Raw genomic sequence first — 56,498 nt, 5'->3', positions numbered from 1 at the left:
CGGCAGGCGTTCGACGCTGCTCGGCACGAACCCGCGTTCGCGGAACCAGTGAGCGGTCCGGGTCGTCAGCACGAACAGGGTTTTCAAGCCCTGGGCCCGGGCGCGGGTCTCGATGCGCTCCAACAGCTCATCACCGCGACCGCCGTGGCGGTATTCCGGGTTGACCGCCAGACACGCCAACTCGCCAGCGTCCGAATCGGCAATCTGATACAACGCCGCACAAGCGATGATCATGCCTTCGCGCTCAACCACGCTGAACTGCTCAATCTCGCGCTCCAGCACCTCGCGGGAACGACGCACCAGAATCCCTTGCTCTTCCAGCGGGCTGATCAGGTCCAGCAAACCACCGACATCTTCGATGGCCGCTTCGCGCACGATCTCGAATTGCTCCTGGGCTACCAGCGTGCCGCCACCGTCGCGGGTGAACAGCTCGGTCAGCAGCGCACCGTCTTCGGCATAGCTGACGATATGGCTGCGGGCAACGCCGCCCCGGCACGCTTCAGCCGCGGCATCCAGCAGTTCCGCCTGATAGTTGCTGCCCAGACGCTGCAAATGCGCCGGGACTTGTTGCGGACGCAGCTCACGCACCAGCCGACCGTTTTCATCGATCAAGCCAAGGTCAGCACCAAACAGCAGCAGTTTGTCTGCACCCAGGTCGATGGCCGCGCGCGTGGCAACGTCTTCGCAGGCGAGGTTGAAAATCTCCCCGGTCGGCGAGTAGCCCAATGGCGACAGCAGCACGATGGAGCGCTCGTCCAGCAGGCGATTGATGCCCTTGCGGTCAACCCGGCGCACTTCGCCGGTGTGGTGATAGTCGACGCCTTCCAGCACGCCGATCGGCCGTGCCGTCACCAGGTTGCCGCTGGCCACCCGCAGGCGCGAGCCCTGCATCGGCGACGAGGCCATGTCCATCGACAGCCGCGCTTCGATGGCGATGCGCAACTGGCCGACCGCATCGATCACACACTCCAGGGTCGCGGCATCGGTGATGCGCATCCCGTGGTGGTAATGCGGGGTCAGGCCGCGTGCGGCGAGGCGGGTTTCGATTTGCGGACGGGAACCGTGAACCAGCACCAGGCGCACGCCGAGGCTATGCAGCAGCACCAGGTCGTGGACGATGTTGCCGAAATTCGGATGCTCAACGCCGTCGCCGGGCAGCATGACGACGAAGGTGCAATCGCGGTGAGCGTTGATGTAAGGCGAAGCGTGACGAAGCCAATTAACGTATTCGGGCATGAACCTGGGCCTGTAATAAATAGCAGCCAAAAAATGGGCGAAACTGAAAACGCACAGCGGGCTGATGGTTATCGTCGGAACAGGCTTGGCGACACGCGCGCTCTCCTCATGAATACGGGTTGGGACACTGGCAATTTACACCTGTAGGAGCGGGATTGCTGGCGATGCAGGCGCCGTGGTTCATCAGGAGAACCGCGTCATCGTTCATCGCCAGCAAGCCGGCTCCTACAGGTTCAACCACCTGACATTGGCGTTTGGGCCGGTGTCAGGCAGTAATGTTCAATCAATTGACGTAATAGATGCACGGTAGGCTGCAAACGTGACATTTCGAGGTATTCACCCGGTTGGTGCGCACAGGCGATATCACCCGGGCCGAGTACCAGCGTTTCGCAGCCAAGACGCTGAAGATAAGGCGCTTCGGTGCCGAACGCCACTGCTTCGGCGCGATGGCCGGTGAGCTTTTCGGCGACCCGGACCAATTCGGCGTCCTCGGCCTGCTCGAACGGCGGCACTTCGGGGAACAGCGGCGCGTAATTGATCTTCACCTGATGGCGTTCGGCAATCGGGTTGAGCCGCTGCAGAATGGCCGCGCGCAGGGCTTTGGGGTCCATGCCCGGCAACGGCCGCAAGTCGAATTCCAGTGAACACTGGCCGCAGATGCGGTTGGGATTGTCGCCGCCATGGATACAGCCGAAGTTCATGGTCGGTGTCGGCACGCCGAATTGCGGATTGCGGAATTCACGCTGCCACAACAGGCGCAGGCCACGCAGCTCGCCGATGGCATCGTGCATGGCCTCAAGGGCGCTATGTCCCAGGCGCGGGTCCGAGGAATGGCCGCTCTGCCCGAGGATGTCGATGCGCTCCATCATGATGCCTTTGTGCATGCGGATCGGCTTCAGTCCGGTCGGCTCGCCAATCACCGCCGCACGCCCCAGCGGACGGCCGGCTTCGGCCAGGGCACGAGCGCCGGACATCGAGCTTTCTTCATCGCACGTGGCGAGAATCAGCAGCGGTTGCTTGAAAGGCTGATCGAGCAGCGGAATCACCGCCTCGATGGCCAGGGCGAAAAAGCCTTTCATGTCGCAACTGCCAAGGCCCACCCAGCGGCCATCGACTTCGGTCAGTTTCAGCGGATCGGTCTGCCACAGTGCGCCATCGAACGGCACCGTATCGCTATGCCCGGCCAGCACCAGGCCACCGGGGCCGGAGCCGAAACTGGCCAGCAAGTTGAACTTGCCGGGGCTGACCTGCTGGATGTCGCAGGCGAACCCCAGGTCACCGAGCCACGTCGCCAGCAAGTCGATGACCGGACGGTTGGATTGATCAAGGCTGGGCTGGGTACAGCTGACCGTCGGCGCAGCAATCAGCGCAGCGAACTGATCTTTCATGGACGGCAAAGGCATCGCTGACTCCAACTCGCGAATTGAAGACCATCATAGAACCATCTGGCGACAGGAATAAACCGCCGCGGCACGTAGGACTGAGGAGTCCTGTACACTGCACGGCCTTGGCAGCCACACATTTCCCCCGGCTGCGCTCCCGATCCTGGATTTTCCGGCCATGCAGAAAGAAACCGAAATCAAACTCCGCGTCAGCCGCGAAACCCTCGCAGCCCTGCGCGAGCACCCGCTCCTGAAAAAACGCAACAAAAGTGGCTGGGAACGCCGTGAGTTGATGAACCAATACTTCGACACGCCTGAGCGCGACCTGGCCCGCGCCAAGGTTGCCCTGCGCCTGCGCAAGGACGGCGAAGAAGTGATTCAAACGCTCAAGACCCGAGGCCAGAGCGTCGCCGGTCTGTCCGAGCGTAATGAATACGACTGGAACCTGCCCAAAGCCAAGCTCGACATCAAGAAACTCGACGGTGAATGCTGGCCCGAAGAACTTGCCGAACTGGACAAGAAAACCCTGAAACCGATCTTCACCACCGATTTCGTTCGCGAACGCGCTGAAATCGCCTGGGGCCGCGGCAAGACCAAAGTGGTCATCGAAGCCGCACTGGACCTGGGCCACGTGGTGGTCGGCAAGCAGAAAGAAGAAATCTGCGAGTTGGAACTGGAACTGCGCGAAGGCGAGCCGGCTGCCCTGCTGGAACTGGCCGCCGAACTGGCCGCGACCCTGGCCCTGATGCCGTGTGACATCAGCAAGGCCGAGCGCGGTTATCGCTTGTACGACGCCAACAGCTATTCGTTGAGCCTGCCGGCACCACAAATCACCGCTGAAACGCCGCTGGACGATGCATTCGCCGCGCTGAGCTGGCATTTGCTGAGCAGCAGCCAGCGTCTGGCCGAGCAGTATCGCTTCAATGGCCACTGGCGCTTGTTGCAGGAATGGGTCGAGAACCTGGCCGAATTGCGTGCCTTGCTGAGCAGCCTGGGCCAGGCCGCACCGCGTCAGTCGACTCACGATCTGCGCGTTGCTCTGGATGCCTTGCTCGAAGACTGGCGCCCGCTGGTGCAAGCCGGTATCGACGACGAAGACGTGCGCAAAGCCGCGCCGGAGCAATTCCTCGAAGAACTGGAAGACCCGCGCTGGGGCTTGTTCTCGCTGAACACGTCGCGTTGGTTGCTGGCCCGCACCTGGGCAGCTGATCGCAACGTCCGTGGCAATCGCCAGGGTGCTGCGCAATTGGGTAGCTGGTTGCCGCGTTTGCTGGGTGAAGAAGCGACCTCCCTGCAATTGCAGCGTTATCAGCAACAGCCGGAAGACCTGGCCGAGCAACTGCCGCGCATCGAGCGCATCCAGGCCTGGCTGCACCATGCCCGTGGCGTGCTGGACATCCCGGAAATGGACCGCCTGTACGGCGAGCTGAAGCAGCTTGCCCAATTGGCGAACGAGCCGATCACCGATGAATCGCTGGATGCGCGCAAGCAGCAGGCCATTGCGGTTTATCAGAATCGTGCCTGGAAAATGCTGCTGCGCATGTAACACCGCCTTCGCGGGCAAGCCTCGCTCCTACAGTATTTTCGTTGACCCCAATTCGGCGGCCGACTCAAACACTGTAGGAGCGAGGCTTGCCCGCGAAGAGGCCAGCACATTCACCGCATACCCTAGACAGGCAAACTCGTCGTCGACTTGATCTCCGACAACGCCACAATCGAGTTCACTTCCTGAATCCCCGGCACCATCGACAGCTTTTCAAAGAAAAACCGCTCATACGCCTCGATGTCCGCCGTGACGATCCGCAGCAAGAAATCCACCGATCCCATCAGCACATAACACTCCAGCACCTCGGGAAAGCCGCGAATCGCCTCGGTAAACTCAGTGAAGTTCGAACGCCCGTGCGCGTTGAGTTTGATCTCGGCAAAGATCTGCGTGTTAAGCCCGATCTTCTTGCGGTCGAGCAAGGTCACCTGCCCGCGAATGATCCCCTCCTCCTTCATCCGCTGAATCCGCCGCCAGCACGGCGACTGAGAAAGTCCCACCTGCTCGGCAATCTGCGCGCTGGAGAGTGAAGCGTCTTCTTGCAGCAACGCGAGAATCTTGCGGTCGTAGCCATCCAGCTCGCTGTGCATAAATAAACCCGTAATTGATAGCTGACCGAATCAAACAATTCGAAGAATAGCCAACAAGCCCCATCATAGATAAGAAATGCCCGGCACCGAATGTAAAAATTCCTCCATTGATTTGGAGACCGACCATGCCGCACCTGGAAGCTGTGAACACCTCGCCTATCCGCGCCGATGTCTGGCACGCCGGCAACGCGCACTGCCGCGTTCATTACCAACTGCTGGCCGAAGCCGAGCCGGACCTGCTGTGCCGGGCGCTCAACCTGTTCGCTTTGCAGTTTCTGACGCCGCAACAGGTCAGCGCGCAGCGGATGGACGATCTGATGTCGATCGACATCGTCATGGACGGGTTGAGCTGGCATCGCGCCGAAGTGATTGCGGAAAAATTACGTAACCTGATCAACGTGTGTTCGGTGGAGCTGCAAGCGGCTGATTCCCTGCGGGAAGCGCCTGTTCAGGCGGCGGGCTGACAAACCTCGACACGGCTTCGTCGGGTAGTGGCCCAACGGTCGGCGGGTCCGCGACTATCCTTTGCGAACTGTTGTTCATGAGGAGCCCGCATGTCCGTTCAACTTGCCATTCAGGACCGCTGGCTGGATCTCAATGATTTGCTGCGTGAACTGGTCGCCCAGGGCTTTATCAGCCAGGACTCGGCCGAACACGCGCTCAATGCCCGCCGCCGCCACGCCACCCATGGCCAGATGCATCCCCTGGAATTCATTGCCAGCCAGCACCTGGATGACCTTAGCCGTCCCGGTAAACACCTCGACCTGGAAAGCCTGACCCTGTGGCTGTCGCAGCAGGCGGGCCAGCCTTACTTGCGCATCGATCCGCTGAAAATCAACGTGGCGGCGATTACGCCGCTGATGTCCTATGCCTTCGCCCAGCGTCACAAGATTCTGGCGGTGTCCATCGACCGCGACGCGGTGACCGTGGCCAGCGCCCAGCCTTACGTCAACGGCTGGGAAGCTGATCTGACTCATGTGCTGAAACTGCCGATCAAACGCGTAGTGGCCAACCCGGTGGACATCCAGCGCTTCAGCGTCGAGTTTTTCCGGCTGGCCAAATCGGTCAGCGGTGCGACCAACAACGATCAGCAGGCCAGCAACCTGGGCAATTTCGAACAATTGCTCAACCTCGGCGCCAGCGACCAGGAACCGGACGCCAACGACGCGCACATCGTCAACATCGTCGACTGGCTGTTCCAGTACGCCTTCCAGCAGCGCGCCAGTGATATCCACATCGAACCTCGACGCGAGCAAGGCACGGTGCGCTTTCGCATCGACGGCGTGCTGCACAACGTCTATCAATTCCCCCCGCAAGTGACCATGGCCATCGTCAGCCGCCTGAAAAGCCTCGGGCGGATGAACGTGGCGGAAAAGCGCAAACCCCAGGACGGCCGGGTGAAGACCAAGACCCCGGACGGCGGTGAGGTCGAGCTGCGGCTGTCGACCTTGCCGACGGCATTTGGCGAAAAAATGGTCATGCGGATCTTCGACCCGGAGGTGCTGCTCAAGGACTTCGATCAGTTGGGCTTCTCCGCCGAAGACCTGCGCCGCTGGCAGGACATGACCCGCCAGCCCAACGGCATCATTCTGGTGACCGGGCCGACGGGTTCGGGCAAAACCACCACGCTTTACACCACGCTGAAGAAACTGGCGACGCCGGAGGTCAACCTCTGCACCATCGAAGACCCGATCGAAATGGTCGAGCCGGCCTTCAATCAGATGCAGGTCCAGCACAACATCGACCTGACCTTCGCCGCCGGTGTTCGCGCACTGATGCGGCAGGATCCGGACATCATCATGATCGGCGAGATTCGCGACCTCGAAACCGCAGAAATGGCGATCCAGGCTGCGCTCACGGGTCACCTGGTGCTCTCGACCTTGCATACCAATGACGCGCCCAGCGCGATCAGCCGCTTGCTGGAACTCGGCGTGCCGCATTACCTGATCAAAGCCACGGTGCTCGGCGTCATGGCCCAGCGCCTGGTGCGAACCTTGTGCTCGCACTGCAAGGCACCGCTGACGTTGGGTGAAGAAGACTGGCAAACCCTGACCAAACCCTGGCAAGCGCCACTGCCCACCAACGCCCAGCGCGCCATCGGCTGCCTGGAATGCCGCGACACCGGTTACCGTGGCCGCGCTGGGGTTTACGAAATCATGCAGCTGACGGATGGCGTTAAGGCGCTGATCAATCCCGACACCGATTTGCTGGCGGTGCGGCGCCAGGCGTTCAAGGAAGGCATGCGCAGCCTGCGGCTGTCGGGGGCGCAGAAAGTGGCGGCCGGCCTGACGACCATCGAGGAAGTCTTGCGCGTGACGCCGCAGAGTGAGCAGAAATAGCTGCGCTACCAGTCGGCCAGGCCCAATCCGGTATTGGGCTTGATCCATAGCACTGCACCGTCCGAGCTCCGCTGCAGGATCGAGTGACCCGCCTTCAGCATTTCGCCTGTGCGCAGGTTGTGTGCGGGGTTTGATTTGTTCGGGCTGAACAGCAGCGTGTGCGGCGAGTCCTCGCGTACCCTCGTCAGACGCGGGTATTGCCAATCGCCAAAGGTGATCCTGTCATTCAGTTGCCCCTCCCAACCCACGGCTTTTTGCTGTTTATCCAGTTTCAGGGTCAGGGTCGGGCCGGACAACGCAACACGTTGAAGGACAACCCGCTCGCGTTTCCCCCCCGGCGTCAGTTCATATTCCTCACCGTAACGGTGAACGTAACTGCCGGACGGCCAGGTCAACCCGCCCATCTCGGTGTTCGCCACCAGTGTGCAGGACTCGAAGCGCCAGCGATCCGGTTGCAGGCGAGTCTCTTCGTCGATCTCGAAAGTCACCCAGGTATCATTCGCACAAGGCCAGCCATCAACGGCTTGATCGCTGGCCAGCCGCAGTTTCACATACGGCGGGCCAAACATTTCCAGCGCCGTGACGTTGATACCCTTGATCCGGTGCGGTGCGACAAATTCGGCAGCAATGAGGCTGGGCAGGCCATGGACTTGTGGTTGATCGTATTGATCCAGCGGGTCGACCGTACTCAGATGCAGTCTGGTGCCGGCAGGCAGCGGCAGACCTTCGACTTGTACGTCATGCTCAAGTGTAGGCTTTCGCGCCCGATCGTTGGCAGCATCCAGCCAGTAGTTGCCTGACATGGCGCCGACCACGCTCAAACAGACCAAACCAAGCGCACCGAACCTGCGGGGTTGGCGCAACATCTGTCGGCGCCAGGCGGGAACGCACAGCGCAATCAACAGTGCGGGTAGGCCGACAAACGCCAGCAGTACCACATTCAACACAGTGACGTACAGCATTGCGCCAATAGCCAAGGGAAGCATCCATGCATCGAGAATAATCGGCCATGGTGCCAAACAACCTCTGAGCCTGCACCCCATGTGGGTCAAATGGGCAACATCTAGCGAGTCGAACCATCTGAATGAGCCGTCATGGAACTGGATTGGGGAAATGGCGATCCAACCCCGTAGTTAACCAGTGGAGTCACCCATCATGCGTCTCAAACTTGCTATCGCTACCATCGCTTTGTTGTCCCTTCCAGTCGGTTCGGCGATGGCCGATAGCTTTTGGCGTAACGTCATTTCGTCCGGTGCCACCACCGGTTCGACCTACCTGACCTTCAAGGATCACAAGCTGATCATTGCCGCGCAGGACGATGCCGGCAGCTTCGTTGCCAGCGACGGCGGCATCCGCGGTCCTTATCTGGAAGCCGCAATGCAGAAAGTCCGCGCCGACAATCCGGGCCTGCAGGCGACGGACATGGAGCTGGCGAATGCGATCCTGGCAAAGAATGCCGTGGCTTCGGAATAAGCTGTTCAGCTGAATAAAAATGCCGCTCCCATGAGCGGCATTTTTTTGCCCGACACAAAACCCTGTAGGAGCGAGCAGGCTCGCTCCTACATTGGATTTGCGTAGTCCGGGCGATCAGCGGTAATCATCGACGGGCACGCAGGCACAGAATAGATTCCTGTCGCCATAGACGTTGTCCACCCGATTCACCACCGGCCAATACTTGTGCGCCTTGGTGTGCGCATCCGGCGTCACCGCTTGCTCGATGCTGTAAGGCCGCTCCCAGACCCCGGTGATATCGGCCAGGGTGTGCGGCGCTCGCTTCAGCGGATTGTCTTCGGCGGGCCAGTTACCGTTCTGCACCTCGGTGATTTCCGCGCGAATGCTCAGCATCGCCCCGATAAACCGATCCAGTTCGGCCTTTGATTCGCTCTCGGTCGGCTCGACCATCAGTGTCCCTGGCACCGGAAACGACATGGTCGGCGCATGGAAACCGTAATCCATCAGGCGCTTGGCCACGTCCTCTTCACTGATCCCGGTCAGCGCCTTCAATGGCCGCAAATCGAGGATGCATTCGTGCGCCACCCGTTCGTTGCGCCCGGTGAAGAGCACTGGAAACGCCCCGGACAAATGTTGCGCCAGGTAATTCGCAGCGAGGATCGCCACCTCGCTGGCATCCGCCAATTGCGGGCCCATCATGGCAATGTACATCCAGCTGATCGGCAAAATGCTCGCGCTGCCCCAGGGCGCTGCGCTGACCGCACCGTTCTGCGCCAGCGGTCCCTCAATCGGCACCACCGGGTGATTGGCGACGAACGGCGCCAAATGCGCGCGCACGCCTATCGGCCCCATGCCCGGCCCGCCGCCGCCATGGGGAATGCAGAACGTCTTGTGCAAGTTCATGTGGGAGACGTCGGCGCCAATGTCCGCCGGCCGCGCCAATCCCACCTGCGCGTTGAGGTTGGCGCCGTCCATGTACACCTGGCCGCCGTGGCTGTGGATAACTTCACAGATTTCGCTGATGCCTTCCTCGTACACGCCATGGGTCGACGGATACGTCGCCATCAGGCAGGCGAGTTTGTCGCCTGCGTCCGCGGCCTTGCCTTTCAGGTCATCCAGATCGACGTTGCCGGCCTCGTCGCACTCGACGATCACCACGCGCATCCCGGCCATCTGCGCCGAGGCGGGGTTGGTGCCGTGGGCCGAGGACGGAATCAGGCAAATCTCTCGCGCCCCCTGATGACGGCTCTCGTGATATTTGCGGATCGCCAGCAGCCCGGCGTACTCGCCTTGAGCGCCGGAGTTGGGTTGCATGCAAATCGCGTCGAAACCGGTGATTGCGCAGAGCCAGCGTTCCAGTTCCTCGATCATCAGCGAATAACCCACCGCCTGCTCTTTCGGTACAAACGGATGCAGGTTGGCGAATTGCGGCCAGGTGATGGGGATCATCTCGCTGGTGGCATTGAGTTTCATGGTGCAGGAGCCCAGCGGGATCATTGATTGGTTGAGCGCCAGGTCTTTGTTTTCCAGTTGCTTGAGGTAACGCAGCATCTCGGTTTCGCTGTGATGGGCGCTGAATACCGGATGACGCAGATAAGGCGAGGTGCGCAGCAGACCTGCCGGAATACCGGAAGCAAGGGTTTGAGCGTCCAGTTCGTCGACGTTCAGCCCATGATCGGAACCGAGGAACACATCAAACAGTTTCGCTACCGTGGATTCGTCAGAGGTTTCGTCGAGGCTCAGCCCCAACTGCCCGCGCCCGAGAATGCGCAAGTTGATCTGTGCTGCCTGGGCGCTTTCGATAATTGCGGTCTGAGTACCACCAACCTCCAGCGTCAGCGTGTCGAAAAAGTGGGTGTTGAGGCGAGTGATGCCGTGACGCTCCAGGCCAGCGGCGAGGATGCAGGTCAACCGATGGACGCGCTGGGCAATGCGTTTGAGTCCTTCCGGACCATGGTAGACAGCATAGAAACTGGCGATGTTGGCCAGCAGCACCTGAGCGGTGCAGATGTTCGAGTTGGCCTTCTCCCGGCGGATATGTTGCTCACGGGTTTGCAGGGCCATGCGCAGCGCGACATTGCCGCGAGCATCTTTCGAAACGCCGATGATCCGCCCGGGAATCGCCCGTTTGTACTCATCGCGACTGGCAAAAAACGCAGCGTGCGGCCCGCCGTACCCCATCGGCACACCGAAGCGCTGGGACGAGCCGAACACCACGTCGGCGCCCAACTCCCCAGGCGGGGTCAGCAACAGCAGGCTCAGCAGATCCGTCGCGACACAGGCCAGCGCCTGCTGGGCATGCAGATGATCGATCAACGGACGCAGGTCGCGGATCTCGCCGTGGGTGTCGGGATATTGCAGCAACGCGCCAAACACCTCGTGCTGTTTCAAGTTATCCACAGCGTCGATGATCAGCTCGAAACCGAACCCTTCGGCCCGGGTCTGCACCACGGAAATGGTTTGCGGATGGCAGTTCTCATCGACGAAGAACAGATTGCTCCGGGACTTGGCGACCCGCTTGGCCAACGCCATGGCTTCCGCCGCCGCCGTGGCTTCATCGAGCAGCGAAGCGTTGGCCAGTTCGAGGCCCGTGAGGTCGATGGTCAATTGCTGGAAATTCAGCAGCGCTTCGAGCCGCCCCTGGGCAATCTCCGGCTGATAAGGGGTGTAGGCGGTGTACCAACCGGGATTTTCCAACACGTTGCGCAGAATGACGGCCGGCGTGAGGGTGCCGTGGTAACCCATACCGATCAGGCTGGTCCAGACCTGGTTTTGCTCGGCGTACCCGCGCAGCTTGGCCAGCGCAGCCTCTTCGTCGAGGGCCGGCGGCAAATCGAGCTCGCGGTTCAGGCGGATTCCCGGCGGTACCGTCTGTTCGATCAGTTCGACCCGGCTGCCGAGGCCGAGGCTGTCGAGCATCGCCTGTTGCTCGGCAGCATCGGGGCCAAGGTGGCGGCGAAGGAAGGCATTGGGATCGCGTAACTGGCTCAAGGACGGCAACTGGGACATGACGGGCTCTCTCTAGGCTGGCGCTCAACGTCGATGCAACACGGTCAAACCAGCATAGCAGCCGCTGCCAACAGCGAACCCGTGCAGGAGCGAGGCTTGCCCGCTCCCACAGGGAAATCCGTCAGGCGAAAAAAAGCCCCGACACGTCGGGGCTTTGGGATGACGCTGAAGGCTTACTCGCCGATGGCGGCCTTGTAGCCGGCTGCATCGAGCAGCTTGTCCAGCTCAGCCTTGTCGCTAGGCTTGAGTTTGAAGATCCACGCGCTGTATGGGTCAGAGTTGAGGCTTTCCGGAGAGTCACCCAGAGCGTCGTTGACAGCGGTCACTTCACCACCGATAGGAGAATAGATATCGGAAGCGGCTTTGACCGACTCGACCACACCGGCAACATCACCGGCAGCGAAAACTTTTCCAACTTCAGTCAGCTCAACGAACACCACATCGCCCAAGGCTTCCTGAGCGTGATCGCTGATGCCCACGGTAACGGTTCCATCGGCTTCCAGACGGGCCCATTCGTGACTTTCGGCAAAACGCAGGTCGGCAGGGATATCGCTCATGTTCTGTGTCCTCAAGAGAATTGTCAGCGGTCGTTGCCCGCCAAAAAGGTTAGATCAAGGTTTTGCCATGGCGGACGAAGGTCGGTTTGACCACCCGGACCGGGTACCACTTGCCACGGATTTCCACTTCTGCGCGGTCGGCAGTTGCCATCGGCACGCGCGCCAGTGCTATCGACTTGCTAAGCGTAGGAGAGAAACTACCACTGGTGATCTCTCCTTCGCCAACATTGGCGATACGGACCACTTGATGAGCGCGCAAAACCCCACGTTCCTCAAGGACCAGACCGACCAGTTTGTGCTGCACACCACCCGCCCGCTCGGCTTCCAGGGCGCTGCGACCAATGAACTGGCGAGTGGCCGGTTCCCAGGCAATGCTCCAGGCCATGTTCGAGGCCAGCGGTGAAACGTCTTGATGAATGTCCTGGCCGTACAGGTTCATGCCGGCTTCGACACGCAAGGTATCCCGGGCACCCAGGCCGATAGGAGAAATGCCCGCGCCCACCAGGTCGTTGAAAAACCCTGGCGCCTGATTGGCGGGTAGAACGATCTCCAGGCCATCTTCACCGGTATATCCGGTGCGCGCGATGAACCAGTCGCCGTCAGGCTGACCTTCAAAAGGCTTGAGCATCTGGATCAGGTTGCCGCGGGACTGGGTGACCAGTTCGGAAATCTTGTGCCGGGCATGGGGGCCTTGAATCGCCAGCATCGCCAGTTCGGAGCGCTCGTTGAGCTGCACATCGAAACCATCGAGATGGGCCTGCATCCAGGCGAGGTCCTGATTGCGGGTGGAGGCGTTGACCACCAGCCGATAACCGTCCTCGAGACGGTAGACGATCATGTCGTCGACGATGCCGCCGCGCTCGTTGAGCATGGTGCTGTACAAGGCACGGCCAGGGCTGTGCAGGCGCTCGACGTCATTGGCCAGCAAATGCTGGAGCCAGGCTTTGGCCTGGGGGCCGGTGACATCAATCACGGTCATGTGGGATACATCGAAAACCCCGCAATCGCGGCGCACCTGATGGTGTTCCTCGACCTGCGATCCGTAATGCAGAGGCATATCCCAACCGCCAAAATCGACCATCTTCGCGCCTAGGGCGAGATGAAGGTCATACAGAGGCGTGCGCTGTCCCATGGGTTTCTCCTTCCGGGCGTGGCGAAGGTGCGGGCCGGTGCTTTACGGGCGAAAGCCTTGAAATAGAAGGCTTTGAGCCGATGTCAGCTACCAGGTCCGTAGGACGGACCGCACCGAATGCCGCGCATTGTAGCCTCAAGGTGTAGGACTGACACCTAGGCGTTTCGATGCGCCGAACGTCGAATCAATCCGATGACCGGTAACAGCCCGACCAAAACCAGAGTCAAGGCCGGCAACGAAGCTCTCGCCCACTCCCCTTCGCTGGTCATTTCAAAGATCCGAACAGCCAGCGTGTCCCAGCCAAACGGGCGCATCAGCAGGGTCGCGGGCATTTCCTTGAGCACATCGACGAACACCAGCAACGCGGCACTCAACGTGCCGGGCAGCAATAACGGCAGATACACTTTGAAAAACAGTCGTGGCCCACTGACCCCAAGGCTACGTGCCGCTTCGGGCAAAGATGGCCGTATTCGCGCCAGGCTGCTTTCCAGCGGTCCGTAGGCCACGGCGATGAAACGCACCAGATAGGCCAGCAACAACGCCGACAGACTGCCCAGCAGCAATGGCTTGCCCGCGCCACCGAGCCAGCCCGACAGCGGGATGACCAGCTCGCGATCCAGATAACTGAACGCCAGCATGATCGACACCGCCAGCACCGAACCCGGCAGGGCGTAGCCGAGATTGGCCAGGCTGATACCGGAGCGGATCGCCCGGGTCGGTGCCAGACGCCGGGCAAATGCCAGCACCAAGGCAACGCTGACGGTGATCAGCGCGGCCATGCCGCCCAGGTACAAGGTGTGGACGATCAGACCGGCGTAACGCTCATCCAGGTCGAAGCGTCCACGCTGCCAGAACCACACCACCAGTTGCAGCATCGGAATGACGAAGGCACAGGCGAACACCAGGCCACACCAAGTCATGGCCGCCAACGCCTTGAAACCCCGCAGGTGGTACAGCGCCTTGATCCGGGGTCGTTCATTGCTGGTGCGGTTGGCCCCGCGAGCACGCCGTTCGCCGTACAACACGACCATCACCACCAGCAGTAACAGGCTGGCCAGTTGCGCGGCGGTGGAGAGGCTGAAAAATCCGTACCAGGTTTTGTAGATGGCGGTGGTGAACGTGTCGAAGTTGAACACCGACACCGCACCGAAGTCCGCCAGGGTTTCCATCAGTGCCAAGGCCACACCGGCACCAATCGCCGGCCGCGCCATGGGCAAGGCCACTCGCCAGAACGCCTGCCACGGCGATTGCCCCAGCACCCGCGCCGCTTCCATCAGGCCTTTGCCTTGGGCCAGGAACGCAGTGCGCGCCAGCAGGTAAACGTAAGGATAAAACACCAGCACCAGAACAAGGATGACGCCGCCGGTGGAACGCACTCTCGGCAATCGCAGCTCGGTGCCGAACCATTCGCGCAGCATGGTTTGCACGGGGCCGGCGAAATCCAGCAGGCCGACGAAGACGAAGGCCAGCACGTAAGCAGGAATGGCAAATGGCAGCATCAGCGCCCAGTCCAGCCAACGCCGGCCGGGAAATTCGCAGAGGCTGGTGAGCCAGGCGAGGCTCACACCCAGGAGCGTGACGCCGATACCGACGCCGAGCACCAGGGTCAGGGTATTGCCCAGCAGGCGCGGCATCTGGGTGTCCCAGAGGTGGGACCAGATTTGCTGATCGATGGTTTGCCAGGAGAAGAACAGGACGCTCAGGGGCAGCAGGACCAGCGCGGCGATGGCGAAGACCAGGGGATACCAGCGGCGTTGGGCGGGGTGGGCCAAGGGGATTCTCTAGAAAATATGGGCCGACTCTAACCTGAAGTCGGCTCCATTTTGTGGCGAGGGAGCTTGCTCCCGCTCGGGTGCGAAGCAGCCGCAGGAGGTTATCAGATCATCTCGATCCTGACCTGTCGACGCCAACAGGGCCGCTTCGCAGCCCAGCGGGAGCAAGCTCCCTCGCCACAGGTAGCCGCTCGCCACAATAACGGTGAAGTCAGTTCCAGCCAGCCCGATCCATCATGCGAATCGCTTCAGCCTGACGCTTGCCGGCAATTTCCACCGGTAGCGTATCCGCCACAAACTTGCCCCAGCTCGCCACTTCCGCAGACGGCTGAACCGCAGGGTTAGCCGGGAATTCCTGGTTCACGTCAGCGAAGATCTTCTGCGCTTCAGGGGTGGTCATCCATTCAACCAGGGCTTTGGCGGCTTCTGGATGCGGTGCATGCTTGGTCAGGCCGATGCCCGACAGGTTCACGTGTACGCCGCGATCGCCCTGGTTCGGCCAGAACAGCTTCACGGCCAGGTCAGGCTTCTGTTTGTGCAGGCGGCCATAGTAGTAAGTGTTGACGATGCCGACGTCGCATTGCCCAGCGTTGATCGCTTCCAGCACCGCGATGTCATCGGAGAACACATCGGTGGACAGGTTGTTGACCCAACCTTTGAGGATCTTCTCGGTTTTTTCGGCGCCGTGCACTTCGATCATGGTGGCGGTCAAGGACTGGTTGTAGACCTTCTTCGCCGTGCGCAGGCACAGGCGACCTTCCCAGTTTTTATCGGCCAGCGCTTCGTAAGTGGTCAGCTCGCCCGGTTTCACCCGCGCGGTGGAGTAGGCGATGGTCCGGGCCCGCAGGCTCAAGCCAGTCCAGGCGTGAGCCGAGGAGCGGTATTGCAGCGGGATGTTGGCGTCGATCACCTTGGAGGTGAACGGTTGCAGGATGCCCATCTGCTCAGCCTGCCAGAGGTTGCCGGCATCGACGGTCAACAGCAGGTCGGCGGTGGCGTTCTCGCCCTCGGCCTTGATCCGCTGCATCAACGGCGCTTCCTTGTCGGTGATGAACTTCACCTGCACACCGGTTTTCGCGGTGTAGGCATCGAAGACCGGCTTGATCAGCTCGTCGATACGCGAGGAGTAAACCACCACCTCGTCGGCGGCCTGGGCAGTGGTGCTACCGATCAGGGTCAGGGCGAGTGCAGTCAGTAGACGCTTCGGTGCCAACATGGGAGCGATCTCTCGATTGGAAAATGGAGGGCAAATGATAAGGACTCACATTTAGCTTCTCAATCGAACAGTTCGCGGAGGCGTTACCAAATGTTGCATGGTCGACATGGGGGGTGAATGTACCAACGCCATCGCGAGCAGGCTCGCTCCCACAGGGGAATGCATTTCAATTGTGGGAGCGAGCCTGCTCGCGATGAGGCCGTCTGCCGCAATGAAGATGTCAGGCCTTGGCCAGCGCCGGCAAATCCCCGATCAACCCCAGCGCTTCGCGCACGAACAACGCCTTGGCTTCCGGCATCTGGTCAACCATCTTCAACCCGGCATTACGCAACCAGCGAACCGGCAACGGATCCGCCTGGAACAAGCGTTCAAAGCCTTCCATCGCCGCCATCAACGCCAGGTTGTGCGGCATGCGCCGACGCTCGTAACGACTGAGCACCTTCACATCCGCCAATCGCTCGCCGCGCCCTGCCGCTTGCAGCAGCACTTCGGCCAGCACAGCGGCGTCGAGGAAACCGAGGTTGACGCCCTGCCCGGCCAGCGGGTGAATGGTATGCGCCGCATCACCGATCAACGCCAAACCTTCAGCCACATATCGCTTGGCATGCCGCTGACGCAGCGGCACGCACAAACGCGGGTCGGCGCTGAGCACCGTGCCGAGCCGGCCTTCAAAGGCGCGTTCCAATTCGAGACAGAAAGCGCCGTCGTCCAGCGCCATCAGGCGTTCGGCTTCGCTCGGCGTGGTCGACCAGACAATCGAACACCAATCCTGCTGACCGTCCCGCTCCAACGGCAGAAACGCCAATGGACCGTTGTCGGTGAAGCGCTGCCACGCGGTCATTTGATGAGGTTTGGAGCTGCGCACGCTGGTGACGATCGCATGGTGCAGATAGTCCCACTCGCGCGTGGCCACGCCGGTCAGGCGCCGCACCGCCGAATTGGCGCCATCCGCCGCTATCACCAGGGGCGCGCGCAAGGTGCGACCATCGGCCAGGGTCAGCAGCCAGTCATCGCCGGAGCGGCGCATCTGCTCCAGACGCGCATTGGCCAGCATCCCGAGGTCGCAGTCGTGCAGACGATCCAGCAAGGCATCCTGAACCACGCGGTTCTCGACGATATGGCCCAGCACGTCGGCATGCACACTGGCGGCCGAGAAACGAATCTGCCCGGTGCCGCTGCCATCCCAGACCTGCATGTCGGTGTAAGGGCTGCTGCGGCGATTGGCGATGCCGTCCCACACGCCCAGGCGCTCGAGAATACGCTGGCTGGCCGCCGACAAGGCACTCACCCTCGGTTCGAACGGCGCCTGGGCATCAAAGGGTTTGACGCTCATCGGGCTGCCGTCCAGCAACAGGACTTCCAGCCCGCTGTCCTGCAACGCCAGCGCCAGGGCGCTGCCGACCATTCCGGCCCCGACAATCAGCAGATCTGCGCGCATTTCCATGCTTTAAGCCTGTCTCGCTTGCGGTTTGAGCCGCACGTAAAGGGTTTTCTGCACCCGCGCCACCAGGGCGCCGGCACCGTCATGAATATCGACCTGCAACTGCGGCAGGTACTTTTCGCCGTTCGCTGTCTGTCGACGGATCTCGTCGAGCAAGGTCTCGTCGATGCTGAAGCGGGCGAACACCGGGCCTTTGCCCGGCGCGATGAAATCGATGTCGGCAGCCTTGTCCCAGACAATGAACTGACGACCGAGGTTTTCCATCAGCATCAGCATGTAGAACGGGTCGACCATCGAATACAGGCTGCCGCCAAACTGGGTACCGACGTAATTGCGGTTGTACCAACTCAGTCCCATGGACACTTGAATGTCCCGGAAGTCATCGCTGATGTGCTGCACCCGCACCCCGGCACCGAGGTACGGCGGGTAGAAGGTCATGAACCACCGCATCAACCGCGCTTTACCGAACGTATCAGTCAGCCACTTAAGCATCGGGACGCGTACCCAGGCCCATGGCTTGCCGGGCGAACCAGCGCTTGGCCGGCGGCAGCAGATCGAGACCGAGCAGGCCGATGTTGCGGCCCAGCGAAACCAGTGGCTGGGTGCTGCCGAACAAACGGGTCACCTGATCGGAGAAACCCACAGTCAGGTTCTGATCCATGCGCTGACGCTCGCGATAAGCCTGCAAGGTCGCGAAGTCGCCGGGCGACGTGTCGCTCGCCAGCAGCGCATCGGCCAGGGCTTGAGCATCACGCAAGGACAGGTTGAAGCCCTGGCCGGCAATCGGGTGCAGGCTGTGGGCGGCGTTGCCGAGGATGGCCAGATGCGGACGCACTTGCTCTTCGGCTTCGATCAGCGTCAATGGGTACAGATGCCGCGCGCCCACCTGCTTCAGGGTGCCAAGGCGATAACCGAACACGCCCTGCAACTCGCTGAGGAAACTGCGCTCATCCAGCGCCGCCAGTCGTTGCGCGTCCATCCCTAAGCGGGTCCAGACCAGGGCGCAGCGGTTGTCCGGCAGCGGCAACAACGCCATCGGGCCGTCATCGGTGAAGCGCTCGAAGGCCACGCCGTTATGCGCTTCGCTCGGGGTGATGTTGGCAATCAGTGCGCTCTGGTTGTACGGACGCTTTTTGATGCCGATGCCCAATTGCTCGCGCAGGCCCGAACGGCCGCCATCAGCGAGCACCGCAAGGTCGCATTCCAGGGTGGTTTCATCGTTGAGGGTCAGGCGATAGCCATCGGTCAGCGGTTCCATGCGCGTGACTTCCGCCGGGCAACGCCAAGTGACCACATCCTTGTCCAGGCCCTGCCAGAGGCATTGGCCGAGCCAGGCGTTTTCCACCACATAACCCAGCGCCGGCACGCCCTCTTCCATCGCCGACAAACGGGCGGTGGAAAAACGTCCACGGTCGGAGACATGAATCTGCTTGATCGGCTCGGCGCGGCGGGAGATTTCCTGCCACACGCCCAACCGTTGATAAATCTGTTTGGCCCCGTAGGACAGCGCCGAAGAACGGGCGTCATAGCTCGGCTGATACGTATCGCCGGGGGCAAACGGTTCGATCAGCACGATCTTCCAGCCACGGGCCTTGGCCCCGGCCTGCAACGCCAATGCGAGGCTGGCGCCCACCAGGCCGCCACCGATAATTGCCAGATTGACTCGACTCATGCCGCTTGTGTCCGCGCAGCAGCCATCAAGGCCTCGATCTCGGCGACCGTTTTCGGCACGCCTTGGGTCAGGATTTCACAACCGTTTTTGGTGACCACCACGTCGTCCTCGATGCGCACGCCAATGCCGCGCCATTTCTTCGCTACGTTCTGGTTGTCCGGGGCAATGTAGATGCCCGGTTCCACAGTGAGCGCCATGCCGACTTCCAGCACCCGCCATTCGCCGCCGACCTTGTATTCGCCGACGTCATGCACATCCATGCCCAACCAATGGCCGGCACGATGCATGTAAAACGCTTTATAGGCTTCGCTGGCGATCAACTCGTCGACGTCGCCCTGCAACAGGCCCAACTTCACCAGACCGGAGGTAATCACCCGGACCGTGGCTTCGTGCGCCTGATTCCAGTGTTTGTTCGGGGCGATTTCGGCGAATGCGGCTTCTTGCGACGCCAGCACCAACTCGTAAATCGCTTTCTGCTCCGGTGAATACTTGCCGTTGACTGGCCAGGTGCGGGTGATGTCGCTGGCGTAGCAGTCGATCTCGCAACCGGCGTCGATCAACACCAGGTCGCCATCCTTGAGCACGGCGTCATTTTGCTGGTAATGCAGGATGCAGCTGTTACGCCCGGCGGCGACGATCGAACCGTAGGCGGGCATCTTCGCCCCGCCCTTGCGGAACTCGTAATCGAGTTCGGCTTCGAGGCTGAACTCATGCAGCCCGGCCCGGCTGGCTTGCATCGCCCGGATATGCGCCTGGGCGGAAATCCGTGCGGCTTCGCGCATCACCTTCACCTCTGCCGCCGATTTATACAGGCGCATGTCGTGCAGCAGATGATCCAGGGCAACGTATTCGTTCGGCGGCTGGGCGCCGAGGTGCGCTTTAGAGCGGATCACGTTGATCCACTCCATCAGGTGCCGGTCGAATTCCGGGTTGCTGCCCATGGCCGAATACACCCGGTCGCGCCCTTCGATCAGGCCCGGCAGGATGTCGTCGATGTCGGTGATGGGAAACGCATCGTCGGCGCCGAAGTCGCGGATTGCGCCTTCCTGGCCGGCGCGCAGGCCGTCCCACAGTTCTCGCTCGGCGTTGCGTTCACGGCAGAACAGAATGTACTCGCCATGTTCGCGACCGGGCATCAGTACGATGACGGCCTGAGGTTCGGGGAAGCCGCTGAGGTACTGGAAGTCGCTGTCCTGCCGGTAGACGTGCTCGACGTCGCGGTTGCGTATGGCTACTGCGGCGGCGGGCAGGATGGCGATGCTGTTGGGTTCCATCTGCGCCATCAGGGCCTTGCGGCGACGGCTGTATTCCGATTTCGGGATATGAATCATGGGCAGATGGCGTTCCCTGGCAACAATTAATGCAGCGACGGCTTGGCCGCAGCCGGCTCTTCCGCTTTTTTGGTTTCGGAGAACAGCAGCAGCGGCGCAACGCGCAGGTATTCCATCACTTCCATGTAGTCGCTTTCGCCGTCTTCGGACTCTTCCAGGGCGTCTTGCACCTGGGAAATGGCCGCCAGATCCTGCAACACTTCGGTGGCTTCGGTGCTCAGCATGCTGCTGTCGCGGCAGTTCAGGCCGAAACCGCTGAGAAAGCCCTGGCACCATTGGCCCAGTGCCGCGGCACGGTCAGCCAGTGGCGCGTCATCGGTCGGCAGCAGCAGAACCACGGTGACGTCGTCGCCGGTGAGCTCGCCCTTGACCATCTCCTGCAAGCCGATCAAGGCATTGCGGACATTATCCTGGGGCTCAGTTTCGAGCAGTTCGGCGGCATCGACCAGCCAGCCTTCGGCATCGAAACCTGCACCGGCGCAGCTGCGGCCGAGCAGCAGGCCGTGCAGTTCGGCAGGCGAGACGTTATGACCGCTGGAAGTCAGCAGGGTGGCGAAGGCTTGGTACGGGGAATTCTGAATGGGCATGGGCAGCTAGGCGCCAGACGGCGCTATGTCTAGAATGAAGGCCTTGTATCCTACATCGACAGACTCGCCAAGACTATTAAAGGCTGTCCGCCCGTTACCCCCATCAGACTATTCAGTGGACACAATGGAAGACACCGACCTGCAAGCGCTGATGGCCAGACTCGAACTGCTAATTAATCGGGTCGAGCAACTTAAGAGTCAAAACGGACTCCTATTAGCTCAGGAAAAAACCTGGCGCGAGGAACGCGCTCACCTCATTGAAAAGAACGAAATCGCCCGGCGTAAGGTCGAATCAATGATTTCGCGCCTCAAGGCCCTGGAGCAAGACTCATGAGTTCAAGCAATAGCGTTACCGTGCAGATCCTCGATAAAGAATATTCGATCATCTGCCCCCAGGAAGAGCGCAGCAACCTGGTGAGCGCCGCCCGTTACCTGGACGGGAAGATGCGTGAAATCCGCAGCAGCGGCAAAGTCATCGGCGCCGACCGCATTGCCGTGATGGCCGCGCTGAACATCACGCACGATCTTCTGCACAAGGAAGAACGCCCGGATGTGCAGGCCAGTGGCTCGACTCGCGAGCAGGTTCGCGACCTGCTGGATCGCGTCGATCTGGTGCTTGCCACCGATCCGGACGTCACCAAGGGCTGAAACACGAAACCGCTTGGGGTATACTCGCATCACTCCCTGGGGTGCTTGCCAGTTGACCACGTCCCTGAGCCGATTCGCACTACCCTGGAGGCTGCACGTTGGGCTGGTGTGCATGTCCGCTAGACGGAAAGCCTTAAAGCCTACTGCATCTTCCACCTTGAACTTTCGGGTTCAAGGGCTAAGTCAGCAGCGGTTCATCCGGGGAGCCTGATTCCAGTCCGATGCCGGTTTAAATACCGGCATCGGCTTTTTTACGGGTACGCTTTACGTATCCGTCCTGTCGAAGCCTGAATCCATGACCGAATCTGCGCTGCTGCCCCGCCCGCAACTTCGACGCATGCTGCGCAAGGCCCGCCGCGCACTGACCCCCAGTCAGCAACGCCAGGCTGCTCGCGGGCTTTACAAGCAACTGGCTCAGCAGCCGTTGTTTCGCCGGGCCAAACACATCTCCCTCTACCTGCCCACCGACGGTGAAATCGACCCGCGCCTGTTGCTGCGCGCGGCGCAACGTCGGGGCAAGGCGACTTATCTACCGGTACTCAGTGCCTGGCCGCGGACCAAAATGGTGTTCCAGCGGATTCGTCCCGGTGAAAAACTCAAACCCAACCGCTTTCGTATTCTCGAACCCCGGCACAACCTCGCCCGCCAGCGCAAAGTCTGGGCGCTGGACCTGGTGCTGTTGCCATTGGTGGGATTTGACGACGTCGGCGGCCGCCTGGGAATGGGCGGCGGTTTCTATGATCGAAGCCTCGCCTACCTGGCGCGGCGAAAAAAATGGCGCAAGCCGACGCTGCTGGGCCTGGCCCATGAATGTCAGAAGGTAGAACGATTGGCTCAGGCGAGCTGGGATGTGCCGTTGCAAGGAACGGTTACCGACAAGGCGTGGTATTTCGCAGGCTAGACGCCACTGGAATCAGCGGCGTCCGAAAAACAGGCTCAGCGCTTGAAGGCCGATGGCTGTTGTTGCTGTGCGATTTCGATTGGCGCGTCAGTCTTGTTGTTCCACAGGCTTTGGGCATAGCCGGTGGTCACGACGCCGAGGCCGAACAAAATAACCAAAATCCATAGTAAATCCGGTTTGCGTTTCATCGATTGCCCCCCAAAGGCACATCAACACGATGACAGCAGCGGTTTCCGTTGTAGGTGTAGGCCGTGCAGCAGCGTCAAGCTTAGAAGGCCGGCATTTTGCGGCAACGTGAACTGACACGCAAACGCTGGCGTCAACCGACTGTCGGTTTGTCATAAAATTGCCCGACAACTTGCCCAATCACCTCGCAAGGAGCAAAAACCATGGCCTATTGGCTGATGAAATCCGAGCCCGATGAACTCTCGATCAAAGACCTGGCGAAGCTTGGCAAAGCGCGCTGGGATGGGGTTCGCAACTATCAGGCGCGTAACTTTTTGCGGACGATGGCGGTGGGCGACGAGTTTTTCTTCTATCACTCCAGCTGCCCGGAGCCCGGGATTGCCGGGATCGGAAAGATTATTCAAGCGGCGTATCCGGACCCAACGGCGCTGGAGCCGGAAAGTCATTACTACGATCCAAAGGCCACGCCAGAGAAAAACGCCTGGAGCGCGATTGATGTTGCGCATGTCGAGACGTTTTCCAAGGTGTTGAAGCTGGATTACTTGAAGCAGCAGACGGCGTTGGCCGAGATGCCATTGGTGCAGAAAGGCTCAAGGTTGTCGGTGATGCCGGTTACCGCCGAGCAATGGACAGCGGTGCTCGGCCTGCGCTAAACAAGCTGAACCGCCCGACGCTCTGGCCTGGATCGGTCAGACGTGACACCCCGTTGACGGATATCAAGTCGCCCCGCCGCTTGCCTGTCAGACTACGACGCTACAGACGCAGGATGCCGACATGTCGATTCACCGCCGCTCTTCACTTTTTTTCGCCTTTTTACTGGGGGCAGTGTTACTGGCCGCTGGGGGTTTTGGTTATTGGAAGTCGACCCTTAGCCGACTGCCCGAAGGGTTGTATGTCGGTAATGGCCGACTTGAAGCCACTGAAGTACAGATCGCCAGCAAAACAGCCGGCCGGCTGGCCGAAGTCCTGGTCGATGAAGGCGATAAGGTGACCAAGGGTCAACTGCTGGCACGCATGGACACCCGGACCCTCGAAGCCCAGCGCAACCAGGCCGAAGCCGAAGTGATACGCGCCCGGGAAAACCTCAATGCCGCCCAGGCCAATGTGCAACTGCGCCAGAGCGAGCAACGGCTTGCCCACCAAGAGCTCAGCCGTTCTCAGGAATTGTTCAAGCGCGGCTTCTCCAGTGGCCAGACCATCGATCAGCAACAATCTCGCTTCGAAACGAGCAACGCGGCCGTCACCGCGGCCCGTGCGCAGGTGTCCGCCGTCGGCGCCGCCATTGGCGCGGCGCAGGCACAAGTCGCTCAGCTGACCAACGAGATTGACGACAGCAGCCTGCGGGCGCCCATTGACGGGGTGATTCAGCTGCGCATGGCCGAACCCGGTGAAGTCCTCGGCGCCGGTGGGCGGGTGTTGTTGCTGATTGATCCGAACGATCAGTACATGAACCTCTATCTCGCCACATCCGTAGTGGGACGCCTGGCGGTCGGTGATGAAGCGCGGATCCTGCTGGACGCCCTGCCCGGCCAGCCGTTGCCGGCGAAAATCAGCTTCGTGGCAGCCAAATCGCAATTCACCCCCAAAGAAGTCGAGACCCGCGACGAACGTCAGAAACTGGTGTTTCGGGTCAAGCTGCGCCTGACCCAACCCAGCAGCGTGCCCCAGGCCAAACCGGGGATGCCCGGTAACGGCTACGTGCGCACCGCGCCCATTGGCTGGCCGGCCAATCTTCAATGACCGGCCTGGCGCTGCAAGCCACCGGCCTTCAGCACCGATACGGCCAACAGCAGGTGCTGACCGACATCACGTTCAGCCTGCCCGCCGGCACCCGGTGCGGCTTGATCGGTCCGGACGGCGCCGGGAAATCCAGCCTGCTGGGATTGATTGCCGGCGTGAAGACGCTGCAAGACGGCCAACTGGACGTGCTCAGCGGCTCGATCCAGGACCGGCGCCACCGTATCAGCCTCTATTCGCGAATTGCGTTCATGCCTCAAGGCCTGGGCGGCAACCTGTATCCCGAGCTTTCGATCAGCGAAAACATTCACTTCTTCGCCACTTTGTTCGGCCTGTCCGGAGCCGAATGCGATCAGCGCATGCAAAGTCTGTTGCTGGCCACCGACCTGCAGCGGTTTGCCGAGCGCCCGGCGGGCAAGTTATCGGGCGGCATGAAACAGAAGCTGGGCCTCTGTTGTGCGCTGATTCATGAACCCGACCTGTTGATCCTCGATGAACCGACCACCGGCGTCGATCCGCTGTCCCGGCGGCGCTTCTGGGAATTGATTGATGACGTCCGGCGTCAACGTCCGCAATTGACGCTGTTGGTTGCCACCGCGTACATGGAAGAGGCCGAGCAATTCGAACACTGCCTGATGCTCGATGGCGGCAAACTGATTGCCGCCGGCTTGACCCGCGACCTCGGGGCAGCGACCCCCAGCGGCAAGCTCGATGAGGCCTTTACTCACTTTCAGGGCGACAGCGGCCGTGACAACCAGCCGCTGGTGATCCCTGCCCGAACCAACGCCACGGCCGACATCGCCATCGAAGCCCATGACCTGACCCTGCGCTTCGGCGATTTCACGGCGGTGGACAAGGTCAGCTTCGCCATCGGCCGCGGCGAGATTTTCGGGTTTCTGGGCTCCAATGGCTGCGGCAAAACCACCACCATGAAAGTCCTCACCGGGCTGATCCCGGCCAGCGAAGGCCGCGCCACGCTGCTGGGCAATCCGGTGAACGCCAAGGATCTTGCCACCCGCAAACGCGTCGGCTTCATGTCCCAGAGTTTCTCGCTCTATGGCGAGCTCAGCGTGCGGCAGAATCTGGACTTGCACGCCCGACTGTTCGATTTGCCCAAGGCCGAGAGCGCACAACGCATCGATGAGCTGATCCAGCGCTTCAACCTGGGCAGCGTCGCTCATCAGCCGTCCGGAGCACTGCCACTGGGCCTGCGCCAACGCTTATCCCTGGCGGTGGCGGTGCTACATCGCCCCGAAGTGCTGATCCTCGACGAACCGACGTCCGGCGTCGACCCGGCCGCACGGGATGATTTCTGGCGGCTGCTGATCGAACTGTCTCGCGAACAGGGCGTGACAATTTTCCTCTCCACGCATTTCATGAACGAAGCCCAGCGCTGTGACCGCATCTCGCTGATGCACGCCGGCAAGGTCCTGGCCTGCGACACCCCGGCGGCTCTGCAACTGCAGTTCAAGGGCCAGACTCTGGAGGCGGCGTTCGTCACCTGCCTGGAGCAGGCCCAGGGCCCGATCGCAACGGCGGCGCCACCAACGCCCATCGACACGACGCTCGCCCCCGTCGCCCCGATGCAAGACAGCCGCTTCAGTTTTGGACGGTTGCGGGCGCTGGCGAGTCGTGAAGGCAAGGAGTTGCTGCGCGATAAAGTGCGCATGGCCTTTGCCCTGCTCGGGGCGATGTTCATGATGGTGATTTTCGGCTACGGCATTTCCCTGGATGTGGAAAAACTCGCCTTCGCGGTTTACGACCAGGACCAGACGCCACAAAGCCGGGCGTATCTGGAGGCTTTCCGCAGCTCCCGTTACTTCGACGAACAACCGCCCATCAGCGATCCGGCGCAATTGCATCGACGATTACAGCGCTCGGAAATCAAACTGGCGCTGGAAGTCCCGCCGGGATTCGGCCGGGACTTGTTCGCCGGTCGCCAACCCGCTGTCGCGGCCTGGCTCGATGGCGGCATGCCGTTTCGCGCCGAAACCAGCCGCAATTACGTGGAAGCGGTACACCAGGGCAACCTGTTGCAATTGGCCGAGCAGTCCAGCCCCGCACTGAACCGGCAAGCGGCAGCCCAACTGGAAACCCGCTTCCGCTACAACCAGGATGTCGTCAGCGTCAACGCCATCGGTCCCGGGGTGATGGCGCTGATCCTGGCGTTCATCCCGGCCATGCTGACGGCGCTGGGCATCGTGCGGGAGAAAGAACTGGGCTCGATCACCAACTTCTACGCCACACCGCTGACGCGACTGGAGTTCCTGCTAGGTAAGCAAGCGCCATATCTGGCCATCAGCTTGATCAACCTCGCCGTCCTGACGGCTATGAATCGCTGGCTGTTCGGCGTGCCTTTCAAGGGCAGCGGCCTGACCCTGGCCTTCGGCGGGCTGCTCTACGTGCTGGCGACCACCAGCATGGGCCTGTTGATTTCGGCGTTCACCCGAACCCAGATTGCCGCCATTCTCGGCACCATGATCATTACCAGTCTGCCGACCATTCAGTTCTCCGGCTTGATCGTGCCGCGCTCGTCACTCGATGGCGCGGCCGCTGTCATGGGGATGCTGTTCCCGGCGGGTTACTTCCTCGATATTGCCGTTGGCACGTTTACCAAGGCCCTGGATATCCGGCAGTTGTGGCCGCAATGCCTGGCACTGTTCGGGTTTTTCCTGGGGTTTACCGGCCTTAGCCTGGCCATGCTGAAAAAGCAGGAGGCCTGATGCACAAGCTTGCGCACATCCTGCGACTTGGCCTCAAGGAACTCACCAGCCTGCGACACGACAGCGTGTTGCTACTGTTCCTGTTCTATGCCTTCACCGTCGCGATCTACATGCCGGCCGCGGGCTCGGTGATTGGCGTGCACAACGCCAGCGTGGCCATGGTCGATGAAGATCACAGCCACCTGTCACGACAATTGGCGCAAGCCCTGCAGCCGCCGGAATTCCAGGCGCCGGTGTCGTTGCCCTATGAACAACTGGACGATGTGCTGGACAGCGGTCGATTCACCTTCGTCATCAATATTCCGGCCAATTTCCAGGCAGATCTGTTGGCTGGCCGCCAGCCACCCGTGCAGGTCAACGTCGACGCCACAGCCATGAGCCAGGCGTTCATGGGGGCGGGCTACATCGGACGGATTTTCCAGCGCGAACTGCAGACCTACAGTGAACAAGGCGATGCAGCGAGCAAAGCCCCCGTGCTGCTGACCACCCGAGCGCTGTTCAATACCAATCTGGAGGGCGGCTGGTTCCTGGCGGTGATTCAAATCGTCAACAACATCACCATCCTCGCCATCATCCTGACCGGCACAGCGTTGTTGCGTGAACGCGAACACGGCACCCTCGACCATTTGCTGGTGCTGCCCCTCACGGCGCTTGAAATCATGCTGGCGAAAATCTGGAGCAACATGCTGGTGGTGGTGCTGTGCACCTGGATCTCGCTGGAGGTGATCGTCAAAGGTGCACTCGGCGTGCCGCTGGCCGGTTCCATGACCCTGTTCCTGATGGTGACGGCCGTTTATCTGTTCGCCAGCACAGCGCTGGGGATATTCCTTGCGACCCTCGCCCGCTCGACACCGCAATTCGGCCTGCTGGCGATTCCGGTGATCATCCCGATGTTACTGCTCTCCGGCGGCAGTACGCCGCTCGACAGCATGCCGCAATGGCTGCAATGGGTCATGCAGGGCTCGCCATCGACCCACTTCGTCAGCCTCAGCGCCGCGATACTGTTTCGCGACGCGGGGATCAATGTGGTGTGGCCGGACTTGCTGGCATTGAGCGCCATTGGCCTGCTGTTTTTTAGCGTGGCGCTGATGCGGTTTCGCAAGAGCCTGGCGTCCTGAATCGCGGGCAAGCCGGCGCCCACAGGGTTCTGCTCAGTTCCTGTGGGAGCGGGATTGCTCGTGAAGAGGCCGGCCCGGGCAGCGAGAGACTTACTGAATGATGAGGTTGTTGAACAACAAATCCTCAACCATCGGCTTGCCGGTCTCATCGTTCATCACTTGCTGAGTCTGCTTCAGGGCTTCCTGACGCAGCTTCTCCTTGGCTTCAACGTTGCTCATCGCTTCGGTCGTCTGCTGGGCAAACAACGCCACCAGCTGATTACGGATCAACGGCTCGTTGGCCTTCACTGCCTTGGTCGCCTCCTCACCGGTCACGCGCAATGCCACATCGGCCTTGTAGACCTTGAGCTTCGGCGTACCGTCCAGCCCATAGTTGCCCACGAACGGCGGGCTCAAGGTGATGTAATTGACCTTCGGAGCTTCACCTTCTTTGGCTTCTTCGGCCATCGCTGCCACAGGCAGAGACAGGGCCAGCAACAACATGATCCACGCTTTCACAATTCGCTCCTTATCCGGTTTGCGGCCTAGCATAACGACCCGCCGCTCAAGCACAAGCTTATGGCTGACTATCAGGGTCGGGCATGCTCGTTGACCCATCGACTCACACACCTACACTTATCGGCCATCACTCCCAAAGGAATAGCCCTGATGAAAGCCGTGCTGTGCAAAGCCTTCGGCCCTGCCGAATCGCTGGTGCTGGAAGACGTCGCCAGCCCTGTCGCGAAGAAGAATGAAATCCTGCTGGACGTGCATGCCGCCGGGGTGAATTTCCCGGACACGCTGATCATCGAGGGCAAATACCAATTCAAGCCGCCCTTCCCGTTTTCCCCGGGTGGCGAAGCGGCCGGTGTGGTCAGTGCAGTGGGCGAAAAAGTCAGCCACCTCAAGGTCGGTGACCGGGTCATGGCCCTGACCGGCTGGGGCAGTTTCGCCGAGCAGGTCGCCGTGCCGGGCTACAACGTGCTGCCGATTCCGCCCTCGATGGACTTCAACACCGCTGCCGCGTTCAGCATGACTTACGGCACCTCGATGCACGCACTCAAGCAACGGGCCAACCTGCAACCGGGTGAAACCCTGCTGGTGCTCGGCGCTTCCGGCGGTGTTGGCCTGGCCGCCGTGGAAATCGGCAAAGCCATGGGCGCCCGCGTGATCGCCGCCGCCAGCAGTGCCGAAAAACTTGCGGTGGCCAAGGCAGCCGGCGCCGATGAACTGATCAACTACAGCGAAACCAGCCTCAAGGACGAAATCAAACGCCTGACCGACGGCCAGGGTGCCGACGTGATTTACGACCCGGTCGGCGGCGATCTGTTCGACCAGGCCATCCGCGCCATCGCCTGGAATGGCCGCTTGCTGGTGGTCGGTTTCGCCAGCGGACGCATTCCAGAACTACCGGTGAACCTGGCGCTGCTCAAGGGCGCTGCCGTAGTCGGCGTGTTCTGGGGTTCGTTTGCCCAACGCCAGCCGCAGGACAACGCGGCGAACTTCCAGCAGTTATTTGGCTGGTTTGCCGAGGGCAAACTGAGGCCGTTGGTTTCGCAGGTGTATCCGCTGAGCAATGCGGCGCAGGCGATCAATGATCTTGGCCAGCGCAAGGCGGTCGGGAAAGTGGTGGTACAGGTTCGCTGAACCTTAAAAAGCGGGCCGGATTGTCCGGGCCGCTTTTTCAGGACGCTTGAAATGCCTCATCAACCGCCGCCCAGGACCATTCCCATAACGCCCTTCACTTATACCTGTGCGACATGTTCATAAAGGAACACGCAACTGCCCACATTTCCGCTGTTTGGTCGATGCGAACCGGTGCTATTTTCGGTAACGAAACTGTAACATTCGCATCCGCAGTCAAAACAAGAAATCTGGAGCTCTTGAATGTTTGCTTTCTTTCGTCCTGCCGCACATCAGGCTCCATTGCCTGAAGAAAAAATAGACGACACCTATAAACGCCTCCGCTGGCAGATCTTCGCCGGGATTTTCATCGGGTATGCGGGTTACTACCTGCTGCGCAAGAACTTCACCCTGGCGTTCCCCGATCTGATCGCCCAAGGCTATACGAAGGGTCAACTGGGTGTGGCCATGTCGGCGATTGCCATCGCCTACGGTCTGTCCAAGTTTTTGATGGGCATCGTGTCCGACCGCTCCAACCCGCGTTACTTCCTGCCCTTCGGCCTGGTGGTCTCCGCCGGGGTGATGTTCGTTTTCGGTTTCGCACCGTGGGCGACATCCAGCGTGACCATGATGTTCATCCTGTTGTTCATCAACGGCTGGGCGCAAGGCATGGGCTGGCCGCCAAGTGGCCGCACCATGGTGCACTGGTGGTCGCAGAAAGAACGTGGCCAAGTGGTGTCGATCTGGAACACCGCGCATAACGTCGGCGGTGGCTTGATCGGCCCGCTGGCGATTCTCGGCATGGGCTGGTTCAACGACTGGCACAGCAAGTTCTACGTCCCGGCCGCCGTGGCGCTGCTGGTTGCGGTCTTTGCGTTCATTGTGATGCGCGACACGCCGCAATCGACAGGCCTGCCGCCGATCGAGAAGTACAAGAACGATTACCCGGAAGGCTACGACGCCAGCCACGAAGAAGAATTCAGCGCCAAGGACATCTTCGTCAAATACGTGCTGCGCAACAAAATGCTCTGGTTCATTGCCCTGGCTAACGTCTTCGTCTACCTGCTGCGCTACGGCATCCTGGACTGGGCACCGACTTACCTCAAAGAGGTCAAGCACTTCGACTTCGACAAGAGTTCGTGGGCGTATTTCCTCTATGAGTGGGCAGGCATTCCGGGCACGTTGCTGTGCGGCTGGATGTCGGACAAGGTTTTCCGTGGCAACCGTGGCCTGACCGGCATGGTGTTCATGGCGTTGGTGACCGTTGCAACGATCGTGTACTGGCTGAATCCGCCGGGTAACCCGATGGTCGACATGATCTCGCTGTTCGCGATCGGCTTTCTGATCTACGGCCCGGTGATGCTGGTGGGCTTGCAAGCGCTGGAACTGGTACCGAAAAAGGCCGCCGGTACTGCCGCGGGCTTTACCGGTCTGTTCGGTTACTTGGGCGGGTCAGTCGCGGCCAGTGCGCTGATGGGCTACACCGTGGACTACTTCGGCTGGGATGGCGGCTTCATCCTGTTGGTAGCCGCCTGCTTGCTGGCAATGGCGTTCCTGGCGCCCACGCTGGGGCACAAGCAAATCGCCAGTCAGACCCGCGAAGAAGCGATCGCCTGATCGGCTTTTGATTGGCAGCGCTTGAGCCGCGCCTCCAGATTCCGGTCTGGCATGGCGTGGCTACGCAGGGCGTTGGCGGTCTGCTCGACATAATCGCGAGTGGTGCCGTAACGCCCGCAAGCGTTCTCGAACACATGGCTCAGCACATGATCCGGCAAGTTGCCGGCATAGCTGGGCAAGTGCCGCTCCAACACAAACCCCAAGGCCTGAACCTGGCTTCCGTCTTCGAGACGGCAGTTGAGCCAGTGTGGCCGATAAGACGGGAACGGCATTTCGCGCTGCCAAAGCGCATAAAGCGAGGCTTCCAGTTGTTCTTCGGGCAAACGGTAAGCGAAGCCGCTGCAAGAACCGCCGCGATCCAGGCCAAAGACCAGACCAGGGACTTCCGGCGTGCCGCGATGTTCGTGGGACCACAGGTATAACCCGCGATGGTAGCCATGCACTCGGCCGCGCACTCGCTCCACCGCCGCACATTCAGGGCGCCAGATCAGCGAACCATAAGCGAATAACCAGACGGGCCCGCCCTTGTGTCGAGCCATGGTCGACTGCATCGAGCTGAGTAATTGTTCGTGCGTAAGCTGCGGCCCCAGATCGAGCCGCGGAGGGTAAGCCAGATTCAAAAATGCAGATTCAATGGCGCTCATGGCGAATAGCGTTCAGCTCCCCGCGGATAAAGAATTACTAAATAGAACGCACCGCTGTAACAATAAGGCACATATGTTTTCAGGCAATTTAAGTGCCATGGCACAGTTCTTAAATAATTGCCTTGCTTGGATATAACCTACCGGCATTTATATAAAACTATAAATACCGATCGGCTATATGGGGAGTTATAACGATTAAAATCGCGGATCAAGATCGTGGCGCGTACGCAAAGACGTCGGCGCGCATCTGATGCGCATCCATCCCCGCTTCAACCAACGCATCCAGCGTGCCGTAGACCATGGCCGGTGAGCCGCTGGCATATACGTGCAGCGCTTTCAGATCAGGGAAGTCCTCACACACTGCCTCATGCAACATGCCGCAACGCCCCTGCCAGCCGCATTGATCGCTGACGACTTTATGCAGGAACAGATTGGGCAGTTTCAGCCACTCATCCCAATGTTCGATTTCATAAAAGTCTTCAGGCCGACGAACACCCCAATACAGATGCACCGGACGTTTAAAACCCGCGGCCCGGCAATGTTCGATCAGGCTGTGGATCTGGCCCATGCCGGTGCCAGCGGCAATCAGCACCAGCGGACCGTCCGGCAGTTCCGCCAGATGGGTATCGCCGAACGGCATCTCGATCCGCACCATCGGGTTGCGTTGCAGTTGTTCGATCAGGCTCAGCGCACTGCTTTCGCGCGCCAACACATGAATTTCCAGGTCGCGGCCGGAATGCGGTGCCGAGGCCAGGGAGAAGGCGGATTTCTCGCCGTTTTCACGTTCGATCATCAAATACTGGCCAGCGTGATAACGCGGTGGCTTGCCGGCTGGCGCCCGCAGATGCACGCGAAAGGTATCGCCGCCGACGTCCCTGCATTCAATGACCTGACACGAAAAGCTGCGCACCGGCAGTTCTCCCAGCGCGAGCACGCCATCCCACAGCACGATGCAGTCTTCCAGCGGCTCTGCTATGCAAGTGTAGAACTCGCCATGGTCACGCACACCGCCGTCCTGTTCGACCCGGCCTTCCACCAGCAACGCCGCGCACACGTGGCAATTGCCGTTACGACAGCTTTGCGGGCATTCATAGCCCAGGCGCCGCGCGCCATCGAGAATACGCTCGCCGGGCAGAATCTCTAGCACTGCTCCGGAAGGCTGCAAGGTTACACGCATCAATCTATTCCTAACTGATTCCAGATGGCATCGATCCGTTGGGTCACGGCGTCGTCCTTGACGATCACCCGGCCCCACTCGCGAGTGGTTTCGCCCGGCCATTTATGCGTGGCATCGAGCCCCATCTTCGAACCAAGGCCGGAGACCGGCGAGGCGAAGTCGAGGTAGTCGATCGGCGTGTTGTCGATCATCACCGTGTCGCGCTTGGGGTCCATGCGCGTGGTGATGGCCCAGATCACGTCGTTCCAGTCTCGCGCATTGATATCGTCGTCTGTGACGATAACGAACTTGGTGTACATGAACTGTCGCAAAAACGACCAGACACCGAGCATTACCCGCTTGGCGTGGCCCGGATACGACTTCTTCATGGTCACGATGGCCATGCGGTACGAGCAACCTTCCGGCGGCAAGTAGAAGTCGGTGATTTCCGGGAACTGCTTCTGCAGGATCGGCACGAACACTTCGTTCAGCGCCACGCCGAGAATCGCCGGTTCATCCGGCGGACGGCCGGTGTAGGTGCTGTGGTAGATCGGTTTGATCCGATGGGTAATGCGCTCGACGGTGAACACCGGAAAGCTGTCGACTTCGTTGTAGTAGCCAGTGTGGTCGCCGTAAGGGCCTTCGTCGGCCATCTCGCCCGGATGGATCACGCCTTCAAGGATGATCTCGGCGGTGGCCGGCACTTGCAGGTCGTTGCCGCGGCACTTCACCAGTTCGGTGCGGTTGCCGCGCAGCAGACCGGCGAAGGCGTATTCGGAGAGGCTGTCCGGTACCGGCGTCACGGCGCCAAGGATGGTCGCCGGGTCAGCGCCCAGGGCCACGGAGACCGGGAACGGCTGGCCGGGATGCTTTTCGCACCACTCACGGTAATCCAGCGCGCCGCCCCGGTGGCTCAGCCAGCGCATGATGACCTTGTTGCGGCCAATCACTTGCTGACGGTAGATACCGAGGTTCTGGCGGTCTTTGTTCGGACCTTTGGTGACGGTCAGGCCCCAGGTGATCAGCGGGCCGACGTCGCCGGGCCAGCAGGTCTGCACCGGCAGCATCGCCAGATCGACGTCGTCGCCTTCGATGACCACTTCCTGGCACACCGCGTCTTTCACGACTTTCGGCGCCATCGCAATGATCTTGCGGAAGATCGGCAGCTTGGACCAGGCGTCTTTCAAGCCCTTCGGCGGCTCGGGCTCTTTGAGGAAGGCCAGCAGCTTGCCGATCTCGCGCAGCTCGCTGACCGCCTCGGCGCCCATGCCCATCGCCACCCGCTCGGGGGTGCCGAACAGGTTGCCGAGCACCGGAATGTCGTAGCCGGTCGGGTTTTCGAACAGCAGCGCCGGGCCTTTTGCCCGAAGCGTGCGATCACAGACTTCTGTCATCTCCAGCACTGGAGAGACGGGGATCTGGATGCGTTTCAACTCTCCGCGCTGCTCAAGCTGCTGCACGAAATCCCGAAGATCCTTGAATTTCATTGACGATGGCACCCCTAAAATAGGCGTACATCCTACCTGCTCTGCCGCCCGCTGGCAGCTTATCGCTGCTTACTTGGCCGCATTTGCGTTGCCATTGCCCAGTGTCGTGCGGGCTTGCAAGCGCTTGAACAGCGGCTCAAGCACCGGCGCGATAAAGCGCGCACCGACTTCCGACAGGTGATTGTCGTCGGTATACAGCGAATGACCGTCGAGTTCGGCGCGGCACAGGCCCGCGTGATCGCACAGCAATGGCGCCGGATCAACCACGGTCACGCCGGGGTTCTCCGCCGCTATCTGCGCGAACAGTTGGCTGATGAACGCCTGGCGCTTGAAGTGCTCAGCCACTGCTAATCCGACGTCATCGGTCGGACGATGCAGCATGGCCAGGCGGCTGAGGCGGTAAGGCGGGCTGAAGGGTTGCAACGGCGCTTCCTTGATCAGCCAGACGCGATGCCCGCCATTGCGCAATTGCCGGATGGTCGCCTGTAACCCTTCCGCCAGTTGCTGCTCGGCATTGGCCCTTTCATAACGACCATGGGCATCTTTCAGTGCATGCCCGAGATCGCCTTTCGCATCACCATAGAGATACAGGCTCCAGCGCGCGACAAGCACCACATCGCCCACCGACTGCGGCTTCAACTCCTGCTCGACCCGGCGATTGAAACGGGCGCACCGTTGATCGTGCTCAAGCCCTTCCACCGGGAGGCAGCCCGTTGAACTGGCGAGAATCACGCTGACGCCATGCTTCTGCGCCCCCTCATCGAATACCGGAATCAGCGCGGTGGCGTGACTGTCGCCCCAGACCAGCAGCCGTGACGACAACGCCGGCGCCCCGTAGTGACAGAAGAGCTTGTCGTCAGGGGTTTTGTCGTCGGCCAGGCAGCGCATCAGTTCCGGTCGCCATTCCTTCGCCTTGGCGTACTGCAACGCTTGATCGGACAGGCGCGAAGGCAAGCCATGGGTCCAGCGCAACGTTTGCCCGGCCAGCCCCAGCACCAGTACACCGACGCCCGCCGCCAGCAGCATCTGCCGACGCCCCGCCAGCAGCCGTCGTTCACGGAACGGCGTCTCGACAAATTTCCACGACAAGTAGCCCAGCACCAGGGTGAGCAGAATCAAGCCGGCAATATCAAACGGGCCGGGCTCCTCGACACTGGCGTAACTGGCGAAGACAAACACCGGCCAATGCCACAGGTACCAGGAATAGGAAATCAGCCCGACGCCGACCAGTACGCGACTGGCCAGCAGCCCACCCACCAGGGTCTGCCGGTGTCCGTTGGCCCAGATCAGTGCAACCACGCCCAAGGTCGGCAACAACGCCGCGACACCGGGAAATGGCGTGCTTTTGTCGTAACCCACTATCGCCAGCAGAATCAACCCGAACCCAGCCAGGCTGACCACTTGAGCCCCGGCGGTGGTCAGGCGCCATTGGCTTCTGGGCGCCACGGCCAGCATGGCGCCGGCCAACAACTCCCAGGCGCGCATCGGCAACAGGAAAAACGCTTTCTCAGGGTGATGCGCAACGGCCCACACACTGAGCCCGAAAGACACCAGCAATACGGCGAACAGCGCCAGACGCCAGGCTTTCAGGCGACTCGACAACAGCGTCAGCAACAGCGGGAAAACGATATAGAACTGCTCTTCAACCGCCAGCGACCAGGTATGCAGCAACGGCTTGAGGTCGGAAGCAACGTCAAAGTAGCCGTCCTGACGCATGAACAGGATGTTGGAGACAAACATCACCTGGTAACGCACAGAGCGCCCCAGTTCTTCATAGTCCTTAGGCGCTAACAGAAACCAGCCCACCGCCAGCACGGCAATGATCATGGCAAACAGCGCGGGGAGGATTCGCCGGGCACGGCGGGCCCAGAAGTCGACAAAGCTGAAACGCCCGACCTGACGCTGGTTCCAGATGATCGAGGTGATCAGGTAGCCGGAAATCACAAAGAAGATGTCCACGCCGACGAACCCGCCGGTAAACCCTGGAACGCCAAAATGGAACAGCACCACGGCAATCACGGCGATTGCGCGTAAACCGTCGATATCCCTTCGATAAGCAAGCGTGCTCATAAACAGTAAGGCCAGTCAGTTGATTGTTTTTACGATCGTTTTTTTGTTTTCTAACTGACCGGAGTTAATCACAAACCTCCCATTTTTCTGGCAAAAAAAATGGCGCCCCGAAGGACGCCATTTTAAGCGGATGTAAAAACCGCCTTACTTGCGCTTCATCGACAAGAAGAACTCGTCGTTGGTCTTGGTCGTTTTCAGCTTGTCGACCAGGAACTCGATGGCCGCAATTTCGTCCATCGGGTGCAGCAGCTTGCGCAGAATCCACATGCGCTGCAACTCGTCGTCGGCCGTCAGCAACTCTTCGCGGCGGGTGCCGGAACGGTTGATATTGATGGCCGGGAAGACGCGTTTTTCAGCGATACGACGGTCCAGAGGCAGTTCCATGTTGCCGGTGCCTTTGAATTCTTCGTAGATCACTTCGTCCATCTTCGAGCCGGTTTCAACCAGCGCGGTGGCGATGATAGTCAGCGAACCGCCTTCCTCGATGTTCCGCGCGGCGCCGAAGAAACGTTTCGGTTTCTCCAGTGCGTGGGCATCGACACCACCGGTGAGTACTTTGCCGGAGCTCGGGATCACGGTGTTGTAGGCACGAGCCAGACGGGTGATGGAATCGAGCAGGATCACCACGTCTTTCTTGTGTTCGACCAGGCGCTTGGCCTTCTCGATCACCATTTCTGCAACCTGCACGTGGCGGGTTGGCGGCTCATCGAACGTCGAGGCAACCACTTCGCCGCGCACGGTGCGCTGCATTTCGGTCACTTCTTCCGGACGTTCATCGATCAGCAATACGATCAGGTGAACTTCAGGGTTGTTACGAGCGATGTTGGCGGCGATGTTCTGCAGCATGATCGTTTTACCGGCTTTCGGCGGTGCAACGATCAGACCGCGCTGGCCTTTGCCGATCGGGGCGCACAGGTCGATGACACGACCGGTCAAGTCTTCGGTGGAACCGTTGCCGGCTTCCATCTTCATGCGCACGGTCGGGAACAGCGGGGTCAGGTTCTCGAAGAGAATCTTGTTTTTCGCGTTCTCGGGCCGATCGTAGTTGATCGTGTCGACCTTGAGCAGCGCGAAATAACGCTCGCCTTCCTTCGGAGGGCGGATCTTGCCAACGATGGTGTCACCGGTGCGCAAGTTGAAGCGACGGATCTGGCTCGGCGAGACGTAGATATCGTCTGGGCCGGCGAGATAGGAAGCGTCAGCGGAGCGCAGGAAGCCGAAGCCGTCCTGGAGAATCTCCAGCACGCCATCACCGGAGATTTCCTCGCCGCTTTTCGCGTGCTTTTTGAGCAGGGAGAAAATCACGTCCTGCTTGCGCGAACGGGCCATATTTTCTATGCCCATCTGTTCGGCCAATTCGAGCAGTTCGGTAATCGGCTTTTGCTTGAGTTCAGTCAGATTCATATAGGAATGACGTAATCATTTATGGAGGGGGGGAAATTAAGCTTTTGGCTTAATGAGGCCGCGCCGCAGAGAAGGCGACAGGATCGCGTACTTATTCGAAAAGGAGTGCGTCGGCGACGGCTAGCAGGGGGCAATGGAGAAACCAGTGCGGGGCCGAATGTACCACCTGAGTTTCGGAGCGTCTAGCCCTCAATAACGAAAAGGCCCCGCAATATGCGGGGCCTTTTCCTGACGCTTTATAACAACGCTTAAATGTTGGCGTCGAGGAAGGCCGCCAGTTGCGACTTCGACAGTGCGCCGACCTTGGTCGCTTCAACGTTGCCGTTCTTGAACAGCATCAGAGTCGGGATACCACGCACGCCATGCTTGGCCGGGGTTTCCTGGTTCTCGTCGATGTTCAGCTTGGCAACGGTCAGTTTGCCTTTGTAGGTTTCAGCAATTTCGTCCAGGACAGGAGCGATCATTTTGCAAGGGCCGCACCATTCAGCCCAGTAGTCGACCAGTACAGCGCCTTCGGCCTTGAGGACGTCGACGTCGAAGCTAGCGTCGGTGACGTGTTTGATAAGATCGCTGCTCATGGAAGTCTCCAGGTTGTAAGCAAAAAAACGTGGCCCATCATAGCCGCCCTTCCCTCGTTCAGGAAGGTGCAGTTGATTGAGTCTCGCTATGGTGGCGCATGACTTTGGGTATAGCTCAAGTCACGGGGTGGCGGGAGCGACGAAGGCAATTCCGGTACGCAGGGCTGCATTGCGTACATGTTCCTGCATGGCTTTCTGCGCCGCGCCGGACGAACGCCGGGCTAGCGCACGGAGGATTTTGCGGTGTTCCTGCCAGGTTTCCATGGCGCGTTCGGCCCGGATGAACGGTAGCTTCTGGCTCTCCAAAAAGATGTCGGCGCTGGCCGTGAGGATGCTCAGCATTGCCTGATTACCGCTGGCCAGCAGGATGCGTCGGTGAAAATCGAAATCCAGTCGTGCCGCCGCCTCGAAGTCGCCTGCCTTCAATTCGTTGCGCATGGCGGCCACGTTGTCTTCCAGCGTATCGAGCTCGTGGGTGCTCAGGGTCACCGCGGCCAAACCGGCGGCAAAACCTTCCAGGGCATAACGCAACTGGAAAATATCCAACGGCGATGCCTGGGCTGCGAAGGGCCAGCTCAGTGCCGCATCGCCGCGCGGCAAATCCACCGGCGACTGCACGAATACGCCCTTGCCCGGCTGGATGCTGATCACGCCCAACGCACTCAACGACGACAGCGCCTCACGCAGGGACGCCCGACTCACCCCCAATTGCACCGCCAGATCTCGCTGCGAAGGCAAGGCATCGCCCGGCGCGAAACCCTGTTCGGTGATCAGTTTACGGATGGCTTGCAGCGCCACTTCAGGTACGGCTCTGGAAATCGAATTCATGGTTTTTTCAGACGAACCAGGACAATGAGCGGCTAGTTGTAAAGCTATTCGCAGCCCTCGGCAAGTCGTGCCCCATGGGGGTTCGGCACGTTTCACGGATGCGCCATGAGGGTGCGAAACGCCCATTCACTGTTCAGACCAGTAAGACCGAAAGAATCCAGTAAAACCGTGGCCTGCGGCCCCCAAATCCGCTTCTTGGCATGGCCCGTGCTCTGTCGATCCGCAGAATTCATTCCTCGTCGATTCGGAGATTCGCCATGACCCTGCGTTACAGCGCCCTTCTCACTGCCCTGTTTGCCAGCCTGATGTTGTGCCAGGCACCCGCTCACGCCGACGGCCTGGAGGATGTAGTCAAACGCGGCGTCCTCAAGGTCGCCGTGCCTCAGGACTTTCCGCCGTTCGGCTCGGTCGGCCCGGACATGAAACCCCGAGGCCTCGACATCGACACCGCCAAACTGCTGGCCGAGCAACTCAAGGTCAAACTTGAACTGACCCCGGTCAACAGCACCAACCGCATTCCATTCCTGACCACCGGCAAGGTCGACCTGGTGATCTCCAGCCTGGGCAAGAACCCCGAGCGCGAGAAAGTCATCGACTTCTCCAGCGCCTATGCGCCGTTCTACCTCGCCGTGTTCGGTCCGCCAGATGCCGACATCAAAGGCCTGGACGACCTCAAGGGTAAAACCGTCAGCGTCACCCGGGGCGCCATCGAAGACATCGAGCTGACCAAAGTCGCTCCCGAAGGTGTGACCATCAAACGCTTCGAAGACAACAACTCGACCATTGCCGCCTACATCGCCGGGCAAGTCGACCTCATCGCCAGCGGCAACGTGGTGATGGTCGCGATCAGCGAGAAGAACCCTAAACGCATTCCAGCGTTGAAAGTGAAGCTCAAGGACTCGCCGGTCTATGTCGGCGTGAACAAGAACGAGCCGGCGCTGTTGGGCAAGGTCAATCAGATCCTCGCCACCGCCAAAACCGACGGCGCACTGGAGAAAAACTCCCAGACCTGGCTGAAAGAGCCATTGCCGGCCGACCTCTGATCGTCGCTCGGGAGATTTGATATGGCCTATCAGTTCGACTTTCTGCCGGTGGTGCAAAACACCGATCTGCTACTGCGCGGCGCCTTGTTCACCCTTGAACTGACGGCCATCGGCGCAGTGCTGGGTGTGGGGTTGGGCATCGTCGGGGCGCTGGTGCGGGCGTGGAACATTCGCCCGTTCTCGGCGATCTTCGGGGTCTACGTCGAGTTGATCCGCAATACGCCGTTTCTGGTGCAGCTGTTTTTCATTTTCTTCGGCTTGCCGTCGCTGGGAGTACAGATTTCCGAATGGCAGGCGGCGGTGCTGGCGATGGTGATCAACCTCGGTGCCTACTCGACCGAAATCATCCGCGCCGGTATCCAGGCGATCCCCCGAGGACAGCTGGAAGCCGCAGCGGCCTTGGCGATGAGTCGATTCGAAGCGTTCCGCCACGTGGTGCTGCTGCCAGCGCTGGGCAAGGTCTGGCCGGCCCTGAGCAGCCAGATCATCATCGTCATGCTCGGCTCGGCGGTCTGTTCGCAAATCGCCACCGAAGAACTGAGCTTTGCCGCCAACTTCATTCAGTCGCGCAACTTCCGCGCCTTTGAAACCTATGCCCTGACCACGCTGCTGTACCTGTGCATGGCGCTGCTGATCCGCCAACTGCTGAACTGGATCGGCCGCCGCTATATCTCGAGGAGCAGCCAATGAGCGATTTCACCTTCTGGGACATCGTGCGCAACCTGCTCACCGGCCTGCAGTGGACCCTGGCGTTATCGCTGGTGGCGTTTATCGGCGGCGGGCTGATCGGCTTGCTGATCATGGTCATGCGCATCTCGAAAAAGCCTCTGCCGCGTAACATTGCCCGCACTTACATCGAGCTGTTCCAGGGTACGCCGCTGTTGATGCAGCTGTTTCTGGTGTTTTTCGGCGTGGCGCTGGCCGGTGTGGAGATTTCGCCGTGGATGGCGGCGGCGCTCGCCCTGACGCTGTTTACCAGCGCCTATCTGGCGGAGATCTGGCGCGGCTGCGTCGATTCGATTCCCAATGGTCAGTGGGAAGCCTCGTCAAGCCTGGCGCTCAACCCGCTGGAGCAACTGCGCTACGTGATTCTGCCGCAAGCGCTGCGGATCGCCGTGGCACCCACCGTGGGCTTCTCGGTGCAAGTGGTCAAAGGCACCGCCGTGACCTCGATCATCGGTTTCACCGAACTGACCAAGACCGGCGGCATGCTCGCCAACGCGACATTCGAACCCTTCATGGTCTATGGCCTCGTCGCCCTCGGCTACTTCCTGCTTTGCTACCCCTTGTCCCTCAGTGCGCGCTACCTGGAAAGGAGACTGCATGCCTCTGCTTAGAATTTCCGCCCTGCATAAATATTACGGCGACCACCATGTGCTCAAAGGCATCGACCTGAGCGTCGAGGAGGGCCAGGTGGTGGCGATCATCGGCCGCAGCGGCTCGGGCAAATCCACCTTGCTGCGCACCCTCAACGGCCTGGAGTCGATCAACGACGGCGTAATTGAGGTCGACGGCGAATACCTCGATGCCGCTCGCGCCGATTTGCGCACCTTGCGGCAGAAAGTCGGGATGGTGTTCCAGCAGTTCAACCTGTTCCCGCACCTGACCGTGGGCGAGAACGTGATGCTCGCGCCGCAAGTGGTGCAGAAAGTGCCGAAGGCCAAAGCGGTCGAGCTGGCGCGGGAGATGCTGGAGCGGGTCGGGCTGGGCGAGAAGTTTGATGCCTTCCCGGACCGGCTGTCGGGCGGGCAGCAGCAGCGCGTAGCGATTGCCCGGGCGTTGGCAATGTCTCCCAAAGTCTTGCTGTGCGACGAAATCACGTCAGCGCTGGACCCGGAATTGGTCAATGAAGTGCTGAGCGTGGTGCGGCAACTGGCCAAGGAAGGCATGACACTGATCATGGTCACCCATGAAATGCGCTTTGCCCGGGAGGTTGGGGATAAGTTGGTGTTCATGCATCAGGGCAAGGTGCATGAGGTGGGGGATCCGAAGATTCTGTTTGCGAACCCGCAGACGGCGGAGCTGGCGAACTTCATCGGCACAGTTGAAGCAGCAGGCTAACCCTTTTGTGGCGAGGGAGCTTGCTCCCGCTGGGCTGCGCAGCGGCCCTAAAAATTATCACCTCGTTTTCACTGGATCGCATGTGCAGGTTTTGCGACTGCTGCGCAGTCGAGCGGGAGCAAGCTCCCTCGCCACAGGAACTCATGCCGTCCGTGCTCTGGATCAAGGCTTTGAACGCTGCGCGTTGGCGGCAGCGTTTGATCGTGGCAGGATGTCGAGGTTATCGACCGAGACCCCATGACCATGCCGCAATCCCAAGCCAAGAATCTGTCCCTGATCGCCGCAATCGACCTGGGCTCCAACAGCTTTCACATGGTCGTGGCCAAGGCCCAGAACGGCGAAATCCGTATTCTCGAGCGCCTCGGGGAGAAAGTTCAGCTGGCCGCCGGCATCGACGAAGAGCGTCAGCTCAACGAAGAATCCATGCAGCGCGGGCTCGATTGCCTGAAGCGTTTTGCCCAACTGATCAACGGTATGCCGCCCGGTGCCGTGCGGATCGTCGGCACCAACGCCCTGCGTGAAGCCCGCAACCGCGGTGAATTCATCCGCCGCGCCGAAGAAATCCTCGGCCACTCGGTGGAAGTCATCTCCGGCCGTGAAGAAGCGCGCCTGATCTACCTCGGCGTGTCCCACACCCTCGCCGACACCCCGGGCAAACGCCTGGTGGCCGACATTGGCGGCGGCAGTACCGAATTCATTATCGGCCAGCGCTTCGAACCGCTGCTGCGCGAAAGCCTGCAGATGGGCTGCGTCAGTTATACTCAGCGTTATTTCAAGGATGGCAAGATCACCCCGGCCCGCTACGCCCAGGCGTACACCGCAGCGCGGCTGGAGATCATGAGCATCGAACACGCGCTGCATCGCCTGACCTGGGATGAAGCCATCGGCTCCTCGGGCACCATCCGCGCCATTGGCCTGGCGCTGAAGGCGGGCGGTCATGGCACGGGCGAGGTCAACGCCGAAGGCCTGGCCTGGCTCAAGCGCAAACTGATGAAGCTGGGCGATGTCGAGAAAATCGACTTCGAAGGCATCAAGCCTGACCGCCGCGCGATTTTCCCCGCCGGCCTGGCGATTCTCGAAGCGATCTTCGACGCCCTAGAACTGCAACGCATGGACCACTGTGAAGGCGCCCTGCGCGAAGGCGTGCTCTATGACCTGCTGGGCCGTCATCACCATGAAGACGTCCGTGAGCGCACGCTCAGCTCGTTGATGGAGCGTTATCACGTCGATCTGGAACAAGCGGCGCGGGTCGAGCGCAAAGCCCTGCATGCCTTCGATCAGGTGGCCAAGGATTGGGAACTGGATGACGGCGTCTGGCGCGAACTGCTCGGCTGGGCGGCCAAGGTCCATGAAGTGGGCCTGGACATCGCTCATTATCAATACCACAAGCACGGCGCCTACCTGATCGAGCACTCGGACCTGGCCGGGTTCTCCCGTGAAGACCAACTGATGCTCGCGTTGTTGGTGCGCGGTCACCGACGCAACATTCCCCGGGACCGGTTTGCCGATTTCGGCGAGGACGGGATCAAGCTGATTCGTCTGTGCGTGCTGCTGCGCTTTGCGATCCTGTTCCATCACATCCGTGGCACCCAGGAAATGCCGCAGGTCGTCTTGCACGCCAAACGCGACAGCCTCGATGTGTTGTTCCCTGAAAACTGGCTGGACGAAAACCAACTGACCCAGGCCGACTTCGCCCTTGAGGCTGAATGGCTGACGCGGGTCAGCTTCACGCTGAACGTGCGCTAAAAACCGCAGCGAACACATTCCCTGTGGCGAGGGAGCTTGTCTAGTCCTGAAATAGGTTTACACCTGTTTCACCCTAACGCCCGATGCACCGCATCGGGCGTTTTGTATTTCAAAGACAGGTGCGGTCGCTCGCCGTTGTAGATCGATACCGACTCACTCACCATCTTCTTCGCTTGCGTCAAATCCTGCGGCCGCTGAAGCATAAGCTCTGTCTTCAGTATCCCGTTGACCCTCTCTGCCAAGGCATTTTGGTAGCAGTCATAGCCATCCGTCATTGAACATCGAATGCCGTATTTCGCGTGCAACGCTTGGTACATCCCCGAGCAATATTGGATACCTCTATCTGAGTGGTGCACCAACGGCTGCTCTGTCCGACGGTGCTCTACCGCCCAGCTCAGCGCGTGTGCTACCGACTCGGCATAAAGGCTTTCATGGACGTGATAGCCCACGATCTTTCGCGAAAAAGCATCCGTCACAAGGCTCAGATAAGCCACACCTTCCTGAGTTGGCAAATAGGTTATGTCAGCCACCCAGACTTGTTCCGGGCCGCAGGGAACAACCTGATCAGGACCTGGTTTGAGCAGGTTCGGGTGGCGGTGAAAGCGATGATGACTATTGGTCGTCTTGTGATACGCCCGCTTGCGAGCCACCAATAAACGCCGTTCACGCAGAATCGAAAACAGCCGATCTCGCCCCACTTGCAGCTCAAGTTGAGGCTGGCATTGCAGCAAGTAATACAGCTTTCGGGTGCCCAGCCGCGGCTGCCGCAGGCGCTTTTGTTGAACGAAATCGGCAACTTTCTGATCCAGAACCAGACGAGCTGCATCGGCGCGATTGCGTTTGTAGTAAGCCTGGCGGCTTATCCCCATGAACTGGCAAGCCCTGCTGATGCTCAGGTTTTGGATTCGTTTTTGCGCGAGGACTTGCCGGGACGCTTTTTTACGACAGAGAGACCGTAGTCATTTTTCAAGACATCCAAGACCGCCTCGAAAAACTGCGCTTTCTGATTGGACAGCGCCAACTGTTCTTCAAGCTCTTTGATGCGTTGTTCTGGCGTTAATGGTCGGTTTTTGTCGGGCATAGACCCCATCCTCGGCGAGCCAATGTATGTGCCTGGGCTCCAATCCTGCCGACCGTGCTTGCGTAACCACGTCAGAACGGTCGTTTTGCCTTGAATCCCGTAGCGCTCCTGAGCCTCTTTATAGCTCAGCTCGCCTTTTTCGACCTGATCGACTACCGACAATTTAAAGGTCAGCGTGTAGTCTCGCTGACTACGCCTTTTTGCTGATTCCATTACGTCCTCCTGAAAAACAGATCAGAAGGTGTAAACCTTATTCAGGACGGGACAGCTGAAACCAAAAAGGGCGATCCATGTGGATCGCCCTTTTTTTGCCCAACCGAATCTGCGTCAGCGAACGGCGAGAATCGGGCTGCCCAGTCGCTCCAGCAAGGTCGCCTGCGCGCTGCGCGGGTTCTGGTTGCCGGTCGGCGTGTTGCGGATGTAGCGACCGTCCGCCTGCAGGCTCCAGCTGTGGGTGTTGTCGGTCAGATAAAGCTCCAGCTCTTTCTTGACCCTCATGATCAGCTTCTTGCCCTCGACCGGGAAGCAAGTCTCTACGCGCTTGTCGAGGTTGCGCTCCATCCAGTCGGCGCTGGACAGGAACATCTGCTCTTCACCGCCATTGAGGAAGTAGAACACCCGGGTGTGCTCCAGGAAACGCCCGATGATCGAGCGCACATGGATGTTGTGCGACACCCCGGCGATACCCGGACGCAGGCAGCACATGCCGCGCACCACCAGATCGATACGCACCCCGGACTGACTGGCCTTGTACAGCGCGCGGATGATCTTCGGATCGGTCAGCGAGTTGAATTTGGCGATGATGTGCGCCGGTTTGCCATCGAGGGCGAACTGGGTTTCCCGGGCAATCATGTCGAGCATGCCCTTCTTCAACGTGAATGGCGCGTGCAGCAGCTTCTTCATGCGCAGGGTTTTCCCCATGCCGATAAGCTGGCTGAACAGTTTGCCGACGTCTTCGCACAAGGCGTCGTCCGAGGTCAGCAAGCTGTAGTCGGTGTACAGACGGGCGTTGGCCGCGTGGTAGTTGCCGGTACCCAAGTGGGCGTAACGCACGATCTCGCCGGCTTCGCGACGCAGAATCAGCATCATCTTGGCGTGGGTCTTGAAGCCCACCACGCCGTAAATCACCACCGCACCGGCCGCTTGCAGACGGCTGGCCAGTTGCAGGTTGGACTCTTCGTCGAAGCGCGCACGCAACTCGATTACCGCGGTGACTTCCTTGCCGTTACGCGCGGCATCCACCAGCGCATCGACAATTTCCGAGTTGGCGCCGGAGCGGTACAGAGTCTGGCGGACCGCCAATACATGCGGGTCCTTCGCGGCCTGGCGCAGCAGGTCGACCACGGGAGTGAAGGACTCGAACGGGTGCAGCAGCAGGATGTCCTGCTTGCTGATCACGCTGAAGATGTTCTCGCTGTTCTGCAGCAGTTTCGGGATCTGCGGGGTGAACGGCGTGTATTGCAGCGCTCGCTGACTGTCCAGGCCGGTGATGCTGAACAGGCGGGTCAGGTTGACCGGACCGTTGACCTGATACAGCTCGGTCTCGTGCAGGTTGAACTGCTTGAGCAAGTAGTCGGACAGGTGTTTCGGGCACGTGTCGGCCACTTCCAGGCGCACCGCGTCACCGTAGCGACGGGAGAACAGCTCGCCGCGCAGGGCGCGGGCCAGGTCTTCCACGTCTTCGGTATCGACCGCGAGGTCAGCGTTTCGGGTCAGGCGGAACTGGTAGCAGCCCTTGACCTTCATGCCCTGGAACAGGTCATCGGCGTGCGCGTGGATCATCGACGACAGGAATACATAGTTGTCGCCCGAGCCGCCCACTTCTTCCGGCAACTTGATCACGCGCGGCAGCAAGCGTGGCGCGGGGATGATCGCCAGACCGGAATCGCGACCGAAGGCGTCGATGCCTTCGAGCTCGACGATGAAGTTCAGGCTCTTGTTCACCAGCAACGGGAACGGGTGCGTCGGGTCGAGGCCGATCGGGGTGATGATCGGCGCAATCTCGTCGCGGAAATAGCGGCGCACCCAGGTCTTGATCTTGGTGGTCCAGTGACGCCGACGGATGAAGCGGACCTGATGTTTTTCCAGTTCCGGCAACAAAATGTCATTGAGGATCGCGTACTGACGGTCGACGTGACCGTGTACCAGCTCGCTGATGCGGGCCAGGGCCTGATGCGGTTGCAGACCATCGGCACCGGCCTGCTCACGGGCGAAGGTGATCTGCTTCTTCAGGCCAGCCACGCGAATCTCGAAGAACTCGTCCAGGTTGCTGGAGAAGATCAGCAGGAACTTCAGCCGCTCCAGCAACGGGTAGGACTCATCCAGCGCCTGTTCCAGCACGCGGATGTTGAACTGCAGTTGCGAGAGCTCGCGATGGATATACAGGCTGCTGTCATCCAGACCGGGAATGGCAATCGCTGGCGCCGCTGTTGCGGTTTCGGTCACCGCCGCGGGTGGAGCGGGTTCCAGCTCCGGCGGCGTCTCGGCGATTTGCTCGACCACGGGTTGAGCTTCTTTTACGGCAACTTCAGTGAGTCCTTCGGTATTCATGGAATGTTCCTGGGAGGGCTATTTCTGCTCTCGTAACAATTGAGCGGCGCGCACGGCAAAGTAAGTCAGGATGCCATCAGCCCCTGCACGTTTGAAAGCGGTCAGGGATTCGAGGATAACCCCTTCGCTCAACCAGCCATTCTGGATGGCCGCCATGTGCATGGCGTATTCACCGCTGACCTGATAAACAAAGGTCGGCACTTTAAATTCTTCTTTGACCCGGTAAAGGATGTCCAGATACGGCATGCCTGGCTTGACCATGACCATGTCCGCGCCTTCTGACAAGTCCGCCGCCACTTCGTGCAGGGCTTCGTTGCTGTTGGCCGGGTCCATCTGATAGGAGGCCTTGTTGGCCTTGCCCAGGTTCAGCGCCGAACCCACCGCGTCGCGGAACGGGCCGTAATAGGCGCTCGCGTACTTGGCAGAGTAAGCCATGATCCGCACGTTGACGTGATCGGCCAGCTCCAGCGCTTCGCGGATGGCCTGGATGCGACCGTCCATCATGTCCGACGGGGCCACCACCTGTGCGCCTGCCTCGGCGTGGGATAGCGCCTGCTTGACCAGGGCATCGACGGTAATGTCGTTCTGCACGTAGCCCTCTTCGTCGAGAATGCCGTCCTGGCCGTGGGTGGTGAACGGGTCCAGAGCGACGTCAGTGATCACACCCAGTTCCGGGAACTGCGCACGCAAGGCGCGGGTGGCGCGTTGAGCGATGCCGTTCGGGTTCCAGGCTTCGGCGGCGTCCAGGGACTTGAGCTCCGGGGGCGTGACCGGGAACAACGCCACTGCCGGAATCCCCAGTTCGACCCACTTGGCCGCTTCTTCGAGCAACAGATCAATGGTCAGACGCTCAACCCCCGGCATCGACGCGACTGCTTCGCGACGGTTTTCACCGTCCAGCACGAACACCGGCAGGATCAGATCGTCGACGGTCAGAACGTTTTCACGGACCAGTCGACGCGAAAAATCATCACGGCGATTGCGACGCAGGCGGGTTGCAGGAAACAAACGGTTGGCGGGGGTAAAGCTCACGGCAGACTCCTGAGCCCGCTGGCGTGCGAGCGTGACAGTTATAAGCGGCCATTATGACCGTGGTATTACAGTTATGTGCACCCCTGCGGCAGGTAGTCGCATTCCATTGTCCTTGTAGGAAATGTTCACGTCGAGACACATTTGGACACTTTCATGAATGTTCACGAAGGGTTAGGCTGCGCGTTCATTTCGCCAGCATCCAGACAATGCTCCAACAATTTCTTCAGGAATTCGGCTACTTCGCCCTCTTTCTCGGCACGTTCTTCGAAGGCGAAACCATCCTGGTGCTCGCAGGCTTCCTCGCGTTCCGCGGATACATGGACATCAAGATCGTCACGATCGTGGCGTTCTGTGGCAGTTATGCCGGCGATCAGCTGTGGTATTTCCTCGGGCGAAAACACGGTCGCAAATTGCTGGCGCGCAAACCACGCTGGCAACTGATGGGTGACCGGGCGCTGGAACATATCCGCAAACACCCGGACATCTGGGTGCTGAGTTTCCGCTTCGTCTATGGATTGCGCACGGTCATGCCGGTGGCGATCGGCCTGTCGGGATATCCGCCGGGGCGTTATCTGCTGCTCAACGGGATTGGTGCTGCGATCTGGGCGACCGCACTGGCCGCAGCGGCGTATCACTTCGGCGCGGTGCTTGAGGGCATGCTGGGCAGCGTCAAGAAGTACGAGCTGTGGGTGCTTGGTGCCCTGCTGGTACTGGGCCTGGGCTTGTGGCTGCGCCGGCGTTTCAAGAATGCCCGTCTGGCGAAGAAGATCTACGCCGACGAGCAAGCCGAGCTGGCCAAGGCAGCCGAGACTAAGACGCCAACCGAGTGAAGCGGTCCCTGCAACAGTAGAGACCGATGCCGCTGAGCAGGCTGTAGCTGAACAGGCCGATCCAGCCCACCGCGCTGGCCGGCCACAGCCCGACTACCGGCGCCAGCCACACCAGCGGCACATTCGATGTCAGGCGCAGCAGCTCCAGTTTCAACGCCTGCGGGCGATTCTCCAGGGCCATGCCCAACGTAAACAAGCCGAACGCCACTGCGCCCCAGCCCAACACCAGCGCGGCAGTCGGCAAACGTGGCTCAAGGTTCATCAAATAGCTGCCCAGCGCGATGTAAACGCAGAACTGCAACGCCACATACACCTGCTGACGCCCGTCCAGCGGCACCTCGAATTTGCGGAACTGACTCAGGTCCGGTTTGTTCATCGGGTACTTGGCCGCCACATCCGCCGGCCGCCAGCCGGTGCGCATGAACCAGATCCGCAGCTTGTCCCATGTGCTTTCAGCCCGTCGCGCGTCATCCCAAAGCTGTGCGTAAAACTGCACGTTCGCCCACAACGGATTCCAGCTTGCCAACGGCGTGGTCACGCCGAAAATCACCGGCTCGTTGTCGTCCTCTTCCTGGAACGAGCCGAATAGACGGTCCCAAATAATGAACACCCCGCCGTAGTTGCGATCCATGTAGAGAGCGTTCTGTGCATGGTGAGCCCGATGATTGGACGGCGTGACAAAGAACCACTCGAACCAGCCGAGCTTGGGAATGTGTTTGGTATGCACCCAGAACTGATAGAGCAAGTTGAGCGCGGCAACGCTGATGAACACCAGCAACGGCACGCCGAGCACCGCCATCGGCAGGTAGAAAATCCAGCTCAGCAGAAAGCCGGTACTGGTCTGGCGCAGGGCCGTGGAGAGGTTGTAGTCCTCACTCTGGTGATGCACCGAGTGCGCGGCCCAGAGGATGTTGCGCTCATGGCCCATACGGTGCAGCCAGTAGTAGCAGAAGTCATAGAGGACGAAGGCAAACACCCAGACCCAGACGCTGTCGGCCGACAGTTCGAACAGCGCCAGGTGCTTGAGGGCAAACGCATAGGTCACCAGGCCGACGCCTTTGGTCAACAGGCCGGTAGTGGTCGACAACACCCCGGTGCTGATGCTGTTGATCGCGTCCGCCAGCCGATAATTGCTCAACCCGCGCCAACGGTCCGCCAGCAGCTCGACGGCAATCAGCACAAAGAAAAACGGCACCGCATACAGAATGAAGTCCATTGACGCGCCCTGATCGGAATCTTGAGGACAGATGCTAGGTGTAGCCGCGAATTAACCCTATGGCAACGAGTGACAAATTAGTGGACATTTAACGCCATGAATCTGGAGAAAAACCCATGAGCAAAAAAATTGCAGTGATCCTTTCCGGCTGTGGCGTGTACGACGGCGCCGAGATCCACGAAAGCGTGATTACCTTGCTGCGCCTGGACCAGCGTGGCGCCGAGGTGCAGTGCTTTGCCCCCAATATCTCGCAATTGCATGTGATCAATCACCTGACCGGCGACGAAATGCCCGAGTCACGCAACGTGCTGGTGGAATCGGCGCGGATCGCCCGGGGCAACATCAAGGACATTCGTGAGGCGAGCGTAGAAGACTTCGACGCGCTGATCGTGCCGGGTGGGTTTGGCGCGGCCAAGAACCTGTCGAACTTCGCCATCGAAGGCGCCGGTTGCACCGTTCAACCGGACGTCCTGGCGCTGACCGAAGCGTTTGCCGAAGCGGGCAAACCGGTGGGGTTGATGTGCATTTCGCCGGCGCTGGCGGCGAAAATCTATGGGCCAGGCGTGACCTGCACCATTGGCAGCGACGCCGATACCGCCGCCGCCATGAACAAGATGGGCGCCACTCACCAGGATTGCGCAGTGAGCGACATCGTCGAAGACAAGGCGCGCAAACTCGTCTGCACCCCGGCTTATATGCTGGCCCAGAGCATCAGCGAAGCCGCCTCGGGGATCAACAAACTGGTCGACCGTGTCCTCGAACTGACCCACGAAAACGACGCTTAACGCGGTCAAATTGTGGGAGTGAGCCTGCTCGCGCCCACCTTTGATTTGAGCAAGGCTCAGGCTTTACGGGTCAGCCGAGTGAGTATCCGGTCAAGCGCATTGGCGAACGCCTGCTTCTCGCGCTCACCAAACGGCGCCGGCCCGCCACTCATCTGGCCTTGTTCACGCAGATCGGTGAACAGGTTACGCACTGCCAACCGATCGCCCATGTTCTGCGCATCGAATTCCTTGCCCCGCGGGTCCAGCGCTGAAACGCCGTTTTTTACCAGCCGATCAGCCAGCGGCACATCGCTGCAAATCACCAGCTCACCTGGCACCGCGTGTTCCACCAGATAGTCATCGGCGGCATCCGGGCCGCTGGGCACCACGATCAGCTTCACCAGAGCCAGGCCAGGTTTGATCTGTGGCTGCCCCGCCACCAGCACCACTTCGAACTGGCGCTTGAGAGCGAACTTCACCACCAGATCCTTCGCCGCCCGTGGGCAGGCGTCGGCATCGATCCATACGCGCATTGTGTTTCCCTCCGTTAAAAGCTTCGCGGGCAAGCCTCGCTCCTACAGGATTCGCGCGTTATTTGGGGCCGCGTACAACCTGTAGGAGCGAGGCTTGCCCGCGAATATGAGCGCAGCGAATGCTCTTAAGAAACCTGCACCCGCCGCTTCTCTACCATCCAGCTACGGCCATACAGCACCACAATCGCAACGATCGCCACGCATTGGGCACTCAGCGAATACGCATCCGCGTGAATCCCCAACCAGTCGAAGTCAAAGAACGGCACCGGCCGGGTGCCGAAGATTCCGGCTTCCTGCAACGCCTTCACGCCATGCCCTGCGAACACCACCGACAGCGCGCACAGCAGACCGGCGTTGATGCTGAAGAACAACGACAGCGGCAGTTTCTGCGAGCCACGCAGGATCACCCACGCCAGCCCGACCAGCAACACCAGCGCCGTTGCACCACCGGCCAACACTGCGTTATGCCCCGCAGGCCCCGCCTGCAGCCACAGAGTTTCGTAGAACAGAATCACTTCAAACAGCTCGCGATACACCGAGAAAAACGCCAGCGTCGCAAAGCCGAAGCGTCCGCCGCCGCCCACCAGGCTGCTCTTGATGTAGTCCTGCCAGGCTGCCGCGTGACGACGGTCGTGCATCCACACGCCCAGCCAGAGCACCATGACGGCGGCAAACAACGCCGTCGCACCTTCCAGCAATTCACGCTGCGAACCGCTGACATCAATCACATAGGCCGCCAGTGCCCAGGTCGCCAGACCCGCCAGCAACGCCAGGCCCCAACCGACGTTGACGCTGCGAACCGCCGATTGCTGGCCGGTATTGCGCAGGAACGCCAGGATCGCCGCCAGCACCAGAATCGCTTCGAGGCCTTCACGCAGCAAAATCAGCAACCCGGAGATGTAGCTCAAGGACCAGCTCAAGCCGTCGCTGCCCAGCAGCCCGGCGGACTCCTTCAACTTGGCCTTGGCCGCGTCCAGACGCTGCTGGGCCTGGGCCACCGGCGAGCCGTCCTGCAACGATTGACGGTACGCCATCAGGGACTTTTCGGTGTCCTTGCGCACGTTGGCGTCGACGTTGTCCAGCGAACTCTCGACCAGTTCGAAGCCTTCAAGATACGCCGCTACCGACAAGTCATAGGCTTGATCATGATCGCCGGCACGGTAGGCCGCGAGGCTCTTGTCCAGGGTGGCGGCGGTGTAGTCGAGCAACTGCGCCGGGCCGCGCTTGACCTGCGGCGGTTGCGCCCGCTGCGCACGGAACGTCGCGGCGGCTTGCGGGCCATCGGCGGCCTGCACTTCGGCTGGCGTCTGACGAGCGAGGTCGGCGATGTTGTAAGTTTTTTCGGATGTGGCGGCGGCCGGATCGGCGCTGAAGCCGGCGATGTAGGTTGCCAGGTCCCAACGCTGGCGATCGTCCAGTTGATCGGCGAAGGCCGGCATGTCCGTGCCTTCGACGCCCAGGCCCACTGTGGTGTAGATCGCGTACAGACTCAGGTGATCCAGGCGCGCCGTGTCACGCAGATTGGCCGGCGGCGGCGTCAGACCGACACCGGCCGGGCCGTCACCGGCCCCCGTATCGCCGTGGCAGACCGAGCAATGCTGGGCGTAAAGCGGTGCACCACGGGTCGGATCCGGGGTAATGATCGGCGCCTGGCTGACTTCATAGGCCACGGCCAGCTTCGCACCCAGCTGCCGAGCCTGACGGGCCACGTCCGCGCCGTCCTGACGGGCAGTAATGGCGCTGCGTATCGTGCTGACGCCCTGCTCCAGCCCGGCTTTTTCCGGCTTGGCCGGCATCGCCGCGATCAAGCCTTGCAGCACCTTGATGAATTCCAGCTGCTCGCGGTATTCGGACTCGTCGATGACCTTGCCCGCTTGCACCGTCTGCGGATAATCCGCGCCGATGTAATCGAGCAAATGCAGGGCTTGCGGCGCGCCTTCCACGGTGTCCGCCAGCAGATTGAAACTGCACAAGGCAAACAGCGGCAACACCAGCCAGGCCAAGAAACGGGACGGGGCAGTCATGAATGAATCTCAATTGGAAATACGAAGTAACACATTGTTCACTTCCAATGACTTTCACTCAAGCTTTGTTAGCAAGTACCGGCGTTTCTGCACGGGCTCCGGACATGAAAAAGGCGACCTCGGAGGTCGCCTTTTGTGTTCCTTGGTGCTTTAAACCGCAGCTTTGCGCAATGTCGCCATAAACGCCGCCGCACCGATGAACAGCCCGGCAAAGGTCCGGTTCATGCGTTTTTGCTGCTTGGGCGTGCGCAACAGGCGCAGCACCTTCGACGCCAACCCGGTGTACCCGGCCATGACGATCAGGTCGACGCAGACCATGGTCACACCAATGATCAGGTACTGAGCGAGCAGCGGTGCGTGAGGATCAATGAACTGCGGCAACACCGCCAGCATGAACACGAGGGCCTTGGGGTTGCTGATATTGACCAGGAAACCGCGGAACACCAGGGCCAGCGGCTTGCCGATCTGACGCACGGCCGCGTCGTCACTCATGTCGCTGGGCAACGCGCGCCATTGCTTGACCGCGAGATAAACGAGGTAGGCCACACCGAACCATTTGATCGCATAGAAAGCGGTGGCTGATGCCGTGAGAATCGCGCCCACACCGGCGCCGACAATCGCGATCTGTACCGCCAGGCCCAATTGCAGGCCCAGGGCGTTCCAGTAACCGCGCCAGAAACCGTATTGCAGACCGCTGGACATCGACGCAATGGCGCCGGCACCGGGAGACAGACTGATCACCCAACAGGCGGCAAAAAACGCCAGCCATGTTTGAAGCTCCATTGCACACCTCGACTCAGACTTGTGACAGACGTCTAAGCTAATGCGGCTTTGGGCTGATGACTACCGATTTTTTGAAGGATAGAGCCACTGCCGACCAACGTTTTATGACTTTTGGCCCCATCGCGAGCCGGCTCACGCCCACAGTTGAAATACGTTCCCCTGTGGGAGGAGCCTGCTCGCGATAGCGGTGTGTCCGGCAACAGAAGGTTTACTTTTCGATCCCGCTCAACGGAAACACATCACTCCCGCGCCAGCGCCGAACCGAACGCTGGAAGAACAGACTGTTGGGCACTTGCACCATGGCGCTGCCGGTACCGAGCTCTTCCGCTTCAATCAGCGTGGTGTAGAGCAGGTTGATCGCCACCACCCGGCCTTTGACGCCGGGCTTGTCGGTGGTGTCCACCAACTCGACGACGTCACCGATGCGGAACGGGCCGACGGTGAAGATCAGGATCGCGCACAGCAGGTTGGACAGCACGCTCCACATGGCGAAGAACGCTACTGCCGCGACCGCAACAAACCCGGACAACGCGGTCCAGAGCACGGTGGCCGAGACTCCGAGGCGTTCGAGTACGAAAATCAGCGCACTGCCCATGATCAGCCAGCGCAAACCTCCGCGCAGCGGCATCAGCAGTTGCGGTGGAAACGGGTAGCGCTCGCCCAGGCGCGTCAGGCATTTAGCGACGAAGCGCTGGGCAAGGTAACCCGCCAACAGAATCAGCAGGATTTGCGCAGCGAACCAGATCGGCTCGCCCCACCCCGCCGGCAGCGGCAGCTTGAAGGCTTCCATCAAGACAGCGCCTCCAGCTCCGCCTGCATGCTTTCGAGCAGTTCCAGGGCTTCCATCCAGGCTTCTTCGAGTTCGGCTTCACGCACC

The 56,498-nt window shown here is 60.4% G+C and carries 51 protein-coding genes, 1 other RNA gene and 1 pseudogene (2 of these 53 running past the window's edge); 21 read left to right on the top strand and 32 right to left on the bottom strand.

What is annotated here, in order from left to right; genetic code table 11:
- Both argA and argE read right to left on the bottom strand, forming a co-directional pair.
- On the bottom strand, positions 1 to 1,236 hold the 5' portion of the coding sequence (argA, locus tag BLU63_RS11750; protein ID WP_083375508.1) for an amino-acid N-acetyltransferase. 63 nt of this gene lie to the left of the window's left edge; only the first 1,236 of its 1,299 coding nucleotides appear in the window; it begins with the start codon at positions 1,234 to 1,236; the stop codon falls past the left edge of the window.
- Positions 1,237 to 1,469: 233 nt separating this feature from the next.
- Positions 1,470 to 2,639: an acetylornithine deacetylase gene (argE, locus tag BLU63_RS11745; RefSeq protein ID WP_010466655.1), complete on the bottom strand. Its 1,170-nt coding sequence runs from the start codon at positions 2,637 to 2,639 to the stop codon at positions 1,470 to 1,472.
- Between the two features lie 157 nt (positions 2,640 to 2,796).
- On the opposite strand from argE, the gene BLU63_RS11740 reads away from it, so the two are divergent.
- Positions 2,797 to 4,164 carry a CYTH domain-containing protein gene (locus BLU63_RS11740; protein ID WP_083375507.1) on the top strand — a complete coding sequence of 456 codons (1,368 nt, stop codon included), beginning with the start codon at positions 2,797 to 2,799 and terminating at the stop codon, positions 4,162 to 4,164.
- Between the two features lie 122 nt (positions 4,165 to 4,286).
- Here BLU63_RS11740 and BLU63_RS11735 read toward each other — a convergent pair whose 3' ends face one another.
- Positions 4,287 to 4,751 (bottom strand): Lrp/AsnC family transcriptional regulator, encoded by a 465-nt coding sequence (locus BLU63_RS11735; protein WP_046045137.1) that lies wholly within the window; start codon positions 4,749 to 4,751, stop codon positions 4,287 to 4,289.
- Between the two features lie 125 nt (positions 4,752 to 4,876).
- Between BLU63_RS11735 and BLU63_RS11730 the strand changes: the two genes are divergently transcribed.
- A complete protein-coding gene (locus BLU63_RS11730; protein WP_010466649.1) occupies positions 4,877 to 5,215 on the top strand; it encodes a hypothetical protein in 339 nt (112 codons plus the stop codon).
- 90 nt (positions 5,216 to 5,305) lie between these two features.
- The gene (locus BLU63_RS11725; protein ID WP_077747176.1) at positions 5,306 to 7,090 is read left to right on the top strand and encodes a GspE/PulE family protein; all 1,785 of its coding nucleotides are present in this window, start codon (positions 5,306 to 5,308) and stop codon (positions 7,088 to 7,090) included.
- A 5-nt stretch (positions 7,091 to 7,095) separates the two neighbouring features.
- On the opposite strand, the gene BLU63_RS11720 is transcribed toward BLU63_RS11725, so the two are convergent.
- Positions 7,096 to 8,076: a hypothetical protein gene (locus BLU63_RS11720; protein ID WP_077747175.1), complete on the bottom strand. Its 981-nt coding sequence runs from the start codon at positions 8,074 to 8,076 to the stop codon at positions 7,096 to 7,098.
- 169 nt (positions 8,077 to 8,245) lie between these two features.
- On the opposite strand from BLU63_RS11720, the gene BLU63_RS11715 reads away from it, so the two are divergent.
- On the top strand, positions 8,246 to 8,563 hold the full coding sequence (locus tag BLU63_RS11715) for a DUF2388 domain-containing protein (protein ID WP_083375506.1): 318 nt from the start codon (positions 8,246 to 8,248) through the stop codon (positions 8,561 to 8,563).
- A 114-nt stretch (positions 8,564 to 8,677) separates the two neighbouring features.
- Here BLU63_RS11715 and gcvP read toward each other — a convergent pair whose 3' ends face one another.
- The 10 genes from gcvP to BLU63_RS11665 form a co-directional block, all read right to left on the bottom strand.
- On the bottom strand, positions 8,678 to 11,551 hold the full coding sequence (gene gcvP / locus BLU63_RS11710) for an aminomethyl-transferring glycine dehydrogenase (RefSeq protein WP_010464977.1): 2,874 nt from the start codon (positions 11,549 to 11,551) through the stop codon (positions 8,678 to 8,680).
- A gap of 173 nt (positions 11,552 to 11,724) precedes the next feature.
- Entirely contained in the window at positions 11,725 to 12,108 is a 384-nt protein-coding gene (gene gcvH / locus BLU63_RS11705; protein WP_083375505.1) for a glycine cleavage system protein GcvH, read from the bottom strand.
- A 49-nt stretch (positions 12,109 to 12,157) separates the two neighbouring features.
- On the bottom strand, positions 12,158 to 13,240 hold the full coding sequence (gene gcvT, locus BLU63_RS11700; protein WP_010464981.1) for a glycine cleavage system aminomethyltransferase GcvT: 1,083 nt from the start codon (positions 13,238 to 13,240) through the stop codon (positions 12,158 to 12,160).
- Between the two features lie 155 nt (positions 13,241 to 13,395).
- Entirely contained in the window at positions 13,396 to 15,012 is a 1,617-nt protein-coding gene (locus BLU63_RS11695; RefSeq protein ID WP_083375504.1) for an ABC transporter permease, read from the bottom strand.
- Positions 15,013 to 15,223: 211 nt separating this feature from the next.
- Positions 15,224 to 16,228, bottom strand: a complete 1,005-nt coding sequence (locus BLU63_RS11690; RefSeq protein WP_083375503.1) for an extracellular solute-binding protein — start codon at positions 16,226 to 16,228, stop codon at positions 15,224 to 15,226.
- A 220-nt stretch (positions 16,229 to 16,448) separates the two neighbouring features.
- Positions 16,449 to 17,666: a 2-octaprenyl-3-methyl-6-methoxy-1,4-benzoquinol hydroxylase gene (locus tag BLU63_RS11685; RefSeq protein WP_167362292.1), complete on the bottom strand. Its 1,218-nt coding sequence runs from the start codon at positions 17,664 to 17,666 to the stop codon at positions 16,449 to 16,451.
- Between the two features lie 9 nt (positions 17,667 to 17,675).
- A complete protein-coding gene (locus BLU63_RS11680) occupies positions 17,676 to 18,161 on the bottom strand; it encodes a DUF4442 domain-containing protein (RefSeq protein WP_010464988.1) in 486 nt (161 codons plus the stop codon).
- Positions 18,154 to 19,341, bottom strand: coding sequence for a 2-octaprenyl-6-methoxyphenyl hydroxylase (ubiH, locus tag BLU63_RS11675; protein ID WP_083375501.1), 1,188 nt, complete (start codon positions 19,339 to 19,341; stop codon positions 18,154 to 18,156). The genes BLU63_RS11680 and ubiH overlap by 8 nt, the downstream gene beginning before the upstream one ends.
- A complete protein-coding gene (gene pepP, locus BLU63_RS11670; RefSeq protein ID WP_083375500.1) occupies positions 19,338 to 20,672 on the bottom strand; it encodes a Xaa-Pro aminopeptidase in 1,335 nt (444 codons plus the stop codon). The genes ubiH and pepP overlap by 4 nt, the downstream gene beginning before the upstream one ends.
- A 26-nt stretch (positions 20,673 to 20,698) precedes the next feature.
- Positions 20,699 to 21,259, bottom strand: coding sequence for a YecA/YgfB family protein (locus tag BLU63_RS11665; protein ID WP_010464994.1), 561 nt, complete (start codon positions 21,257 to 21,259; stop codon positions 20,699 to 20,701).
- 124 nt (positions 21,260 to 21,383) lie between these two features.
- Between BLU63_RS11665 and BLU63_RS11660 the strand changes: the two genes are divergently transcribed.
- The 4 genes from BLU63_RS11660 (at position 21,384) to BLU63_RS11645 (ending at position 22,808) form a co-directional block, all read left to right on the top strand.
- Complete coding sequence (locus BLU63_RS11660) at positions 21,384 to 21,593, top strand: TIGR02449 family protein (RefSeq protein WP_003213954.1); 210 nt, start codon at positions 21,384 to 21,386, stop codon at positions 21,591 to 21,593.
- A complete protein-coding gene (locus tag BLU63_RS11655; RefSeq protein ID WP_007942435.1) occupies positions 21,590 to 21,907 on the top strand; it encodes a cell division protein ZapA in 318 nt (105 codons plus the stop codon). Before BLU63_RS11660 ends, BLU63_RS11655 begins: the two co-directional genes overlap by 4 nt.
- 30 nt (positions 21,908 to 21,937) lie before the next feature.
- A non-coding RNA gene (ssrS, locus tag BLU63_RS11650) (6S RNA) lies at positions 21,938 to 22,116 on the top strand.
- An 86-nt stretch (positions 22,117 to 22,202) separates the two neighbouring features.
- On the top strand, positions 22,203 to 22,808 hold the full coding sequence (locus tag BLU63_RS11645; RefSeq protein WP_083375499.1) for a 5-formyltetrahydrofolate cyclo-ligase: 606 nt from the start codon (positions 22,203 to 22,205) through the stop codon (positions 22,806 to 22,808).
- A 35-nt stretch (positions 22,809 to 22,843) separates the two neighbouring features.
- On the opposite strand, the gene BLU63_RS32730 is transcribed toward BLU63_RS11645, so the two are convergent.
- On the bottom strand, positions 22,844 to 22,996 hold the full coding sequence (locus BLU63_RS32730) for a hypothetical protein (RefSeq protein ID WP_007942433.1): 153 nt from the start codon (positions 22,994 to 22,996) through the stop codon (positions 22,844 to 22,846).
- Between the two features lie 201 nt (positions 22,997 to 23,197).
- On the opposite strand from BLU63_RS32730, the gene BLU63_RS11640 reads away from it, so the two are divergent.
- From BLU63_RS11640 to BLU63_RS11625, 4 genes are all read left to right on the top strand, one after another.
- Positions 23,198 to 23,647 carry an EVE domain-containing protein gene (locus BLU63_RS11640; protein WP_077747168.1) on the top strand — a complete coding sequence of 150 codons (450 nt, stop codon included), beginning with the start codon at positions 23,198 to 23,200 and terminating at the stop codon, positions 23,645 to 23,647.
- A gap of 121 nt (positions 23,648 to 23,768) precedes the next feature.
- Positions 23,769 to 24,734, top strand: coding sequence for an HlyD family secretion protein (locus BLU63_RS11635; RefSeq protein ID WP_083375498.1), 966 nt, complete (start codon positions 23,769 to 23,771; stop codon positions 24,732 to 24,734).
- Positions 24,731 to 27,454 carry a ribosome-associated ATPase/putative transporter RbbA gene (gene rbbA, locus BLU63_RS11630; RefSeq protein ID WP_083375497.1) on the top strand — a complete coding sequence of 908 codons (2,724 nt, stop codon included), beginning with the start codon at positions 24,731 to 24,733 and terminating at the stop codon, positions 27,452 to 27,454. The genes BLU63_RS11635 and rbbA overlap by 4 nt, the downstream gene beginning before the upstream one ends.
- Complete coding sequence (locus BLU63_RS11625; RefSeq protein WP_083375496.1) at positions 27,454 to 28,572, top strand: ABC transporter permease; 1,119 nt, start codon at positions 27,454 to 27,456, stop codon at positions 28,570 to 28,572. The genes rbbA and BLU63_RS11625 overlap by 1 nt, the downstream gene beginning before the upstream one ends.
- Positions 28,573 to 28,662: 90 nt before the next feature.
- On the opposite strand, the gene BLU63_RS11620 is transcribed toward BLU63_RS11625, so the two are convergent.
- Complete coding sequence (locus BLU63_RS11620) at positions 28,663 to 29,070, bottom strand: flagellar basal body-associated protein FliL (RefSeq protein ID WP_010465012.1); 408 nt, start codon at positions 29,068 to 29,070, stop codon at positions 28,663 to 28,665.
- Between the two features lie 150 nt (positions 29,071 to 29,220).
- Between BLU63_RS11620 and BLU63_RS11615 the strand changes: the two genes are divergently transcribed.
- A complete protein-coding gene (locus tag BLU63_RS11615) occupies positions 29,221 to 30,198 on the top strand; it encodes an NADPH:quinone oxidoreductase family protein (protein WP_010465014.1) in 978 nt (325 codons plus the stop codon).
- A gap of 240 nt (positions 30,199 to 30,438) precedes the next feature.
- Positions 30,439 to 31,791 (top strand): glycerol-3-phosphate transporter, encoded by a 1,353-nt coding sequence (glpT, locus tag BLU63_RS11610; RefSeq protein ID WP_010465017.1) that lies wholly within the window; start codon positions 30,439 to 30,441, stop codon positions 31,789 to 31,791.
- On the opposite strand, the gene BLU63_RS11605 is transcribed toward glpT, so the two are convergent.
- From BLU63_RS11605 to BLU63_RS11575, 7 genes are all read right to left on the bottom strand, one after another.
- Positions 31,764 to 32,435 (bottom strand): gamma-glutamylcyclotransferase, encoded by a 672-nt coding sequence (locus BLU63_RS11605; protein ID WP_083375495.1) that lies wholly within the window; start codon positions 32,433 to 32,435, stop codon positions 31,764 to 31,766. The two genes, glpT and BLU63_RS11605, sit on opposite strands and share 28 nt — an antisense overlap.
- Positions 32,436 to 32,643: 208 nt before the next feature.
- The gene (locus BLU63_RS11600) at positions 32,644 to 33,612 is read right to left on the bottom strand and encodes a CDP-6-deoxy-delta-3,4-glucoseen reductase (protein ID WP_083375494.1); all 969 of its coding nucleotides are present in this window, start codon (positions 33,610 to 33,612) and stop codon (positions 32,644 to 32,646) included.
- Positions 33,612 to 35,078, bottom strand: coding sequence for a 4-hydroxy-3-polyprenylbenzoate decarboxylase (ubiD, locus tag BLU63_RS11595; protein WP_007942423.1), 1,467 nt, complete (start codon positions 35,076 to 35,078; stop codon positions 33,612 to 33,614). Before ubiD ends, BLU63_RS11600 begins: the two co-directional genes overlap by 1 nt.
- A 69-nt stretch (positions 35,079 to 35,147) precedes the next feature.
- Positions 35,148 to 37,148 (bottom strand): acyltransferase family protein, encoded by a 2,001-nt coding sequence (locus BLU63_RS11590; protein WP_083375493.1) that lies wholly within the window; start codon positions 37,146 to 37,148, stop codon positions 35,148 to 35,150.
- Between the two features lie 144 nt (positions 37,149 to 37,292).
- The gene (gene rho / locus BLU63_RS11585; RefSeq protein ID WP_007942421.1) at positions 37,293 to 38,552 is read right to left on the bottom strand and encodes a transcription termination factor Rho; all 1,260 of its coding nucleotides are present in this window, start codon (positions 38,550 to 38,552) and stop codon (positions 37,293 to 37,295) included.
- Positions 38,553 to 38,800: 248 nt separating this feature from the next.
- A complete protein-coding gene (trxA, locus tag BLU63_RS11580; protein ID WP_008150340.1) occupies positions 38,801 to 39,130 on the bottom strand; it encodes a thioredoxin TrxA in 330 nt (109 codons plus the stop codon).
- 120 nt (positions 39,131 to 39,250) lie between these two features.
- Entirely contained in the window at positions 39,251 to 39,958 is a 708-nt protein-coding gene (locus BLU63_RS11575; RefSeq protein ID WP_010465028.1) for a FadR/GntR family transcriptional regulator, read from the bottom strand.
- 257 nt (positions 39,959 to 40,215) lie between these two features.
- On the opposite strand from BLU63_RS11575, the gene BLU63_RS11570 reads away from it, so the two are divergent.
- From BLU63_RS11570 to ppx, 5 genes are all read left to right on the top strand, one after another.
- Positions 40,216 to 41,001 carry a transporter substrate-binding domain-containing protein gene (locus BLU63_RS11570; RefSeq protein WP_083375492.1) on the top strand — a complete coding sequence of 262 codons (786 nt, stop codon included), beginning with the start codon at positions 40,216 to 40,218 and terminating at the stop codon, positions 40,999 to 41,001.
- 21 nt (positions 41,002 to 41,022) lie between these two features.
- On the top strand, positions 41,023 to 41,691 hold the full coding sequence (locus tag BLU63_RS11565; RefSeq protein ID WP_010465033.1) for an amino acid ABC transporter permease: 669 nt from the start codon (positions 41,023 to 41,025) through the stop codon (positions 41,689 to 41,691).
- Positions 41,688 to 42,338 carry an amino acid ABC transporter permease gene (locus BLU63_RS11560; RefSeq protein ID WP_083375491.1) on the top strand — a complete coding sequence of 217 codons (651 nt, stop codon included), beginning with the start codon at positions 41,688 to 41,690 and terminating at the stop codon, positions 42,336 to 42,338. The genes BLU63_RS11565 and BLU63_RS11560 overlap by 4 nt, the downstream gene beginning before the upstream one ends.
- Positions 42,325 to 43,062 (top strand): amino acid ABC transporter ATP-binding protein, encoded by a 738-nt coding sequence (locus BLU63_RS11555; RefSeq protein ID WP_010465037.1) that lies wholly within the window; start codon positions 42,325 to 42,327, stop codon positions 43,060 to 43,062. Before BLU63_RS11560 ends, BLU63_RS11555 begins: the two co-directional genes overlap by 14 nt.
- 243 nt (positions 43,063 to 43,305) lie before the next feature.
- On the top strand, positions 43,306 to 44,808 hold the full coding sequence (gene ppx / locus BLU63_RS11550; RefSeq protein WP_010465038.1) for an exopolyphosphatase: 1,503 nt from the start codon (positions 43,306 to 43,308) through the stop codon (positions 44,806 to 44,808).
- 40 nt (positions 44,809 to 44,848) lie between these two features.
- On the opposite strand, the pseudogene BLU63_RS11545 reads toward ppx, so the two are convergent.
- The 3 genes and pseudogenes from BLU63_RS11545 to hemB form a co-directional block, all read right to left on the bottom strand.
- Positions 44,849 to 46,102 (bottom strand): annotated as a pseudogene (locus tag BLU63_RS11545) (IS3 family transposase).
- 114 nt (positions 46,103 to 46,216) lie between these two features.
- Positions 46,217 to 48,439 carry a polyphosphate kinase 1 gene (gene ppk1, locus BLU63_RS11540; RefSeq protein ID WP_010465040.1) on the bottom strand — a complete coding sequence of 741 codons (2,223 nt, stop codon included), beginning with the start codon at positions 48,437 to 48,439 and terminating at the stop codon, positions 46,217 to 46,219.
- An 18-nt stretch (positions 48,440 to 48,457) separates the two neighbouring features.
- Complete coding sequence (gene hemB, locus BLU63_RS11535; protein ID WP_010465043.1) at positions 48,458 to 49,471, bottom strand: porphobilinogen synthase; 1,014 nt, start codon at positions 49,469 to 49,471, stop codon at positions 48,458 to 48,460.
- A 206-nt stretch (positions 49,472 to 49,677) separates the two neighbouring features.
- On the opposite strand from hemB, the gene BLU63_RS11530 reads away from it, so the two are divergent.
- Complete coding sequence (locus BLU63_RS11530) at positions 49,678 to 50,301, top strand: DedA family protein (RefSeq protein ID WP_077747159.1); 624 nt, start codon at positions 49,678 to 49,680, stop codon at positions 50,299 to 50,301.
- Here BLU63_RS11530 and BLU63_RS11525 read toward each other — a convergent pair.
- The gene (locus BLU63_RS11525) at positions 50,282 to 51,517 is read right to left on the bottom strand and encodes a sterol desaturase family protein (RefSeq protein WP_083375490.1); all 1,236 of its coding nucleotides are present in this window, start codon (positions 51,515 to 51,517) and stop codon (positions 50,282 to 50,284) included. The genes BLU63_RS11530 and BLU63_RS11525 overlap by 20 nt on opposite strands.
- Before the next feature lie 116 nt (positions 51,518 to 51,633).
- Between BLU63_RS11525 and elbB the strand changes: the two genes are divergently transcribed.
- Positions 51,634 to 52,302 (top strand): isoprenoid biosynthesis glyoxalase ElbB, encoded by a 669-nt coding sequence (gene elbB / locus BLU63_RS11520; protein WP_083375489.1) that lies wholly within the window; start codon positions 51,634 to 51,636, stop codon positions 52,300 to 52,302.
- A gap of 56 nt (positions 52,303 to 52,358) precedes the next feature.
- On the opposite strand, the gene BLU63_RS11515 is transcribed toward elbB, so the two are convergent.
- The 5 genes from BLU63_RS11515 to BLU63_RS11495 form a co-directional block, all read right to left on the bottom strand.
- Positions 52,359 to 52,814, bottom strand: a complete 456-nt coding sequence (locus BLU63_RS11515) for a YaiI/YqxD family protein (protein ID WP_010465051.1) — start codon at positions 52,812 to 52,814, stop codon at positions 52,359 to 52,361.
- Between the two features lie 125 nt (positions 52,815 to 52,939).
- Positions 52,940 to 54,838, bottom strand: a complete 1,899-nt coding sequence (locus tag BLU63_RS11510) for an FTR1 family protein (RefSeq protein WP_083375488.1) — start codon at positions 54,836 to 54,838, stop codon at positions 52,940 to 52,942.
- A 150-nt stretch (positions 54,839 to 54,988) separates the two neighbouring features.
- On the bottom strand, positions 54,989 to 55,621 hold the full coding sequence (gene rhtB / locus BLU63_RS11505) for a homoserine/homoserine lactone efflux protein (protein WP_010465055.1): 633 nt from the start codon (positions 55,619 to 55,621) through the stop codon (positions 54,989 to 54,991).
- Between the two features lie 208 nt (positions 55,622 to 55,829).
- Positions 55,830 to 56,411 carry a mechanosensitive ion channel family protein gene (locus tag BLU63_RS11500; protein ID WP_010465057.1) on the bottom strand — a complete coding sequence of 194 codons (582 nt, stop codon included), beginning with the start codon at positions 56,409 to 56,411 and terminating at the stop codon, positions 55,830 to 55,832.
- Positions 56,411 to 56,498, bottom strand: partial view of an ATP-binding cassette domain-containing protein gene (locus BLU63_RS11495; RefSeq protein WP_083375487.1) — the final stretch only. 1,823 nt of this gene lie beyond the right edge of the window; only the last 88 of its 1,911 coding nucleotides appear in the window; the start codon falls outside the window, past its right edge; its stop codon occupies positions 56,411 to 56,413. Before BLU63_RS11495 ends, BLU63_RS11500 begins: the two co-directional genes overlap by 1 nt.

Origin of the sequence: Pseudomonas mandelii (genome assembly GCF_900106065.1) — a bacterium.
GTDB lineage: Bacteria > Pseudomonadota > Gammaproteobacteria > Pseudomonadales > Pseudomonadaceae > Aquipseudomonas > Aquipseudomonas mandelii.
This window is presented reverse-complemented; position numbering and strand designations above follow the sequence as displayed.

Excerpts from the sequence above, each read along its gene's own strand:
- BLU63_RS11605 (WP_083375495.1), bottom strand. The coding sequence starts at position 32,435 with ATGAGCGCCATTGAATCTGCATTTTTGAATCTGGCTTACCCTCCGCGG.
- pepP (WP_083375500.1), bottom strand. The coding sequence starts at position 20,672 with ATGATTCATATCCCGAAATCGGAATACAGCCGTCGCCGCAAGGCCCTG.
- gcvT (WP_010464981.1), bottom strand. The coding sequence starts at position 13,240 with ATGGGACAGCGCACGCCTCTGTATGACCTTCATCTCGCCCTAGGCGCG.
- rbbA (WP_083375497.1), top strand. The coding sequence starts at position 24,731 with ATGACCGGCCTGGCGCTGCAAGCCACCGGCCTTCAGCACCGATACGGC.
- gcvH (WP_083375505.1), bottom strand. The coding sequence starts at position 12,108 with ATGAGCGATATCCCTGCCGACCTGCGTTTTGCCGAAAGTCACGAATGG.
- BLU63_RS11525 (WP_083375490.1), bottom strand. The coding sequence starts at position 51,517 with ATGGACTTCATTCTGTATGCGGTGCCGTTTTTCTTTGTGCTGATTGCC.
- argE (WP_010466655.1), bottom strand. The coding sequence starts at position 2,639 with ATGCCTTTGCCGTCCATGAAAGATCAGTTCGCTGCGCTGATTGCTGCG.
- BLU63_RS11690 (WP_083375503.1), bottom strand. The coding sequence starts at position 16,228 with ATGTTGGCACCGAAGCGTCTACTGACTGCACTCGCCCTGACCCTGATC.
- BLU63_RS11635 (WP_083375498.1), top strand. The coding sequence starts at position 23,769 with ATGTCGATTCACCGCCGCTCTTCACTTTTTTTCGCCTTTTTACTGGGG.
- BLU63_RS11680 (WP_010464988.1), bottom strand. The coding sequence starts at position 18,161 with ATGCTTAAGTGGCTGACTGATACGTTCGGTAAAGCGCGGTTGATGCGG.
- BLU63_RS11590 (WP_083375493.1), bottom strand. The coding sequence starts at position 37,148 with ATGAGCACGCTTGCTTATCGAAGGGATATCGACGGTTTACGCGCAATC.
- BLU63_RS11615 (WP_010465014.1), top strand. The coding sequence starts at position 29,221 with ATGAAAGCCGTGCTGTGCAAAGCCTTCGGCCCTGCCGAATCGCTGGTG.
- trxA (WP_008150340.1), bottom strand. The coding sequence starts at position 39,130 with ATGAGCAGCGATCTTATCAAACACGTCACCGACGCTAGCTTCGACGTC.
- gcvP (WP_010464977.1), bottom strand. The coding sequence starts at position 11,551 with ATGTCCCAGTTGCCGTCCTTGAGCCAGTTACGCGATCCCAATGCCTTC.
- BLU63_RS11735 (WP_046045137.1), bottom strand. The coding sequence starts at position 4,751 with ATGCACAGCGAGCTGGATGGCTACGACCGCAAGATTCTCGCGTTGCTG.
- BLU63_RS11665 (WP_010464994.1), bottom strand. The coding sequence starts at position 21,259 with ATGCCCATTCAGAATTCCCCGTACCAAGCCTTCGCCACCCTGCTGACT.
- BLU63_RS11740 (WP_083375507.1), top strand. The coding sequence starts at position 2,797 with ATGCAGAAAGAAACCGAAATCAAACTCCGCGTCAGCCGCGAAACCCTC.
- ppx (WP_010465038.1), top strand. The coding sequence starts at position 43,306 with ATGCCGCAATCCCAAGCCAAGAATCTGTCCCTGATCGCCGCAATCGAC.
- BLU63_RS11720 (WP_077747175.1), bottom strand. The coding sequence starts at position 8,076 with ATGCTTCCCTTGGCTATTGGCGCAATGCTGTACGTCACTGTGTTGAAT.
- BLU63_RS11570 (WP_083375492.1), top strand. The coding sequence starts at position 40,216 with ATGACCCTGCGTTACAGCGCCCTTCTCACTGCCCTGTTTGCCAGCCTG.
- BLU63_RS11685 (WP_167362292.1), bottom strand. The coding sequence starts at position 17,666 with ATGCGCGCAGATCTGCTGATTGTCGGGGCCGGAATGGTCGGCAGCGCC.
- BLU63_RS11725 (WP_077747176.1), top strand. The coding sequence starts at position 5,306 with ATGTCCGTTCAACTTGCCATTCAGGACCGCTGGCTGGATCTCAATGAT.
- BLU63_RS11600 (WP_083375494.1), bottom strand. The coding sequence starts at position 33,612 with ATGCGTGTAACCTTGCAGCCTTCCGGAGCAGTGCTAGAGATTCTGCCC.
- rhtB (WP_010465055.1), bottom strand. The coding sequence starts at position 55,621 with ATGGAGCTTCAAACATGGCTGGCGTTTTTTGCCGCCTGTTGGGTGATC.
- BLU63_RS11510 (WP_083375488.1), bottom strand. The coding sequence starts at position 54,838 with ATGACTGCCCCGTCCCGTTTCTTGGCCTGGCTGGTGTTGCCGCTGTTT.
- glpT (WP_010465017.1), top strand. The coding sequence starts at position 30,439 with ATGTTTGCTTTCTTTCGTCCTGCCGCACATCAGGCTCCATTGCCTGAA.
- BLU63_RS11560 (WP_083375491.1), top strand. The coding sequence starts at position 41,688 with ATGAGCGATTTCACCTTCTGGGACATCGTGCGCAACCTGCTCACCGGC.
- BLU63_RS11645 (WP_083375499.1), top strand. The coding sequence starts at position 22,203 with ATGACCGAATCTGCGCTGCTGCCCCGCCCGCAACTTCGACGCATGCTG.
- BLU63_RS11660 (WP_003213954.1), top strand. The coding sequence starts at position 21,384 with ATGGAAGACACCGACCTGCAAGCGCTGATGGCCAGACTCGAACTGCTA.
- ubiD (WP_007942423.1), bottom strand. The coding sequence starts at position 35,078 with ATGAAATTCAAGGATCTTCGGGATTTCGTGCAGCAGCTTGAGCAGCGC.
- BLU63_RS11530 (WP_077747159.1), top strand. The coding sequence starts at position 49,678 with ATGCTCCAACAATTTCTTCAGGAATTCGGCTACTTCGCCCTCTTTCTC.
- BLU63_RS11715 (WP_083375506.1), top strand. The coding sequence starts at position 8,246 with ATGCGTCTCAAACTTGCTATCGCTACCATCGCTTTGTTGTCCCTTCCA.
- BLU63_RS11500 (WP_010465057.1), bottom strand. The coding sequence starts at position 56,411 with ATGGAAGCCTTCAAGCTGCCGCTGCCGGCGGGGTGGGGCGAGCCGATC.
- BLU63_RS11515 (WP_010465051.1), bottom strand. The coding sequence starts at position 52,814 with ATGCGCGTATGGATCGATGCCGACGCCTGCCCACGGGCGGCGAAGGAT.
- BLU63_RS11655 (WP_007942435.1), top strand. The coding sequence starts at position 21,590 with ATGAGTTCAAGCAATAGCGTTACCGTGCAGATCCTCGATAAAGAATAT.
- BLU63_RS11555 (WP_010465037.1), top strand. The coding sequence starts at position 42,325 with ATGCCTCTGCTTAGAATTTCCGCCCTGCATAAATATTACGGCGACCAC.
- BLU63_RS32730 (WP_007942433.1), bottom strand. The coding sequence starts at position 22,996 with ATGAAACGCAAACCGGATTTACTATGGATTTTGGTTATTTTGTTCGGC.
- BLU63_RS11625 (WP_083375496.1), top strand. The coding sequence starts at position 27,454 with ATGCACAAGCTTGCGCACATCCTGCGACTTGGCCTCAAGGAACTCACC.
- BLU63_RS11730 (WP_010466649.1), top strand. The coding sequence starts at position 4,877 with ATGCCGCACCTGGAAGCTGTGAACACCTCGCCTATCCGCGCCGATGTC.
- BLU63_RS11640 (WP_077747168.1), top strand. The coding sequence starts at position 23,198 with ATGGCCTATTGGCTGATGAAATCCGAGCCCGATGAACTCTCGATCAAA.
- ubiH (WP_083375501.1), bottom strand. The coding sequence starts at position 19,341 with ATGAGTCGAGTCAATCTGGCAATTATCGGTGGCGGCCTGGTGGGCGCC.
- BLU63_RS11565 (WP_010465033.1), top strand. The coding sequence starts at position 41,023 with ATGGCCTATCAGTTCGACTTTCTGCCGGTGGTGCAAAACACCGATCTG.
- ppk1 (WP_010465040.1), bottom strand. The coding sequence starts at position 48,439 with ATGAATACCGAAGGACTCACTGAAGTTGCCGTAAAAGAAGCTCAACCC.
- BLU63_RS11575 (WP_010465028.1), bottom strand. The coding sequence starts at position 39,958 with ATGAATTCGATTTCCAGAGCCGTACCTGAAGTGGCGCTGCAAGCCATC.
- rho (WP_007942421.1), bottom strand. The coding sequence starts at position 38,552 with ATGAATCTGACTGAACTCAAGCAAAAGCCGATTACCGAACTGCTCGAA.
- elbB (WP_083375489.1), top strand. The coding sequence starts at position 51,634 with ATGAGCAAAAAAATTGCAGTGATCCTTTCCGGCTGTGGCGTGTACGAC.